We start from the raw sequence: 56,813 nt of genomic DNA, 5'->3' as shown, positions 1-56,813 counted from the left end.
GTTCTGCGCGATCGGCATCCAGGGCTTCCGCTCGGGCAACTACGAGCACTTCATGCCGCTCGGCATGGCGGGCGTCAGCGCCGCCGGCGCCACGCTGTTCTTCTCCTACATCGGCTTCGACGCGGCCTCCACGGCCGGCGAGGAGGCCAAGAACGCGCAGCGCGACCTGCCGCGCGCGATCATGCTGTCGCTGGTGATCGTGACCGCCCTGTACGTCCTCGTCGCGGCCGTCGCCGTCGGCGCGAAGCCCTGGCGCCGCTTCAACGACTCCGAGGCCGCGCTCGCCGAGATCATGAAGGACGTCACCGGTCAGACCTTCTGGGGGACGCTGCTGGCGGCCTGTGCGGTCATCGCCATCGCCAGCGTCGTGCTCACCGTGCTGTACGGCCAGACCCGCATCCTGTTCGCGATGTCCCGGGACGGTCTCGTCCCCAAGGTCTTCGCCCGCGTCGACCCGAAGACCGGCACGCCGCGTGCCAACACGGTGATCGTCTCGCTGTTCTGCGGTGTCCTCGCCGCCGCCATCCCGCTCGGCCAGCTCGCCGACGCCACCAGCATCGGTACGCTCTTCGCCTTCGCGCTGGTCAACATCGCCGTCGTGGTGCTGCGCCGGACGCGCCCGGGCATGCGCCGCACTTTCCGGGTCCCGCTCGCGCCGGTGCTGCCCGCGATCGGCTTCCTGCTGTGCCTGTGGATGATGGCCAGTCTCTCCGCCGTCACCTGGGTGGTCTTCGGTGTCTGGATGGCCGTCGGGCTCGTGTTCTACTTCAGTTACGGCTATCGCCGGTCCCGTATGGCGACCGCGGAGACCGTCTCCGAGCGACCGTAGAACCCCCGCAGGCACCTCGCAGAAAAGTGAACCACCCGCAGTGCTGAACGATCTCGACGAACGCATCGTGCACGCCCTCGCCGAGGACGCCCGCCGCTCCTACGCCGACATCGGGCAACAGGTCGGCCTGTCCGCGCCCGCGGTGAAGCGGCGGGTCGACCGGCTGCGGGCCACCGGCGCCATCACCGGGTTCACCGTCCGGGTGGACCCGGCGGCGCTCGGCTGGGAGACCGAGGGGTTCGTCGAGATCTACTGCCGCCGCAACACCTCGCCGGAGACGATCCAGCGTGGTCTCGAGCGGTACCAGGAAGTCGTGGCCGCCTCCACCGTCACCGGGGAGGCGGACGCGGTCGTGCAGGTCTTCGCCTCGGACATGCGGCACTTCGAGCGGGTGCTGGAGCGGATCGCGGGGGAGTCGTTCGTGGAACGGACGAAGTCCGTTCTCGTGCTGTCGCCGCTGCTGCGGAGGTTTTCCTCGGGGTCACCCACGTAGAGGCCCCCATCGACGCCGTTGCGCCCGGCAGGGTGGGGGGTTCCCCGCTGCGCGGACGACCGCGGCTGGGTTGTGGCTGGTCGCGTAGTTCCCCGCGCCCCTGAAGGGCGCTATTCGGCCGTCTGTCGTGCCAGGGAGTTGTTGTCCATCGAGTTGTGGACGCTGAAGCTGACCGCGTCCGAGCGGTAGCGGTCGTCCGACCATTCGACCGGGCGGCCCTCCCGGGTGGTGGTGACGCGGCGGACCCGCAGCAGGGGGCTGGTGCGGCGGACGCCGAGGAGGTCGGCGTCCTGTGCGCCCGCGGCGACGGCGTCGATGACGTGCTCGCCGTACGCGAAGACCAGCCCGGTGTCCTCGAAGAGGCGCTGTGTGACGGACGGGCACTCGGGCTCGATGGCCGCCACGGCGGGCGAGATCCAGTCCGCGTACACCGTGCGCTCCAGCAGGACCGGCTCGCCGTCCAGTCCGCGGACCCGCAGCACGTGCAACACCGGTGTCCTTTCCCGCAGTTGCAGCCGGACGGCGTCCGCCGCCGTCGCCGGAAGGTACTCCTGCGACACCACGTGCCCGGTCGCCTCGCGGCCCATCGCGCGCGCCCACTGGGCGAAACTGCGCAGCTCGGCGAAGCTCTGGCTGCGGCGGCTGGCCAGGACCACGCGGCGGGCGCCCTGGCGGGAACCGATCAGCCCCTCGGCGGTCAGGGCCGCGACCGCCTGGCGGACCGTGCCGCGCGAGACGCCGTACTGGGCGGCGAGGTCGGTCTCCGCGGGCAGCAGGCTGCCCACGGTGTACTCCTCGCGGTCGATCGCCCGCCGCAGCTCATCGGCGATCTCCTCGTGTCGCGCCGGCATGCTTCCCCTCAGCCTGGACCACTGTGCACAGCGTGATCACCCTAATCGACCGCGCGGCGCGATCCGCGTCTGCCGGAATTGTGCAGGGAACCAGGGGTCACGGTTTGGCCAAAGTTTACGAACAGGACACCAACGCCGGGCCTACTTGGGCCAACTTGTTCAGACAAGTTCTCCGTACCACCACGCCCTCGTGCGTCATCCTGGAGAGACCGTGACCGTGTTCCTGCCGAGGACCGCCCTCCTCACCGGCGGCCTCGCCGTCGCCGCAGCCCTCACCCTGAGCGCCTGCGGCGCCGCCCCCGACGACAAGGCGACCACCGCCGACGGCAAGAGCGGGGCCACCGCGACCTCCGCCGCGGACCTCGGCGGCCTCGACGCCCTGGTCAAGGCCGCGAAGAAGGAGGGCACGCTGCACGCGATCGCCCTCCCTCGTGACTGGGCCAACTACGGCGCCCTGATCGACGGCTTCACCAAGAAGTACGGCATCAAGATCGACGTCGAGAGCCCCGACGGCTCCAGCCAGGACGAGATCACCGCTGTCACCTCGCGCAAGGGCCAGGACCGCGCCCCGGACGTCCTCGACCTCGGCAGCTCCTTCGCCCTGAGCGCCGCCCAGCAGGGCCTGCTCGCCCCCTACAAGGTGGCCGCCTTCGGTGACATCCCCGAGGGCCAGAAGGACGCCACCGGCCGCTGGTTCAACGACTACGGCGGCTACATCTCTATCGGCTGCGACGCCAAGAAGGTCAAGGAGTGCCCGACGACCTTCAAGGACCTGCTCAAGCCGCAGTACAAGGGCCAGGTCGCCCTCAACGGCAACCCCACCAAGTCCGGTTCGGCGTTCGGCGGCGTGTACGCGGCCTCGCTCGCGAACGGCGGCTCCTTCGACGACATCCAGCCCGGCCTCGACTTCTTCGCCAAGCTGAAGAAGAACGGCAACTACACGCCCGTCGAGTCGACCCCGGCCACCGTCGAGAAGGGCGAGACGCCCATCAGCATCGACTGGGACTACCTGAACGCCGGTTACGCCGACGAGTTCAAGTCCAAGGGCGTCGACTGGAAGGTCGCCATCCCCTCCGACGGCCAGTTCGCCCAGTACTACTCCCAGGCCGTCAACAAGGACGCGCCGCACCCCGCGGCCGCCCGCCTGTGGCAGGAGTACCTCTACAGCGCCGAGGGCCAGAACCTCTGGCTCAAGGGCTACGCCCGCCCGGTCCTGATGCCCGCGATGGACAAGGCCGGCACCCTCGACAAGACGGCCGCCGCGAAGCTCCCCGCGGTCACCGGGACGCCGAGCTTCCCGACCGAGGACCAGCAGAGCAAGGCCAAGACCGTCCTCGGTCAGGGCTGGGGCAAGGCCGTCTCCGGATGACCACCGCTCTCACCGAGGCCCCGGCCGACGTGGCACCCGCCGCTGCCCCCCGGCAGCGGCGGCGCCGCCGCGCGCCCGGCTGGCTCGCCGTCGCCCCCCTGCTCGTCTTCGTGGCGATCGCCTTCGGCATCCCCGCCCTCGCCATGCTCAACGGCGCCTTCACCGTCAAGGACCAGACGACCGGCGCCGGTTCGTACACCACGGACAACCTGACCGGCTCGTTCCAGGGCGCCTACCTGACCGCCCTGATCGGCAGCGTCAAACTGTCCGCGGTCTCCGCGGGCATCGCGACCGTCCTCGGACTGCCCCTCGCCCAGGCCGTGGTGACCTCCCGCTTCCGCGCGCTGCGCGAGGCCGTGCTCACCGCCTCCGGCGTCCTCGCCAACTTCGGCGGCGTCCCCCTGGCCTTCGCCTTCGTCGCCACCCTCGGCAACTCCGGTGTCCTGACCCGGCATCTCGGCCTGGCCGACAAGGGCTGGAGCCTCTACAGCTTCTGGGGCCTGGTCATCGTCTACCTGTACTTCCTGATCCCGCTCATGGTCCTCACCATCACGCCCGCCCTCGACGGACTGCGCGCGCAGTGGCGCGAGGCGGCACAGAACAACGGCGCGACCTCCGTCCAGTACTGGCGGCACGTGGCCCTGCCCGTGCTCGCTCCCTCGCTGCTCGGCGGCCTGGTGCTCCTGTTCGGCAGCGCCTTCGCCGCGTACGCCACCGCCGCCGCCATGGTCGGCAGCGCCGTCCCGCTGGTCACCCTCCAGATCGCCGACGCCATCTCCGGCAACGTGCTGGTCGGCCAGGAGAACGTGGCGCTCGCCCTCAGCCTCGACATGGTCCTCATCGCGGGCCTGGTCATGGCCGTGTACCTGCCCCTGCAACGACGGAGCGCGCGATGGCTCGCCTGAACCTGTGGCGCTGGGTGGTCCTCGCCCTCGCCGCGCTGTACTTCCTGGTGCCCATGGCCGCGTCCGTGATCTTCACGGTCGACGTGCCCGGCCAGGGCGTCACCTTCGACGCCTACACCCGGATCGTCTCCGCCGACGGCTTCCTCTCCAGCCTGCTGCTCTCGCTGGAACTCGCCGTCGCCACCATCGTCGTGGTGCTGCTCCTCATGGTGCCGGCCACCGTCGCGCTGCGCCTCGGCTCGCCCCGGCTGCGGCCGGTCGTCGAGGTGGTGTGCTCGCTGCCCCTGGTCGTCCCGCCGATCGCCTTCGTCGCCGGCATGGCCACCGTCCTCAAGTGGGGTCCCGAACACCTCTCGCGCACCCCGCTGTTCCAGACCTTCGTGGCCATCCAGAACCCGGACTTCCCGGTGGTGCTCGTCCTCGCGTACGTCGTGATGGCGCTCCCGTTCGTCCACCGGGCCCTGGACGCCGGACTGCGCGCCGTCGACGTGCGCACCCTCGTCGAGGCCGCCCGCAGCTGCGGCGCGAGCTGGCCGCAGGCGCTCGTCCGGGCGGTGCTGCCCAATCTGCGCGGCGCACTGCTCAACTCCTCCTTCCTCACCCTCGCCCTGGTGCTCGGCGAGTTCACGGTCGCCCGGCTCCTCGGCTACCAGCCGTTCGCCGTGTGGATCTACAACGTCGGCGGCTCGCAGGCCCAGATGTCCGTCGCCGTCTCCGTGCTCAGCCTGTTCGTCACCTGGGCCCTGCTCCTCGCGCTCGCCGGATTCGGCGGCCGCTCCCGTACCGCTTCCGCCTCCCGGGGATGACCATGACCCTCGCCACGCTCGAAAAGGCCGCCACCGTCGAATTCCGCGGACTGCGGCGGGAGTTCGGTCCGACCGTCGCCCTCGACGGCCTGGACCTCACCGTCCGGCCCGGCGAACTCCTCGCCCTGCTCGGCCCCTCCGGCTGCGGCAAGACCACCGCCCTGCGCATGCTCGCCGGCTTCGAACACCCCGACTCCGGCGAGGTGCTGGTCGACGGCGAGGACGTCACCCGGGTCCCGGCGCACCGCCGCGACGCCGGGATGGTCTTCCAGTCGTACAGCCTCTTCCCGCATCTGAGCGCCGTCGACAACGTCGCCTTCGGGCTGCGGATGCGCAAGGTCCGTACGGCCGAACGGCGCGCCCGGGCAGCCGAGTTGCTCGACCTCGTCGGCCTCGCGGACAAGGGGGAGCAGTACCCGCACCAGCTCTCCGGCGGTCAGCAGCAGCGCGTCGCACTGGCCCGCGCGCTCGCCCTGCGGCCCCGCGTGCTGCTGCTCGACGAACCGCTGTCGGCCCTGGACGCCAAGGTGCGCCTCTCCCTGCGCGAGGAGATCAGCCGCCTCCAGAAGGAACTCGGGATCACCACCCTGTTCGTGACGCACGACCAGGAAGAGGCGCTGTCCATGGCGGACCGGGTCGCGGTGATGCGGTCCGGGAGGCTCGAACAGTGCGCGGCACCCGCCGAGTTGTACGGGCGTCCCGCCACCGCCTTCGTCGCCGAGTTCGTGGGCACGATGAGCCGGATACCCGGGACGCTCGACGGCGCGTCGGTCGAGGTCCTCGGCCGGCGCCTGCCGGTGGACGGGGAGGCGCCCGCCGTACGGGAGGTGGACGTGCTGGTCCGGCCGGAGGCGGTACGGGTGAGCGCCGACGAGTCGGGTGACGCGCGCCTCGTGGCCACCGCGTTCCTCGGCGCGGCCACCCGGGTCACCGTGCGGCTCGCCGACGGCACCGAGGTCAAGGCGGACCTGCCCACGCACGAGGCCGCGGCCCTCGCGCCGGGCGCGCCCGTCACGGTCACCCTGCCGGAGCGACCCGTGCTCGTCGCCGCCCGGACGAGCTGACGAGCGGCCGCCTCCCGGGCCCGGTGCCGTCCGGCACCGGCATCCGGCGGGGCGGCCCGCCCCGAGACCGCGCCGGGCCGCGCGTCCGCCGACCTCCCGGCGGACCGGCCCGGCCTCCGTGGCCGGGCGAGGGCCGCGGCGCGGCAGCGGCCCTCGCCCCGAGCCGTGCCACGGCCCGGCGACCACCCGGCCGGCGGCCTCCTGGCCGGCGGCCGCCTGCCGGGCGGCCGCCTGCCGGGAGCCTCCGATCGGGCCTTCTGCCGGGAGTCCTCCGATCTGGGGTCCTCCCGGCCGGCAGCCGTCCGGTCGGGAGACCACTTGATCGGGAGCCCTCCGGTCGGGAGGCCACTTGGTCGGGAGACCACCTGGTCGGGAGCCCTCCGGCCGCGGGCCACTTGATCGGGAGGCCACCTGGTCGGGAGCCGTCCGGTTGGGAGGCCACCTGGTCGGGAGCCGTCCGGTCGGGAGGCCACCTGGTCGGGAGCCGTCCGGTCGGGAGACCACTTGATCGGGAGCCCTCCGGTTGGGAGCCCACCTTGCCGGAAGCCGTCCGATCGGAAGCCCTCCGGCCGGGCGGCCGGTCGTCAAGCGGCCCTCTGCCGGAGGCGACCTGACCGGACGGCCCGCCGAGCGTGAGGGCCTCCGGCCGTGCGGCCTCCTGGCAGGCGGCTGTCGAACCGGCGGTCACCTGACCGGGAGGTCTCCTGTCGGCCGGACTTCTGCCGGGGGAACCTGACCGGGTGGCCTTCCGACCGGGCGGGCCACCGGATCAGACGCCCTTCCGGCCGGGAGGGTCCCCTCTCCGGGGTGGCCTTCCGACCGGACGGCCGGCTGAACGGGCAGCCTTCAGCCGGGCGCCCCCCAACGGGGTGGTCTTCCGGACCGGGCGGCCTTCTGCCGGGAGCGTTCCGATCAGGAGCCTTCCGGCCGCGCGGTCGGGGACGCCCCGTCCCTGACCGCCCCCCTCGCATCCCCCCACCGACGAAAGAGACCACCGTGAGCCACCGCACCACCGCCCGACTCCCGCTCCAGGCCGTCCTGTTCGACATGGACGGCACGCTCGTGGACACCGAGCGACTGTGGTGGGAGGCGGTGGAACAGGTGGCCGACCGGCTCGGACACGCGCTCACGGTGGCCGACCAGCCCGAGGTCCTCGGCCGGCCCGTCGAGCACACCGCCTCCTGGCTGGCCGGCGTCACCGCGTCCCCGGCGGAGGCGATCGCCACCGAACTCCACCGTGAGTTCGCGGACCGCGTCCGCACCGGCATCGTGCCCCGCCCCGGGGCGACCGAACTGCTCGACGCGCTCGCCCGCGAAGGCGTCCCGACCGCCCTCGTCACCGCCTCCCCGCGCGCGGTCGCCGACACCGTGCTGGCGGCGCTCGGCGCCGAGCGCTTCGCCGTCTCCGTCACCGCAGACGACACCGAACGCACCAAGCCCGCCCCCGATCCCTACCTCGCCGCCTGCCGCGTCCTCGGCGTCGAACCCGCCGCCTGCGTCGCCGTCGAGGACACCCAGACCGGCGTCACCTCCGCGGAGTCCGCGGGCTGCGCCGTCCTCGCCGTGCCCTCGCTCGCGCCCATCGGCCCCGCCGCCGGACGCACTGTGCTCGGCACCCTGGAGGAGGTGTCCCCGGCGCTGCTGCGCGCCATGGTCGCCCCGGCCGAGCTGCGGGTGCTGAGCTGGAACCTCTGGTACGGCGGCACCAAGGTCGACGACCACCGCGCGAAGCAGCTCAAGGTCATCGCCGAGACGGGCGCGGACGTGGTCGGCCTCCAGGAGACGTACGGGGACGCGGCCCGCGAACTCGCCGAGGCCCTCGGGTGGCACCACCACCGGGCGGGCGACAACCTCGGCGTCATCAGCCGCCACCCGATCGTCGCCCGGCTGGGCGATCCGGACGTCGGCTTCTACGGCGGCACCGGCGTCCGCGTCGAGCTGCCCGGCGGCCGGCGGGTGGACGTGTGGAGCGCCCACCTCGACTGCGCGCCGTACGGACCCTACGAGGCCCGCTTCGAGGGGCTCCCGGCCGCCGAGCTGATCGCGCGCGAGAGCGGGCGACTCGCCCGGATGCGGGAGATCCTGCGGATGATCGCCGACTCCACGGAGCCGGCCACGCCGGTCGTCCTCGTCGGCGACTTCAACACCCCCTCGCACCGGGACTGGCCGGAGGTCGTGTGGCCGGTGACGCAGGCGGCCGAGGAGGCGGGCCTGCGCGACTCCTACCGCGAGATCCACCCCGACCCGGTGCGCGACCCGGGACACACCTGGTCGCCGGTCCACACCGACCACGAGGACGGCAGCGGGCGCCCCGAACCGCAGGACCGCATCGACTTCGTCCTGCACCGCGGGCTGACCGCCCTCGACGCCCGCACCGTCGTCAGCGGCACCCCGCGCTCCTGGCCCGATGTGGCGGACAACGAGTGGCCCTCCGACCACGCGGCGGTCCTCACCGTCTTCGGAGTGCCCCGCGGGGAGTGACGGGAGGGGGCCGGCGGCCGGGGCGAGCCGCCCCGAGCCGAAGCCCGGCCGGTCGCGGAACGCCCGGCCGGCTCCGGCACCGCCCGCGGCAGGGGCGGCGCGTGAAGGGAGCCGCGCGTCACCGTGCAGTGACACAGAATCCGGCCTGTGACCTGCGTCTCCCGGGGTTCTCCGGGTGTATCGGGGCCCCCGGGCGGACGCGCAACGAATCGCCGCCGGGGACCCGGCGCACGCAACGATTCGTTCGGTGGCGCGCAACGGGTCCCGCTTGTCCGGCCGCGGCCGCCGACCGTACCGTCTAACAGGCCCCCCAAACCCTCCGTACCGGTGGAGAACACGCATGCGCACAGCCCTGCTCCAGAGCTCCGGCCGCCCCGGCTCGGTCGCCGAGAACCTCAAGGTGCTCGACGACGCCGCGGGCCGCGCCGCCGCAGCGGGCGCAGGGCTCCTCGTGACCGCCGAGATGTTCCTCACCGGCTACGCCATCGGCGACGACATCGGCCGCCTCGCCGAATCCGCCGACGGCGACTCGGCCGACGCGGTCGCCGAGATCGCCGGGCGGCACGGCGTGGCCGTCGCCTACGGCTACCCCGAGCGCGGGCACGGCGAGGACTCCCCGGCCGGCGGCGACACGGCCGAGGTGTACAACTCCGTCCAGCTGATCTCCGCCGACGGGACCCGGCTCGCGAACTACCGCAAGACCCATCTCTTCGGCTGCTTCGAGCGTGACCACTTCACGCCCGGCGACCGGCCCGTCGTGCAGGCGGAGCTCAACGGCCTCCGGGTCGGCCTCATGATCTGCTACGACGTCGAGTTCCCGGAGAACGTCCGCGCGCACGCCCTCGCCGGCACCGACCTGCTGCTCGTCCCGACCGCGCAGATGCACCCCTTCCAGTTCGTCGCGGAGTCCGTCGTGCCCGTCCGCGCCTTCGAGAACCAGATGTACGTCGCGTACGTCAACCGCACCGGCCCGGAAGGGGAGTTCGAGTTCGTCGGGCTCTCCACGCTGGCCGGCCCCGACGGAGTCGCCCGATCCCGCGCAGGCCGTGGCGAGGAACTGGTCCTCGGCGACGCCGACCCCGTCCTGCTCGCGGCCTCGCGCGAGACGAACCCGTACCTCCAGGACCGCCGCCCCGGCCTCTACGGGTCCCTCGTCTGACCCCGCCCGCCCGGACCCCCCGATCCGGCCCGGACGAACCAGCCTTCCCCTCACCAGCTTTCGCGCAAGGAGTCCGTACCCCATGACGTCCACCGTGCCCAACGCCGTCCAGCACGCCGACGTGCAGCAGCCGCCGATCACCATGTTCGGCCCGGACTTCCCCTACGCCTACGACGACTTCCTCGAGCACCCCGCGGGCCTCGGACAGATACCCGCGACCGAGCACGGCACCGAGGTCGCCGTCATCGGCGGCGGACTCTCCGGCATCGTGGCCGCGTACGAGCTGATGAAGATGGGCCTCAAGCCCGTCGTGTACGAGGCCGACGAGATCGGCGGCCGGCTGCGCACCGTCGGCTTCGAGGGCTGTGACCCCTCGCTGACCGCCGAGATGGGCGCGATGCGCTTCCCGCCGTCCTCCACGGCCCTCCAGCACTACATCGACCTGGTGGGTCTCGAGACCCGGCCGTTCCCCAACCCTCTCGCCGAGTCCACGCCCTCGACGGTCGTCGACCTCAAGGGCGAGTCCCACTACGCGACCTCCGTCGACGACCTGCCGCAGGTCTACCGCGACGTGATGAACGCCTGGAACGCCTGCCTGGAGGACGGCGCCGACTTCTCCGACATGAACCAGGCGATGCGGGAGCGCGACGTGCCGCGCATCCGGGAGATCTGGGCGAAGCTCGTCGAGAAGCTCGACAACCAGACCTTCTACGGGTTCCTCTGCGACTCGGAGTCCTTCAAGTCCTTCCGGCACCGGGAGATCTTCGGCCAGGTCGGCTTCGGCACCGGCGGCTGGGACACCGACTTCCCGAACTCCATCCTGGAGATCCTGCGCGTCGTCTACACCGAGGCCGACGACCACCACCGCGGTATCGTCGGCGGCTCCCAGCAGCTCCCGCTGCGCCTGTGGGAGCGCGAGCCGGAGAAGATCGTCCACTGGGCGTACGGCACCTCGCTGTCGTCGCTGCACGACGGCGCCCCGCGCCCGGCCGTGACCCGGCTGCACCGCACCGCGGGCAACGGCATCACCGTCACCGACGCGAACGGCGACATCCGGACCTTCAAGGCCGCGATCTTCACCGCCCAGTCCTGGATGCTGCTCTCCAAGATCGCCTGTGACGACTCGCTCTTCCCGATCGACCACTGGACCGCGATCGAGCGCACCCACTACATGGAGAGCTCCAAGCTCTTCGTCCCCGTCGACAGGCCGTTCTGGCTGGACAAGGCCGTCGACGACAAGGGAAATCCGACCGGCCGGGACGTCATGTCGATGACGCTCACCGACCGCATGACGCGTGGCACCTACCTCCTGGACGAGGGCCCGGACAAGCCCGCCGTCATCTGCCTCTCGTACACGTGGTGCGACGACAGCCTCAAGTGGCTGCCGCTGTCCGCGAGCGAGCGGATGGAGGTCATGCTGAAGTCGCTCGGCGAGATCTATCCGAAGGTCGACATCCGGGGGCACATCATCGGCAACCCGGTGACCGTGTCCTGGGAGAACGAGCCCTATTTCATGGGCGCCTTCAAGGCCAACCTGCCGGGCCACTACCGCTACCAGCGCCGTCTGTTCACGCACTTCATGCAGGACGGACTGCCCGAGGACAAGCGGGGCATCTTCCTCGCCGGCGACGACATCTCCTGGACGGCCGGCTGGGCCGAGGGCGCCGTCCAGACCGCGCTGAACGCGGTCTGGGGCGTCATGCACCAGCTCGGCGGCACGACCGACCCGACCAACCCCGGGCCCGGTGACGTGTACGACGAGATCGCGCCCGTCGAACTCCCCGAGGACTAGAGGGAACCGGCCGCGGGCCGGCGCCCGGGGGCGGGCGGCTCAGACGCCGGCCGCCCGCGCCGCCTCGTACACGGCGGCGGCCACGTCCTTGAGCTCCTCGGCGTCACGGACCGTGCTCTGCAGGTCGAGGAAGATCTCGTCCAGGCCGATCGCGGCGTGCGCGACGAGGTCCTCCACGATCTGCTCGACCCCGCCGTGGAAGGGCTGACGGTCCTCGCCCTCGTGGCCCTTCGCGGTGTACCGCACGTTCGTCCGCAGGACCGTACGGAGCGGCTCGGTGCGCCCGCGTTCGGCGGCCAGGTCCTGCAACGCGCGCCACTGCGCGGTCAGTTGGTCCACGCCCATGCCGATCGGCATCCACCCGTCGGCGTGGTCCACCAGCCGGCGCCGCGCCCTGCCGGTGTTGGCCGCGAGCAGGACGGGGATCGGCCGGGCGGGCTTGGGGCCGACCACGGCCGACGCGATCCGGGTGAGGTCGCCCTCGTAGACCACCGGATCGGGGCCCCAGACCGCGCGGCACACCTCGATCACCTCGTCGAGGACCCGGCCGCGGTCCTCGAAGGGGCGCGGTGACGCCGCCGCGTACTCGTCGTGCGACCAGCCCGTGCCCAGGCCGGCGACGACCCGCCCGCCGCTCGCCGCGTCGAGCGTGGCGAGGGACTTGGCGAGCTGGAAGGGGAGGTGCAGCGGGGCGACCAGGACACTGGTGCCGAGCAGGGCGCGCTCGGTGACGGCGGCCGCGAGCGCCAGGGTGACCAGCGGGTCGGCGACCCCGCGGTAGGTGTCCGGCCAGGGCAGCCCCTCGACGCCGTACAGCCCCTGGGTGGCGGGCTCCGGGAACAGGGCGCGTTCGAAGACCCACAGGCTGTCGTAGCCGATCGTCTCGGCGGTGCGTGCCACGTCGGGTACGTCCCGTCCGATGTCGTACTGCCTCATCTGGGGGAGGGCCAGACCGAGTCGCGTCGCCATGCCTGTTCGCTCCTTGGTGTCGGGGGTGCCGACCGGTCAACGTACAGCGGGGGCCCGTGAGTTTCGCAGCGGCCCGCGAAGGCATGGCCGGATCAGTCCGGCAGCGGAGTGAGCAGCATCCGCCCGGCCAGGCCGACCAGGGCGTCGAGGCGCTCGGCGAACTCCTCGGCCAGATCGGGCAGTCCGCGCAGCGCCCACAGGGCCCGGGCCGCGGACCAGGTCGCGTCGCGGGCCCGTTCCAGGCTCCAGGAGCCGAGCAGATGGGTGAGCGGGTCGGCGATCTGGAGCAGGTCGGGGCCCGGCATCAGATCCTCGCGGATGTGTTCCTCCAGCGAGGTGAGAACGTCGCCCACCCGGTCGAACTCGTCCTCCAGATCGGCCGGTTCGCAGCCGAGCGTACGGCAGGTGTCCACGAGGGCGAGCGCGAGGTCGTGCCCGATGTGCGCGTTGATGCCCGCGACCGCGAACTGCAGCGGACGTACTCCCGGATGGCGCCGGAACTGGAGCAACGGGCGCCAGCAGGCGGGTGCCCTGCCGTCCTCCGCCACCGCCAGATAGCGTTCCGCGAACCGCACGTCCAGGACGGTCGCCGCCCGGCGGTCCGGGAAGAACCCGGAGTCCAGGCGCCGGTCGAACTCCTCGGTGACGGTGAGGTAGACACGGTTGAAGACCGCGACACCGTCCCGCTCCGGCAGCGTCGCGTCCAGGATCCGCATCCGCGCGACGACCGCGTCTACGGGAGTGGTGAGGTGTGCCGACTGGGCCATGGGGGCAGCGTCCCAGTCCTAGGGTGGCCGCGGTGCCACCGGGCCGGAGGCTTCCCCAGAACGGGGGAACGCGCCCGGGGCGCAGTGGGGGGAACAGGACGTGCCAGGCTTACGTGCCCAGCGGCTGTCCGAGCGCAGGACGGAGCGCAGGCGGTCCGCCGGACGGGGGTTCATGGTCGCGGCGGCCTCGGCCGTGGTGGCGATCGCGACGGTGACGGGGATGGTCGCCGCGCTGGGTGACGGCCGCGCGTCCGACGAGGCGAGGCCGCGGCCCGTAGGGGGCCCCAGCTTCCGCCCGCCGCCCGCCGTGCCGACGTCGTCCCCGAGCCGGGCGACCCCGTCCCCGTCGGCCTCGGTGAGGAAGTCCACCCCGAGCCCGTCGGCGCGTGCCGGCAGGACACGGGCGGCGGCCGCTCCGGCGCGCCTCTACGGCCATCCCGACTCGCAGGTCCAGGAATGGGTCGACGCCCATCCCGGTGACGCGCGGCGCGAGGTGATCGAGTCCCGGATCGCGGACCGGCCGGCCGCGGTGTGGTTCGCGGACTTCACACCGTCCACCGTCACCGCGCGGGTCAGGGCGGTGACGTCGGCGGCCGCCATGGAGGGCCGGGTCCCGGTGGTCGTGCCGTACGCCGTGCCCCAGCGCGACTGCGGCGGCGCCTCGGAGGGCGGGGCGCCCGACCTCGCCGCGTACGACGCCTGGATCGACGACTTCGCGGCGGGGCTCGGCTCCGGCGAGGTCGTCGTCGTCCTGGAGCCCGACTCGATCGCCCAGACCGACTGCCTCACCGCGGACCAGCGGGCCGGCCGTTTCGCCTCCCTCGCCCGCGCGGGCCGGGTCCTCAAGGCGGCGGACCCACGCGCCCGGGTCTACTACGACGCCGGTCACTCCGACTGGAACCCGGCGGCCCGTCAGGCCGAACCGCTCCGGCAGGCGGGGGCCGCGTCGGCGGCCTCCTCCGACGGTGTCTTCACCAACGTGTCCAACTTCAACCGGACGAGCGACGAGACCGCCTACGCCCGCAGCGTGCTGTCCGCGCTCGGCGGGCCGCCCGGGCTCGGCGCCGTCATCGACACCAGCCGCAACGGCAACGGCGCCCCGGCCGACGGGGAGTGGTGCGACCCGTCGGGCCGCAGTATCGGGCAGGCGCCGACCCTCGCCACCGGGGTGGCCGGGATCGACGCCTATCTCTGGGTGAAGCTGCCCGGCGAGTCGGACGGCTGCAAGGGCTCACCGGGCACCTTCTCGCCGGAGTACGCCTATGAGCTGGCGCGCTGATCGCCGGGCTCGTCGTACGAGGACGTCCCCGAGTCGAGGAGCGGCTCCCGCCCCTTGAGGTGGGCCGGGGCCATCGCCCGCAGCGCGTGGTAGCCGGTGATGACGACGATGGTGCCGAGGGCGATGCCGTTCAGTGAGAAGTTGTCGGTGAACTTCAGGCTCACGCCGCCGATCCCGATGATGATGCCCGCGGCGGCCGGCACCAGGTTCAGCGGATTGCGCAGGTCCACCCGGGCGTTGAGCCAGATCTGCGCGCCGAGCAGGCCGATCATTCCGTACAGGATGACGGTGATGCCGCCGAGGACACCGCCCGGGATCGCCGCCACCACCGCGCCGAACTTGGGGCAGAGGCCGAAGAGCAGGGCGAAGCCGGCGGCGGCCCAGTAGGCGGCCGTGGAGTAGACGCGGGTCGCGGCCATCACGCCGATGTTCTCGGAGTACGTGGTGTTGGGCGGGCCGCCGACCGCGGTGGAGAGCATCGAGGCGACGCCGTCCGCCGAGATGGCGGTCCCCAGCTTGTCGTCCAGCGGGTCGCCGGTCATCTCGCCGACGGCCTTGACGTGTCCGGCGTTCTCCGCGACGAGCGCGATGACGACCGGGAGGGCCACGAGGATGGCAGACCACTGGAACGTGGGCCCGTGGAACGTCGGGAGCCCGACCCAGTCGGCGTTCCCGACGGCGGAGAAGTCGAGGCGCCAGTGGTCGGTGACCTTGCCGCTCGCGTCCATCGAGTGGATGCGGCCGAAGATCCGGTCGAAGACCCAGGAGATCACGTAGCCGAAGACGAGGCCGAGGAAGATCGCGATGCGTGACCAGAAGCCGCGCAGACACACCACGGCCGCGCCGGTGAGCAGCATGGTGAGCAGGGCCGTCCACTGGTCCTGCGGCCAGTAGGTGGACGCGGTCACCGGCGCCAGGTTGAAGCCGATCAGCATGACGACCGCGCCGGTCACGATCGGCGGCATCGCGGCGTGGATGATCCGTGCTCCGAAGCGCTGCACGGCGAGTCCCACCAGGAACAGCGCGACCCCGACGACGAAGACCGCGCCGGTCACCGTCGCGCTGGTGCCGCCCTGCGCGCGGATCACGGCGGCGACGCCCACGAAGGAGAGCGAGCAGCCCAGGTAGCTGGGCACCCGGCCTCGGGTGGCGAGCAGGAAGATGACCGTCGCCACGCCGGACATCATGATCGCGAGGTTCGGGTCGAGTCCCATCAGGACGGGTGCCACGAACGACGCTCCGAACATGGCCACCACGTGCTGGGCGCCGAGCCCCAACGTGCGGGGCCAGGAGAGGCGTTCATCGGGGCGGACGACCGCTCCGGGGGCGGGGGTCCGCCCGTCGCCGTGCAGTTTCCAGCGCACGCCGAGGTCCATGGTGAGGGTTCGCTTTCTCTGTACGTGAATCTGTCCGGACCATTGTCAGGGGTAACCAGCGGCCCTACGCTCACACGGTCCTACTCATGAACGTCGTTCATATGTCTGATCGGAGTGTTCTGTGAGTGCACGTTCCCGACTGGGCCTGCTCGCGGCCGCCGCCGTCGCGCTCGCGTCCGTCGTCGTCCCCTCGGCGTCCGCGGCACCCTCGGCGTCCGCCCACGCGGTGCCACCCGTGCCGAGAACCGCCGTCCTCGACGGTCACCGCCTTCAGCTGACCCGGATCCGCCTCGACCACGGCGACCGCCGACTCGGCCGCTCATTGCGGGACTTGACCGCCCGCGCCGACACCTGGCTGGACCAGGGGCCCTGGACGGTGGTCGACAAGCCGAAGCCCGCGCCCGGCGGCGACGTCCACGACTACCTGAGCCAGGCGCCCTATTGGTGGCCCTCGCAGCCCGCCACCGCCGACAACCCCTGGGGCTGCCCCTACGTCCAGCGCGACGGGCAGCGGAACCCCGAGGTCGACACCGGAACCGACCGCCAGGACGTCGAGAAGGTCTTCGACTCCACGTACGACCTCGCGCTCGCCTGGTACTACACCGGACGACGGCAGTACGCCGAGAAGGCCTCCCAGGTCCTGCGCACCTGGTTCCTCGACCCGGCGACCCGGATGAACCCGAACCTGGACCACGGCCAGTTCATCCCCTGCAAGTACGACGGCCGCGCCATCGGCATCATCGACTTCTCGCAGTCCTACACCAGCGTCCTCGACGCGATCGCCCTGCTGGACACCGGGGCACCCGGCTGGTCCCGGCACGACCACGCGGCGATGCTCGACTGGAACACCGGCTTCCGTGACTGGCTGGCGGACGGCGCCTTCGGCAAGGAGGAGGGCGCCGCGCAGAACAACCACGGCACCTTCTACGACCTGCAGCTCGCCGCCCTCGCGTACGCCACCGGCGACACCGGCCTCGCCCGGCGGACCGTCCTCGCCGCCCGGACCCTGCGGATCGCCCCGCAGATCGCCGCCGACGGCAGCCAGCCCCAGGAACTCGCCCGGACCCGCAGCTGGCACTACTCGACCTTCGACCTCGTGGCCTACACCCGGCTCGCGGCCATCGGCCGGCATGTCGGCGTGGACCTCTGGTCGTACCGGGGGCCGGACGGGCAGAGCCTGTTCAAGGCCGTGGACTACCTGCTGCCCGCGGCGGCCGGTGCCGAGCCGTGGCCGCATCCCGAGCTGGAGTTCCACCGGTTCGCGGCGAGCGACGTCGTGCACGCGGCGGCCGACGCGGGGGACCGGGCGGCGCGTTCGGCCGTCCCGCGGCTCGAAACCCCGCCCGGCGGCGACCTCTGGGCCCTGCGTCCGGCCGCCGAACAGCTCGACTCGATCGCGGGCTGATCCCGGGCCGGGGGATCTCTGAGCGTTTGCTTAGGATGGGACACGTTTTCGGCCAGGGGATGCTGCTCGGAGCGGTCCGGATCGGACCGCTCCGAGCGCGTCCTCACCCGGCCGTCCCGTCCGAACGCCGCACGACAGCACCTCCAGGAGAGTTCCGCCCGTGACCGCCGAAGCCCCCGCCGCCCCCGTACTCACCCACGGCCGGCTGCTGCCCGTCGCCGTGCACTTCGACGACCTCGACGCGCTCGGCCTGCTGCACAACGCCCGCTACCCGGTCCTGGTCGAGCGCGCCTGGACCGCGCTCTGGAGCGGGCTCGGCTTCGGCTTCGACGGCGACTGGGAGGCGGCGGGCGACGCCTGCAACGCGGTCAAGGAACTGCGGATCACCTACGACGCCCCGGTCGCTCGCCCCGGGGCGTACGCCGTCCACCTGTGGCTGGAACGACTCGGTACCACCGGACTCACGTACGGGTTCCGTTTCTGCTCGGACGACGGCGCGGTGACCTACGCCCACGGCACCCGTGTCCTCGTCCGGCTGGACGCGACGACGCTGCGCCCCACGCCGTGGAGCGAGTCCTTCAGGAGCGCGGGTCGGGGACTGCTGCGCTCGGCGGACTGACCTTCGGGCGGTCGCGGTCGCCCGCGCGCAGCACTCCGGCGAGCACGGTGAGCCCGCAGACCAGCACGGTGACCAGCGTGAACGACACGACCAGGCTCGTCGCCTGCGCCACCGAGCCGATCAGGCTCGGCGCGACGAGCCCCGAGGTGTACGTGATGGTCGCGACACCCGCGATCGCCTGACTCGGATGGGGGCCGCTGTGCCCGGCCGCCGCGAAACAGAGGGGGACGACGACCGCGATGCCGAGACCGAGCAGCGCGAAGCCGCCCATCGCCGGCGCCGGACTGTCCGCGACGACGATCAGTACTCCGCCCAGCGCGGCGAGGACGCCGCCGGCCCGCACGGTGCGTACCGCGCCGAGGCGGTTCACCACGGTGTCGCCGACCAGTCGGGCCACCGCCATCGTCAGCATGAAACCGGTGGTCGTCGCGGCCGCGAGACCGGCCGAACTGCCCATCTGGTCGCGCAGGTAGACCGCCGACCAGTCCAGGCTCGCGCCCTCCGCGAACACCGCGCAGAAGCCGACCGCGCCGATCAGCAGAGCCGACCGCGGCGGCAGCGCGAACCGCGGGGGCGGCTCCTCGTCCTCGGTGGGCTGCAGGTCGAGCACCCAGTGGCAGGCGATCAGCCCGAGGACCGTGAGGGTCGCCGCGGCCAGCGCGTGATGCACCCGCGCGTCCGAGCCCAGATGGGCGGCGAGCGTGCCGGCCGCCGAGCCGATCAGGGCACCGGCGCTCCACATGCCGTGCAGCCCCGACATGATCGACTTGTCGAGCCGTTGTTCGACCTCGACCCCCAGCGCGTTCATGGCGACGTCCGCCATGCCCGCCGTCGCGCCGTACACGAACATCGCCACGCACAGGGTGAGCAGGTTCGGCGCGACGGACGGGAGGATCAGCGCCAGCGTCCACAGGGCCAGCAGGCCGCGCAGCGCCGTCCTGCTCCCGAAGTGATGGGTGATCCGCCCGGCCAGCGGCATCGAGCAGGAGGCTCCGAGGGCCGTGAAGGCGAGGGCGAAGCCCAACTGCCCCGCGCCGACGGAGGCATGGTCCTGGATCCACGGCACCCGGGTCGCGAACGATCCGGTGACGGCTCCGTGCACGGCGAACACGGCCGCCACGGCGTACCGCGCGCGCTTCACCGTGCGCCGGTCGTACAGCACTTCACTCATGTTCGGGCCCCTCCCCGGGTCGCACTTCCCCGCTCTGCCGCCGTAAACTATCAGGAACCCTGCCTGATAGATAGACGATCGTTCGCCACCCCGTCCGGGGCGGTCCCGCCGATCTGGGAGGATTCCCGGCATGCCCGCATCCCCGAGCACCGCCCGGGCCATCAACGACCGGCTCGCCCTGCGCCTGCTGCAGCAGGAAGGCCCTTTGACGGCAAGCCGGCTGAAACAGCTCACCGGACTGTCCCGGCCCACCGTCGCCGACCTCGTCGAACGCCTCACGGACTCCGGTCTCATCACGGTCGTCGGGGAGTCGGGGGAGCAGCGGCGCGGCCCGAACGCCCGGGTGTACGGGATCGTCGCGGACCGCGCGCACCTGGCCGCGCTGGACATCCGCACCGAGGGCGTCTCCGTGGTCGTCTCGGACCTGCTCGGCGACGTCCTGGCCGAGGCGTCGGTGCCCATCGGCGGAGACACGGGCACCGGTCCGGCGGTGGAACGGGCGGTCGCGCTGGTCGAGCGGGCGGTGAAGGAGGCGGGAGCGCTCGGCGCCGCGCCCCCGCCCGGACTCGTCCGGGGCTGGGGCCGGTTGCACACCGTCGGCATCGGCGCGCCCGGGCTGATCGACCCCGCCACCGGCGAACTCCGGGACTCCTCGGGCCTGCCCGCATGGCATCGCAGCCTGGTCGCCGCCCTCCAGGAACGGCTGCCCGAGGCCCGCCTCCTCGTCGAGAACGAGACCAACCTCGCCGCCCTCGCCGAGCAGCGCGACGGTGTCGCGAGCGACCGCGACACCTTTGTCCTGCTCTGGCTCGGCCACGGCACCGGCGCCGCCGTCGTCCTCGACGGCGCGCTGCGTCGCGGTGCCTCCGGAGGCACCGGCGAGATCGGCTTCCTACCCGTCCCGGGAACCACAACCCTCCCCTCGGCGACCGACTGCGAGGGCGGCTTCCACTCCCTCGCCGGTGCCGCGGCGGTCGCGGCCCTCGCCGCGGAACTCGGCGTCGCGGCGGAGCCCGAGGGGCACGAACCGCACGCCGCCGCGCTCGTACGCCGGGCGGTGGCCGCCGGTCCCGACTCCCCGGAGGCGACGGCCTTCCTCGACGTGCTCGCCGACCGCCTCGCCATCGGCGCCGCCTCCGTCATCGCTGTCCTGGACCCCGGGTGCGTGGTCCTCGGGGGAGAGGTCGGCCAGGCCGGCGGGAGCGTTCTCGCCGAGCGGGTCGAGCGGCGGCTCGTGCGGATGTCGCCGCTGCCGACGGAGGTGCGCGCGAGCACGCTGGGCGGCCGAGCGGTGCTGCGCGGCGCCCTGCTGACCGCCCGCGACGGCGCCCAGGACGAACTGTTCGCACCGCCGCCGGGGCGGTAGGCCGCTCCTGGACCTCCGGTCACCGGGCCGTCGGGTACCGCACCTTCAGGTAGTCCTCGAACGTTCCCTTGCCCACGGCGTGTTCCGGGGTGAGGTGGTGGCCGTCACGGAAGGCGCGGTAGGCGCCGCCCCAGAGCCGTACGTCGACGACGGGACGCCGTTTTCCGGTGGCACGGAGGTGTGCGGCGGCCAGCGATCGGAACGTCCGCACCTCGGGGCCGCCCATGTCCACGACACGCCCGGCGGGTGCTCCGACCGCCAGTTCCGCCAGCCGGTCGGCGACCTCGGTGACCTCGATCGGCTGGTCGGACGCGCCGGCCGGAAGGAGCAGCAGCGGCGGCTTGGCGAGTCCGGCGAGGACCTGGTCGACCAGCTCGTGGAACTGTGTGGCCCGCAGGATCGTCCACCCGAGGCCCGACTCCTCGATCTGCCGCTCGACCGCCAGCTTGGCCTTGTAGTAGCCCATCGGCACGGCGTCGACGCCGACGATCGAGATGTAGACCAGATGTGGGACGGCGGCCCGTCGCGCCGCCGCGACGAGATGCCCGGCCGCCCGTTCGTCGCCGCCCCGCGGGCTCGACGCGCAGTGCACGATCGCGTCCGCCCCGGAGACGGCGGCGTCCAGCGCGCCGCCTCCCTCGCGCAGATCGACGGCGTACGGCTGCGTGCGCCGGCTGAGCACGCGCACCTCGTGGCCGTCCGCCCGCAGCCGCTCGCAGACGTGCCGGCCCAGGGTTCCGGTCCCGCCGGTCACCAGGATCGTGGTCATGCCGTTCAGCCCCTTTCGACGCGGGACGCTCCGGTGCGGAGCCTCCTCGTCGGATGAGACCGGACAGCCCGCCGAAATGTGACACCGAGCCGTCCCCGGTCGTCTCCGGGCACCGGCTCCCGAGTACCCGTCGCGCCGTCCGACCCGCCCGGACCGTCAGGACGGTGACGGTGACGGTGAGGGCCGTAGCGCTCAGGAGCCGTCCCGAAGCGTTGCCGGCTGGCGCCCCACGAACTCCAGTTTGTCGGGGTTCAGCACCGCCCGCACCCCCGTGAACACGCCGTCGTGCACCTCGAACGCCACCACCCCGATGAGTGGGCCGGCCGCGGAACCGGCCGGGGAGCCTTCGTCCGCGCCCCCGGGGCCGCGCGCGACCAGACCGGCGGCGCCGTTGACCTCGACGACCGACAGCCGGACGCCGTCCGCCGCGGACCGGCCGAGGAGACCCGCCAGGAGCCGCAGCACCTTGTCGCGTCCCTCGACGGGCCGCCGCGCGGCGGAGACCTTGCCGCCGCCGTCGGACCACCAGACGACCTCGGCGGCGAACAGCCGCTCCAGACCCGCGAGGTCGCCCTCACGGGCGGCGGTGAGGAACGAGGCGACGAGCTTCGCCTGCTGACCCGGAGGGGCCTGGAAACGGGCCTCGGGAGCGGCGATCCGCTGGACCGCCCGCCGGTACAGCTGGCGGCAGTTGGTCTCACTGAGCTCCAGGACCCCCGCGATCTCCCGGTGGCCGTACGCGAACGCCTCACGCAGGACGTAGACGGCCCGTTCGGTCGGGGTGAGCCGTTCCAGGAGGACGAGCAGGGCCAGCGACACGGCGTCCCGCTGCTCCGCCGACTCCAGCGGTCCGAGCGTGCCGTCCGCGGTGGCCACCGGCTCCGGCAGCCAGGATCCCGGGTACCGCTCACGTCGGGCACGGGCGGAGGTGAGCCGGTTGAGGCAGAGGTTGGTGACGACCTTGGCGAGCCAGGCACCGGGCCGGCCGATCCCCGGCCGGTCGGCCTCGCTGAAGCGCAGATAGGCGTCCTGCACGGCGTCCTCCGCGTCGCCGGCGGACCCGAGCAGCCGGTAGGCGAGCCCGAACAGCCGGGGGCGGTGGATCTCGAACTCGTCGGCGGGGCTGGTCGTCACGCCGTCAGCCTCCCAGAGGCCGGGCTGCGGCAGCGGGGGAGGGGCCGGACAGGCGTGGGGGAAGGAGCGGTGGTGCGGGTCCCCACCGTGCCGGCTGGGGAGACCCGGCGGCGGGGCAAGGGCCTTCGTCACCGCCGCCGGGTCGATCGTGGGGGGACCGGCGCTGGTTGATCACGCAGTCTTGGTCGAGGACACTAAGAGGACTAGACCATAGCGTCAATAGGTATGGACCAATACTGTGGGCGCGCGCTGTGCGCCCAAGGCCCGTCGCCCCGGCGGGGGTTGACCGGAGGTCGACCGGAGAAACGGTCGAGCAGAAGTCCATGGCGGCCTGCTGTGAGCCACCCCACAGAGGATCGCCCGCATGATCGCCGAGCGGGCGTGGCACACTGGCCGTGTACCAGAAGCAGCGCACTCCGGGGTCGGTGAAATTCCGAACCGGCGGTTACAGTCCGCGACCCGGTCGCTTCCAGCGGCCGGTTGACCAGGTGAAATTCCTGGACCGACGGTTAAAGTCCGGATGGGAGGCAGTGCGCGGCGGGCGGGCCTTCGTGCGCGCCGCCGTTTGTCGTCGTTCGTCCTGCGGGACGGGTGTCCCTTTCGGCGTCGCTTCCGATGTGCCGTCGTCCGTTCGTTCTGTCGTCATCGACAGGCCCCGGAGTCCGTGCCCCATGAGGCAGGAGGACCCGGGAAGTGTTCACCGGAATCGTCGAAGAGCTGGGTGAAGTCACCGCCGTCGAGACCCTCGACGACGCCTCGCGTTTCCGTCTGCGTGGCCCCGTCGTCACGCAGGGCGCACAGCACGGGGACTCCATCGCCGTCAACGGCGTCTGTCTCACCGTCGTCGAGCACGAGGGCGACGAGTTCACCGCCGACGTCATGGCGGAAACCCTCAGCCGTTCCAGCCTCGGCGCGCTCGCCGTCGGCTCGCGCGTCAACCTCGAACGGCCCATGGCCGTGGGCGACCGCCTCGGCGGCCACATCGTGCAGGGACACGTGGACGGCACCGGCACCGTTCTCGAACGCAAGCCGTCCGAGAACTGGGAGATCGTGAAGGTCTCGCTGCCCGCGGACCTCTCGCGCTACGTGGTCGAGAAGGGCTCCGTCACGGTCGACGGCATCAGCCTGACCGTCGTGGACGCGGGCCCGGACTTCTTCACCGTCAGCCTCATCCCCACCACCCTCGACCTGACCACGCTCGGCCACAAGCAGCCCGGCGACCCGGTCAACCTCGAGGTCGACGTCATCGCCAAGTACGTCGAGCGGCTGCTCGGCGCACGCGGCGAGCAGCCCGCCGGTCTGCCCGGCGTCCAGGGGGCCGGACAGTGAACTGGCTCAACTCCGAGGCCTTCGTCCTGCTCGACCAGCACATCAAGTGGTCGGACATGATCGGCAACGTGATCGGCCTGCTCGCCCTCGCGCTCGGCTGGCGCCGCTCCCTGTGGAGCTGGCCCGCCCAGTTCGTCTCCGGCGTCATCCTCTTCGCCGCCTTCGCCACCGCCCACCTCTCCGGCAGCGCCGGCAAGCAGGTCGTCGTCATGGTCGTCGCGGTGTACGGCTGGTGGCAGTGGAACCGCGGCAAGGAGCGCGACGGATCCGTCGCCGTACGGTTCGCCACCTGGCGGGAGCGCGCCGTGATGGCCGCCGCCGCCGGACTCGGCACCCTCGCCGTCGCGGGTCTCTTCACCGCGTACCCGTCGCTGTCCTGGGACCCCTGGCCCGACGCCTACATCTTCGTCGGCACGATCGTCGCCATGTACGCCCAGGCACGCGGCATGGTCGAGTTCTGGATCGCCTGGCTGCTCGTCGACCTGGTGGGCGTCCCGCTGAACTTCGCCAACGGATTCGCCTTCTCCGGTTTCGTCTACGTCCTGTACGGCGCGCTCGTCCTGTGGGGCCTGCGCGACTGGTGGCTGCGTTCCCGCAAGGCCGGGCAGCCCGTCCTGGAAGGAGCCCCGGCATGACAACGACGCCGGTTTGGTACAGCACCGGGCACGATCAAGACGCCTCGGACTTCGCGCTCGACCCCGTCGAGCAGGCCGTCGCCGACATCGCCGCGGGCCGCCCCGTCGTGGTCGTCGACGACGAGGACCGGGAGAACGAGGGCGACCTCGTCATCGCCGCCGAGAAGGCCACCCCCGAGATCGTCGCCTTCATGATGAGCGAGTGCCGCGGGCTGATCTGCGCCCCCATGGAGGGTGACGAACTCGACCGGCTGCGGCTGCCGCAGATGGTCGACGACAACACCGAGTCCATGAAGACGGCGTTCACGGTGTCGGTGGACGCCTCCGCCGCGCACGGCGTGACCACCGGGATCTCCGCGTCCGACCGCGCCGCCACCCTGCGGCTCCTCGCGGACGGTACGTCGGGAGCCGACGACTTCGTGCGCCCCGGCCACATCTTCCCGCTGCGCGCACGGCCCGGCGGCGTCCTGGCCCGCAACGGCCACACCGAGGCGGCCGTCGACCTGGCCCGGCTCGCCGGACTGCGCCCGGCCGGGGCGATCGTCGAGATCGCCGGCGAGGACGGCCGGATGCTCCGGCTGCCCGAGCTCATCCCCTTCGCCCGCAAGCACGGCCTGACGATCATCTCCATCGAGGACCTGATCGCCTACCGCCGTGCCGCCGAGAGCACGCCGTCCGCCGCCCACGGGGCGCCGCTCGCCGCGCCCTCCGTCCGCCGCGAGGCCGAGGTCCACCTGCCCACGGCGTTCGGAGAGTTCACCGCGTACGGCTACCGCTCGACCGCCGACGGCGTCGAGCACGTCGCCCTCGTCCACGGCGAGATCGGCGACGGCGAGGACGTCCTGGTCCGCGTCCACTCCGAGTGCCTCACCGGCGACGTCTTCCACTCGCAGCGCTGCGACTGCGGCCCCCAGCTCCAGACCTCCATGGAGCGCATCCAGGCCGAGGGACGCGGCATCGTCGTCTACCTGCGCGGCCACGAGGGGCGCGGCATCGGACTGCTCTCCAAGCTCCGCGCCTACGAACTCCAGGAGCGCGGCCGGGACACCCTGGACGCCAACCTGGAACTGGGCCTGCCCGCCGACGCCCGGGACTACGGGGCGAGCGCGCAGATCCTGGAGGATCTCGGCGTGCGCAGCCTGCGCCTGATGACCAACAACCCCGACAAGACCGACGCGCTCGCCGCACACGGCCTGCGGGTCTCCGCCCGCGAGCCGATGCCCGTCCAGGCCGGCGAGCACAACCTGCGCTACCTGCGCACCAAGCGGGACCGGATGGGACACGACCTGCCCTGGCTGGACGCGGCGACCGTGTCCGCCTGCGGGAGCCAGTGACACCGCCCGACCGGGCACCACGGCACCACCGGCAACACACCAGCACTATCGGCAACGCAGCACAGTGGGACTGAGGAGAGACGTGAGCGGCAAGGGTGCACCTGAACTGTCCGTACGCAACTGCGGCGACCTGCGGGTCGCGGTCATCGCGGCGCAGTGGCACGACAAGGTGATGGACGGACTCGTCGACGGCGCCCTGCGCGCCCTGCACGAGCTGGGGATCGACGAGCCGACCCTGCTGCGGGTCCCCGGCAGCTTCGAGCTGCCGGTCGTCGCCAAGGTCCTCGCGGGCCGCGGCTACGACGCGATCGTCGCGCTCGGCGTCGTCATCCGCGGCGGAACCCCCCACTTCGAGTACGTGTGCCAGGGCGTCACCCAGGGCCTCACGCAGGTCTCCATCGACACCGGGGTCCCCATCGGCTTCGGTGTCCTGACCTGCGACACCGAGGAGCAGGCACTGGACCGCGCCGGTCTGGAGGGCTCCAACGAGGACAAGGGGCACGAGGCGGTCACCGCCGCCGTCGCGACCGCGGCCACCCTGCGCTCAGTATCCGAACCCTGGCGCTGAGGTACGGCAGCGACCGCGTAGGCTGAGGACCACCATGTCCAAGAAGACGTTCGAGGAGCTGTTCACCGAGCTCCAGCAGAAGGCCGCCACCGGCGACCCCGCCACTTCGCGCACCGCCGAGCTGGTCGGCAAGGGCGTCCATGCCATCGGCAAGAAGGTCGTCGAAGAGGCCGCAGAGGTCTGGATGGCCGCCGAGTACGAGGGCAAGGACGCCGCCGCCGAGGAGATCTCGCAGCTGCTCTACCACGTCCAGGTGATGATGGTCGCGCGCGGGATCTCCCTCGACGACGTGTACGCGCATCTGTAGGGGCAGACCCCCGTATCGCCCCGCAGTGCCCGTCCGTCCGTCCCCGCCCCAGCCCCGCACCACCTCACGCAAAGGAAGCCGACCTCATGCTGCGCATCGCCGTCCCCAACAAGGGTTCCCTCTCAGGACCTGCGGCGGACATGCTGCATGAGGCCGGCTACCAGCAGCGGCGCGAGTCCAAGGAACTGCGGATCGTCGACCCGGTCAACGAGGTCGAGTTCTTCTACCTCCGCCCCCGCGACATCGCGATCTACGTCTCCTCCGGCCGCCTCGACATCGGCGTCACCGGCCGCGACCTGCTGATCGACTCCGGGGCCAGCGCGGAGGAGATCCTCCCGCTCGGCTTCGCCCGCTCCACCTTCCGCTTCGCCTCCAAGCCCGGCACCGCGAGCGGCGTCGCCGACCTGAACGGCAAGACGGTCGCCACCTCCTACGAGGGCATCGTCGCCAAGTACCTCGCCGACAGCGGCATCGACGCCTCCGTCGTGCACCTCGACGGCGCCGTCGAGACGGCCATCGAACTCGGTGTCGCCGAGGTCATCGCGGACGTCGTCGAGACCGGCACCTCGCTGCGCAACGCGGGCCTTGAGGTGTTCGGCGACCCCATCATGAAGTCCGAGGCCGTCGTCATCCGCCGTGTCGGGGCCGACCTCACCGAGGACGCCGAGCCCAAGGTCCAGCAGTTCCTGCGCCGGCTCCAGGGCGTCCTCGTCGCACGGACGTACGTGATGATGGACTACGACTGCCGCGCCGAGCACCTGGAGAAGGCCATCGCCCTCACCCCGGGCCTGGAGTCGCCGACCATCTCCCCGCTGCACAACGAGGGCTGGGTCGCCGTCCGCGCCATGGTGCCCTCCAAGGAGGCCCAGCGGATCATGGACGACCTGTACGCCGTCGGCGCGCGGGCCATCCTGACCACGGCCATCCACGCCTGCCGGCTCTGACGGGACCTCTGGACATGTCGGACCTCCCCGCTCTTCCGGTCACCTTCCGCCCGGCCCGCACCCGCGCCGTGCTGCTCGGCGCGGGCGCCGCGATCCTGGTGGTCATCACCACGGTCGCGATGCTCCTGGAGCAGCTCGGACCGGGGGAGCGACTCAGCTTCATCCTCACCGCCGCCCTGCTCTTCGGTGTCCTGCTGCTGCTCTCGCGGCCCAAGGTCGTCGCCGACGAGACCGGCGTCACCGTGGTCAACATCGCGGGCCGGCGCCGCCTGGACTGGGCGGAGATCCTGCGGGTCAACCTGCGCCCCGGCGACCCGTGGGTGTTCCTGGACCTCAGTGACGGCACCAGCCTGCCGGTGCTCGGCATCCAGCCGGGCATCGCCAGACGGCGTGCCATCGAGGACGCGCGGACCCTGCGCGCCCTCGTCGAAGCCCGCTCCGTCCGTGAACCGGGCGGGCAACGTGACGAACATCAGGGCTGACTCTCGCCCTTCCACCCTGCCCTGAGGGCCCATGTCTTGATTAATCTGGTGGCGGAGGCGTTTCATCGCGCCTCCGCCTCCGATGTGGCCCCCGCCCTCAGAGGCTCCCTGCTACCCGAGGAGTGACTCCCTCCAGCGATGGACGGATCGTCCTGTAGTACCTGCGCCGCCCCCTGTCGACATAGCGAGGCGGCGGCATGACCATCCCCCTGTTGCTCCTTGGCGCGGCGTTCCTGCTGATTCTCGCCAACGGATTCTTCGTGGCCGCCGAGTTCGGTCTCGTGACCGTCGAGCGCCCCGAGGCCGAGAAGGCCGCGGCCGACGGCGACAAGCGCGCCGCCACGGTCGTCGAGTCGCTCAAGGAGCTCTCGTTCCAGCTCTCCGGAACACAGCTCGGCATCACCATCACCTCGCTCGTCGTCGGCATGCTCGCCGAACCGGCGCTCGCCCGGCTGCTGCACGGCCCGTTCACCGCGATCGGCCTGCCCGAAGGGGCGGTGCCCGGTATCGCCGTGGTGGTCGGCATGCTGCTGGCCTCCGCCGTGCAGATGGTGATCGGTGAACTCGTGCCGAAGAACTGGGCGGTCTCCAAGCCGCTCCAGGTCGCGCGGTTCGTGGCCGGCCCGCAGCACGTCTTCTCCCGCCTGTTCCGGCCGGTGATCGCCGCGCTCAACACGGTCGCCAACCGGCTCGTCCGGGCCCTCGGCGTCGAACCCGCCGAGGAACTGGCCTCCGCCCGGACCCCCGGCGAACTCGTCTCCCTGGCTCGTCACTCGGCCCAGGCCGGTGCCCTGGAGCAGGACACCGCGGACCTCTTCGTCCGCACCATGTCCCTCGCCGATCTCACCGCGCAGCACGTCATGACGCCGCGCGTCCGGGTCAGCGCCCTGCAGTCCTCGGCGACCGCCGAGGACGTGGTCAACCTCACCCGTGCCACCGGCCTCTCCCGCTTCCCGGTCTACCGGGAGCGGATCGACGAGATCGTGGGCATGGTGCACCTCAAGGACGCCCTCGCGATCCCCTCCCACGACCGGCTGCGCACCCCCGTCGGCCGGATCGCGCAGGCTCCGCTGCTCGTCCCGGAGACGCTGCCCGTGCAGCCGCTCCTGGAGCAGTTGCGCAGCGAGCAGCCGATCGCCGTGGTCGTCGACGAGTACGGCGGCACCGCCGGGGTGGTCACCCTGGAGGACATCGTCGAGGAACTCGTCGGCGAGGTCCGTGACGAGCACGACGACGTGCTCGGCGAACCGCCCGAGCTCGCCGCCGCCCCGCCGGAGGACGGCAGGCCCGCCTGGGACGCCGACGGCAGCTGCCGGGTGGACGTCCTGCAGCGCATAGGCCTGGACGTGCCCGAGGGACCGTACGAGACCGTGGCGGGCCTCGTCGCCGACCTGCTCGGCAGGATCCCTGCACCCGGCGACAAGGCCGAACTCCCCGGCTGGCGTCTGTCGGTCCGGCAGGTCGGCCACTACCGCGCCGAACGGGTCCGCCTGGTGCGGACCGCGCTCGCCCCGGAGGCCGTCCGATGAGCATGCTCCAACTTCTTCTCGCCGTTCTGCTGGTCCTCGCCAACGGCTTCTTCGTCGGCGCCGAGTTCGCCCTCGTCTCGGTGCGGCGCAGCCAGATCGAGCCGCTGGGCACCACCCGCTCCCGGCAGGTCCTGTACGGCCTGGAGCGGCTTCCGCAGATGATGGCGGCGGCCCAGTTCGGCATCACCGTCTGCTCGCTGACGCTCGGCGCGGTCGCCGAACCGACGGTCGCCCATCTGCTGGAACCCCTCTTCGAGGCCGTCCACCTGCCCGACGGGGTGATCCACCCCCTCGGCTATGTGATCGCGCTCGCCCTCGTCGTCTTCTTCCACCTCGTGATCGGCGAGATGGTCCCGAAGAACCTCGCGATGGCGGCGCCGGAGAAGACGGCTCTGTGGCTCAGCCCCGGTCTCGTCGCCTTCGCCCGGCTGTGCCGGCCGGTCACCCTTGCCCTCGGTGCCTGCGCCCGGCTCATCCTCAAGCTGTTCGGGGTGGAGCCCCGGGACGAGGTCGAGGCGGTCTTCACCAGCGAGCAGCTCAACCGCCTGGTGGAGGACTCGGGGCAGGCCGGCCTGCTCGACCCCGAGGAGCAGGAGCGGCTGGAGGACGCGCTGGAGCTGGGCTCCCGCCCGGTCACCGACGTCCTGCTCGACAGCGACTCGCTGATCACCGTGGACCCCTCGGTGACGCCGGGCCAGGTCGTGGCGCTCACCGCGCGCACGGGCTACTCCCGGTTCCCCGTGGTCGCGGAGAACGGCGCCTTCATGGGCTGCTACCTCCATGTGAAGGACGTCCTCGACCTGGAGGAGTCCGAGCGCGCGGTCCCGCAGCAGATGTGGCGCCCGATGACCACGCTGCGGGCCGAACTCCCGCTGGACGACGCCCTCACCGTGATGCGGCGTGCCGCCACCCACCTCGCCCAGGTCGCCGACGCGGCCGGCAAGGTCCTCGGCCTGGTGGCGCTGGAGGACGTGCTGGAGCTGCTCGTCGGCGAGGTGCGTGACCCGGCGCACCGCGACGTCACACCGGTGCGGGTCACGGAGGTCCGCCCGAGTCCGAGTCCGGCCCCGGCCGCTTCGGAGGAGGCGCTGGCCAGCTGACCGTGCGCGTGGGCCCCGGTTCTCCACGGGCCGTGCGACCGCCCCGGTGGTCGCACGGCCCGTGGAGGCCGGGGCCTTCTCACATCCCCGAGGGATCGTGCGGGCCCCGGCCCGACAGGACTTCCCCGTAGGCCTGCATGAGGTCGGGCAGCCGCAGCGTCGAGAGGTCGTCCCGGGAGGGCGTGGAGGTGTAGCCCGTCAGCCGCAGATCGCGGTAGGCGCAGCTCTTCTCGTACAGCGTGCGCAGGAAGCGGCCGTTGCCCAGCTCGTCGATCCAGCCCTGGTCGACGACATGGCCGGCGATGGAGCGCAGTTCGTCGAGCGCCTCCTCGTCCCAGACGTCGCCGTTCTCGGCGGCCAGCACCTCGCCTATCGAGGTCAGTTCGAGGGGACGGTAGGAGGGGAAGTCCACCCGGCTGGTGAAGCGGGAGGAGAGGCCGGGGTTGGCGGCCAGCAGGCGGTCCATGCCCTCGGGGTAGCCGGCCAGGATGACGACGAGATGGTCGCGGTTGTCCTCGGCCCGCTTCAGCAGGACCTGGAGGGCCTCGTCGCCGTACGCGTCGCCCTTGCCGTAGCCGGAGTTGGACAGGGAGTACGCCTCGTCCACGAAGAGGACGCCGCCGATCGCCGAGTCGATCAGCTCGTTGGCCTTGACGGCGGTCTGGCCCAGATACTCACCGACCAGGTCGGCCCGCTGCGCCTCCACCAGATGGTCGCCGCCGAGCAGCCCGAGCGCGTAGAAGACCCGGCCGAGGATGCGGGCCACCGTGGTCTTGCCGGTACCGGAGGGGCCGGAGAAGACGAAGTGACGTTTGGGCGGCTGTACCGGGAGGCCCTGCCCGGCGCGCAGCCGAGCCATGTTCAACTGCGCCGACAGCGCCTTTACCTGGCGTTTCACCGGCTCCAGGCCGACCATGCGCTCCAGTTCGGCGAGCGCCTCCTCAAGTAAGGCCGGGTCGGTCGGGCCGGTCGGCAGCGGTTGCACCGGCACCATCGCCTTCTCCCGGAAGACGTCGGTGTCCGGCTGGAGGCCCCCCGACGGCGGATCGGGCTCCGAGAGCTTCAGGTCCCGCCCCTCGGAGCCGAAGAGCGGATCCACGCCGTCCGGGCCCTCCAGGACGTCCTGGCCCACTCCGGCGAGGGTGATCGCCGCGAGGTCGGCGGCGGCGTCGTCGTACCCGTCGCCCTCGGAGATGGCGGCGAGGCGGGCCGAGGTGTCCATGAACGACGGGTCGACCCGGTGCACCGCCCGGTACAGCGGGAGGGCCGCCGCGGAACGGCCGGTTCCCTCGTGGGCGCGGGCCAGCCAGTAGCGCAGTTCCTTGCGCTGCGGCTGCTCGCTGCGGCAGCGCATCAGCGCCGACGACAACAGCGGCTCGGCGTGCCCGAACATCTCCAGCCTGACCCGTGCCATGCCGCCGAACAGACCGGCCTCTATGCCGAGCATCGGATCGTCGATCAGCGGGTCCGTGTGGCGGACCAGTTGCTCCCAGTCCTTGACGAGATAGGCGCGGCACGCGTGCAGGAACCGCACCTGGTGGTCCGCGTCGACCGGTGGCAGCCCGGCCAACGCCCGGTCCAGTTCCGGGACATGGCGTCCGTCGAGCCAGTGCGAGGCGTGCGCGAGCAGCAGGTCCCGCGGGCTCTCCAGCACCGGCTGCACCCACCAGCCCAGCCAGTACCAGGAGTTGATGGTGCGCCGGTGGCGGGCGCGTTGTTCGCCGAAGCGGTCCCGGTGCCGGAACATCCGCAACAGCGCGGTCGTCGTGTCCACCCGTAGCGCGTGCAGTCCGAGCCAGCCGTCCGCCATGCCGGGGTCCATCCGGACCGCGGCGCGGAACTCCTCCTCCGCCTGCGGGTAGGCGCCCATCGTGTAGGCGTCCACACCTCGCAGCCAGGCGAGGTCGGCCGGGGCCTCGGGGCCCTGCGTGCCGAAGTCCATCACGTCCCCCACAAACCGTGCCCCCGATGGTCGGGAAGTGTCTCGTGGATGCAGGACACCTCCCTTGCCGCCGGGCAGGTGCCCGCCGGCATCTCTGGTCGAACGACTGTGCCGCGGACGGGAGTTGCAGTGGTGCGCAGAGCAGCCGTCCGAAGGTCGCACCGAGAGGCATCGTACCTGCGGTTCATGGGCGTGCCGAAGGGTGCCGCACAGCCCGTTCCACGAGGTGGGAGCAGACGGGGCGCACAACGGATGGTGACCCTGGGTGAGCGGAACGCGGCGCAGGGCGTCCGGAAAAGGGGGGTGTGGGCAGAACGAAGCCCCCGATCACGGGGGAACAACCGGGGGCTTCGCGACTGCGGGGGCGGCTCCCGAAGGCCGCTCATTCAGAACGTAAGACCTGTACGGCCCCTCGGTCAAGGAGAGTTGAGGCACTGGGGGAACTTCTCCGGGGCCGCTCTTCACAAGTTCAGCACACTGCGGATGGTCCGTCACCGTGCGTGATGAACCCGTCCTGTCCGGGCGTCCCAACAGGCCCCGGCAGCACCTCGTACCCCTCGGAACTCTGCCGCACCACATGCTGCGCGAAGGGCCGTGAGGGGTCCTCCGTGAAGTGCCGGCGCTCCGCGTGGACCCAGCCGGCCCAGAACTCGCTCTGCGCCGCGCCGTCCCGTCGCATCCCGCGCGCCCAGGCCTCGTCGTGCGGCAACTCCATCCACAGCAGCCGCGCGAGCCACGGACGCACCGCGCGGCGCCCGGCTCCGACGCCCTCCAGGATCACCACGGGCTTGGCGGGCAGTTCACGGACCGGCCCGAACTCCCGGGCCGTCCAGTCGTAGGGGGCGTACCGGCCGCTCTCGCCCCGCCGCAGCGGCTCGATCACCTGGCTCAGCAGGCGCCCGGTCCAGCCGAAGAGTTCCTCGTGGGTGGCGACGTCGTCGAGGTGCAGGACGGGTGCGCCGCCGAGGGCCGCCGCCAACTCCCCGGCGAACGTGGTCTTTCCGGAGCCCGCGTGGCCGTCGACGCCGATGAGGCGCACGGGCCCGCAGGAGGGCGGCAGCCGGCGGAGCCGGGCGGCGAGGGCTTCGATGGGGCATCCCGGGATGAGAGGAGGGAGGAGCGGGGGAGGGGCGAGCCGGGGTGGAGCATATTCCTGAGGAACATTCTATCGAGGGAGTGCGGGCGACGGATCCGTGGGTGCTGAATGGTGTTGTGTTGAACTACTGATTGAACATTCCTCAAGAAATCCCGTCGCCCGCTCCAAAGGTCCAGGTCCAGGCGGAAGCAGGTATTTCGGATACGGCGTTCCGGTTCTCCGGGAAGCTGAGTAGGGTGCCTGGTGCGCAACGGTGGGATGTCGCACGGGGATGGACAGGGGAAGATGGCCGCGGGGTTATTCGAGGGGCAGTACGTGTGGCATCCGGCGGCCGACGACCGCAGACTCGCGAGCGTCTGCATGGATGTCCGGGCCGGCCGTTATCTGAGCGCGCACGAGGCTCTGACCGAGACCCGTGCCGACTTCCCGCTCCGCGCCCACCGCTCCCTTGTTCTCGCCTCCGAGGCGGCCGACTCCGACCTCGCCGAGCGCTGGCTGGCCGAGGAGGGGTCGCCCGAGTCCGCGCTCCTGTGGGCCCGCGTCGCCGTCCTGCGGGCGCTGCGCGCGGCCGACGCGAAGGACGACCGGGCCGAGGCGCTGGAGCGGATAGCGCTGACCGCCTGCGACCGGGCCGCCGTCATGGACCGTGCCGATCCGACGCCCTGGGTGGCCCGGCTGTCCATGGCCCGGCTGCACGATCTGCGGGACGCCGCACCGCACGGACTGCTCACCCAGCCGCCCGGCCCCTGGCAGCTGTTCTCGCACATCCTGCGCCTCGACCCCTGGCACCGCGAGGGCCACCACCGGTTTCTGGCCTTCTTCTTCACGCGGTACGGCGGATCGGTGAACGCGGCCTGGGACGTCGCCGCCTTTCTGAGCCAGCGCGCCCCCGCCACCTCGCCGCTGCGGCTGCTGCCGCTGGTCGCCCTGGTGGAGAGTTACGACCCCTCGCAGCTGCTGGTCGACCGCACCTGGGAGCAGCCGCAGTGGCGCTCGACGGCGCTCGCGATCTACCGGCACTGGCTGCCGGAGGCGTCCGGATACCGCTTCACGCCGGTGCTCGACCTGGCGTACCTGGCGCACGCGCTCTTCATGGCGCAGTGCGAGTTCGAGGCGCGCGCGGTGCTCACGGCCATGGGGCCGTACGCGAGCCGCATGCCGTGGAGCGTGTTCGGCGAACCCGAGGAGCAGCTCTCCCGGGCCCGCCGCGCCTGCGGCTTGGCCGTACCCGGAGGACCCTGACCGCCGGCGCCCGCCGGGCGTCCGGGCGGCCTCGCGAGACCGCCCGACCACGCCGGGGCGCCGTCCGGAACACCCCGAGAGACCCCACGACACCTCCGAGAGAAAGGTCAGTTGTGTCAGAACGGATATCGGCCCCCCACGCGCGAGCCCGTGCCGGACAGGATTCCGCCACGCTCGACGACGACGCGACACTGCACGCGATGGGATATCCGCGAAAACTCACCCGCCGATTCAAGGCGTTCGACAATTTCGCGATCTCCTTCACGATCATCAACATCGTCTCGGGAATCTTCTCGTCCTTCGGATTCGGGATGAACGCGGGCGGGCCCCGCATTCTCGTGTTCGGCTGGATCGGCGTGTCCGTGATGGTTCTCTTCATCGGCGCCGCCATGGGTGAGGTGGCGTCCGCCTATCCCACCAGCGGGGCCCTCTATTTCTCCGCCGGAAAGCTCGCCAAGCGGCACAAGGGTGCCTGGTCCTGGTACACGGGCTGGCTGAATTTCGTGGGTCAGGTGGGTGGCACGGCCGCGACCGGATACGCGGCCGCCACCTTCATCCAGGCCTTCGTTGCCCTCCAGCGGCACACCTACGAGCCGACCGCGCAGCAGACCGTCCTGATCACCGCGCTGATCATCGTGCTCCAGGGTCTGGCCAATACCTACACGGTCCAGCTGGTCGCCCTGCTCAACCGGATCTCCGTCTGGTGGCTGCTGATCGGGCTCGTCGTGATCGTGAGCACCCTCGTCGTCATGCCCGACGACCACCAGTCGCCCTCCTTCGTCACGCATTTCGCGAACAACACCGGTTTCACGAACGGGCTTTACGGCGGGATGCTCGGCCTGCTCGTCACCAGCTGGACCTTCACGGGCTTCGACGGCAGCTTCCACATGTCCGAGGAAACGGTCCGGGCGACGGTCAACGCGCCCAAGGGGATCATGCGGGCCATCGGCTATTCCGCGATCACCGGTCTGGTCCTGATGCTGGCCCTCGTCTACAGCATTCACGACTACGACAAGGTGGCCGCGTCCTCGGCGCCGCCCGTCCGGATTCTCATCGACGGGCTTGGCATGGGCATGGCTAAGATCATCCTGCTCGTCGTGATCGGCGCGATGCTGTTCTGCGGACTGGCCAACCTGACCAGCAACACCCGCCAGATCTTCGCCTTCTCCCGGGACGGGGCGATGCCGGGCTCGCGCTGGTGGCACTCCGTCTCGCCCCGCACCCGGACGCCCGTCAAGGCCGTGTGGCTGGCCGTCGGCTGCTCGCTGGTGCTCGTCCTGCCCGGCTGGTGGTCGCACACCGCCTTCACCGCGATCGTCAGCGTCAACGTCGTCGGCCTCTTCCTCGCCTACGCCGTGCCGATCTTCCTGCGGCTGCGGCTCGGGGACGAGTTCCGGCCCGGGCCCTGGAACCTGGGCCGCTGGAGCAGGCCGGTCGGCTGGGTGGCCGTGATCTGGATCCTCGCCAGCAGCGTGCTGTTCATGCTGCCGCAGGGCTCGCCCATCACCGGCGCCACCTTCAACTACGCCTCGATCGCGCTCGCCGCGGTCCTGATCGTGGCCACGGTGTGGTGGTTCGCCACCGCGCGCCGCCGCTTCCAGGGGCCCGTGAGCTACGGCCGCCCCGACGAGGTCGCGGCCATGGACCTCGTCTGATCGGCCCGCCCCGGTCCCGGCACCCCGCCGGGGCCGGGGGCGCCGCAGGTCATGCCAGTGGTCCCGACCAATATTGGTGGGCGTGGCATGGCCGAAAGTGCTGGCAGAAGTCGGCCCCCGGCGTCCATAGTTGGCCCACGACCGAGCTTGGGCCCGCCCGTTCCGGACACCTGGGGGTCAACCACCCATGAGCAGAGCCGAACAGCCGTCCCGCAGAACAGTCCTCGCCGCCGCGGTAGCCGCGGCGGCGGCGGTGGGGGCCACCGGCCCCGCCGCCGCCGTCCCGGACCGCCCGGCCAGGGCTCGCGGCGCACTCGTGGACAACCGCGCCTGGACCTCGTACACCGACTGGCGCAGCGGTGCCGCTCGGGGTACGCGCGCCGTGCCGGGCGTGCGCCCCGGTCTGGTGATCGTCGCCCGGGCCGGCACCACGGACTACACCGACCCGCACACCGGCAGGACGGCCACCTGGGAGTACGCGACCTGGACCAGCCCGGTCCACCGGCTCGGCGTGCCCGCCACGGAGGTCATCGCCTCCTGGAACGCGCACACCCCGGCCGGCACCTGGCTCCAGGTGGAGCTGGCCGGCACGTACTCCGACGGCACGGCCACCCCCTGGTACGTGATGGGCCGCTGGGCCTCCGGCGAGGAGGACATCCGGCGGACCTCCGTCGACGACCAGAGCGACGGCCGCAGCAGCATCTGGACGGACACCTTCGCCATCGACGACGCGGCCTCCGGACTGCGCCTCGTCTCCTACCGGCTGCGCCTCACCCTGTACCGCACCCCGGGCTCCCGGCTGACGCCGACCGTGTGGCGGCTCGGCGCGATGGGCTCGGACATCCCGGACCGCTTCAGCGTCCCCGCCTCCACCCCGGGGCTCGCGCAGGAGCTGCGGGTGCCGCGCTACTCGCAGGAGATCCACGCCGGGCAGTACCCGGAGTACGACAACGGCGGCGAGGCCTGGTGCAGTCCGACCTCCTCGCAGATGATCATCGAGTACTGGGGCCGGAAGCCGACGGCGGAGCAGCTCGCCTGGGTCGACCCGTCCTACGCCGACCCGCAGGTGTGCCTCGCGGCCCGCTCCACCTTCGACTACCAGTACGACGGATGCGGCAACTGGCCCTTCAACGCGGCCTACGCGGCGACGTACAAGGACCTCCAGGGTGTGGTGACCCGGCTCGGTTCGCTCACCGATCTGGAGACGCTGATCGCCGCCGGCATCCCGGCCATAACGTCCCAGTCGTTCCTCAAGACCGAGCTGACGGGCGCCGGGTACGGCACCTCGGGTCACCTCATGACGGTCATCGGCTTCACCGCCGACGGCGACGTGATCGCCAACGACCCGGCGTCCCCGGGCGACGACGCGGTGCGCCGGGTCTACAAGCGTTCCGAGTGGGAAAATATCTGGCTCCGGACCAAGCGCTACAACGCCTCCGGCGGTGTCTCCTCCGGGACCGGCGGTGTCTGCTACCTGTACTTCCCGGCCCACCCCTCCCCGCGCCAGCTCAAGGCGCTCGCGGCGGTGGGCATCCGCTGAGCCGACCGGCGGCCCCCGCGCCGGGGGCCGCCCCTCGGGCCTCAGCCCTGGACCGGATCGACCGTCCAGTCGGGGTGGTTCGGCATCGGCGGCGTCTTCGCGCCGTACAGCCACGGGTGCAGGAATCCGCCGAGATCCTGGCCGGCGGTCTTCGAGGCCAGGTCGACGTAGTCGCGTGTCCGCGCGCTCCGGCCGCGGTAGGTGCTGACCCAGGCCCGTTCGATCTTCCGGAACACGGCGTCGCCGACCTTCTCCCGCAGCGCGTACAGCACGAGCGCCGAGCCGTCGTAGCGCATGCGCTTGAAGAGGCTGGGTTCGGTCGGCTCGGCCGGGGCCCCGTAGTCGTGCCGCCACTGGTCGTGGCTCGCGTACGCCGTCCTCATGGCCTCCGCGAAGCTCCCCCCGCCGTGCTCCTCGGAATACAGGCGCTCGTAGAACCGCGCGTGGCCCTCGCTCAGCCACAGGTCGGACCAGGTGCTGATGCCGACGCTGTCGCCGGTCCACTGGTGGGCCAGTTCGTGCACCTGATTCCGTTCGGCGCTCACCCGGTCGCCCAGCAGGTCGGCCTTCGGAACCAGCGACAGCGTCTGCGTCTCGAGCGCCACCCCGAGATCGGTGTCGCCGACGAGCAGTCCGTACCGGTCGAACGGGTACGGACCGAGCCGGTCCTCCAGCCACGCGAGGTGCTCGGCGGTGAGAGCGCGGTACTGCGCGGTCGGGGCGACCAGGTCGTCCGGGACGACGTCACGGATCGGCAGTCCGTGCGGGCCGGTGCTCTCGACCGACGTGAACCGGCCGATCGCCAGCTGGACGAGCTGGGTGGCGACGGGCTGTTCGGAGTCGTACGTCCACTTCACGCGGCCGCCGGGCAGTTCGGTGCGGTCGGTGAGCCTGCCGTTCGCCACGGCGGTGAGCCCGGCCGGGGTGGTGACGTGGAAGGTGACCGGAGCCCGCCGGCTCGGATGGTCGTTCGACGGGAAGATCATCTTGGCGCCGTCGGGCTGCGGGTAGAGCACCGTGCCGTCCGGCGTCGGGATCCACCCGTAGTCCTCGATCGCGTCGTCGCGGTGGCGTATGAGCGTCGGGTCCGCGGTGTAGGTGACCTTGACGGTGAAGGCCCTGCCGCGGGGCAGGGGAGTGCGCGGGGTGATCACCAGCTCGTCGCCCTCGCGCACGGCGGCGGCCGTCGTGCCGTTCACGGTCACGGTGTGCAGGGCGTTGCCGGCGAAGTCCAGGTCGAAGCGGGAGAGGGCCTGGGTGGCGGTCGCCCTGATCGAGGTGGACGCCTCGAAGGGCGTGGCGGGAGCCTGCCAGTCGAAGCCGAGGGTGTACCGGCTCACCTCGTAGCCGCCGTTGCCGTCGAGCGGGAACACCGGGTCGCCGAGCCCCGCCGCACCGGGGGACGGGACATCGGCACGGGGAGAGGGGGCCGGGGCCGCCTGCGAGACCGGACCCGTGAAGGCGGCCGTCGCGGCGACCGCCACGGCCAGGGTGAGACGGGCGCGGCGGCGGGGCGTCCGGAACGTGCTCATCGAGGACCTTTCGGTTGACCGAGCGCGGATGTGTGACGAGACCCACACCCTTCGCCTGCCGTCGCGGCATTCCCAGGCTTTCGACGCTGGTCGAAGCGTCGGCGTGAGCAAGCTCTCTACCGCCGGGGCCGGCTCCGGTGGCAAGGTGGTCGGGCCGGTGGGGAGCCGGCGGGGGCGGGTGATTCGACCGCACCACTACGTCAGCGAGATGCCATGACCGCGAGCTCCGCCACCGCCTCCCGTCTCCGTGCCCGCACCGGCGGCCCCCGGGAGGACGGCCCGAAGATCCTCGAACACGTGCTGGGCTGGACCCTGGTGATGGTCGTGGCGATGCTGGTGACCCAGCTCGGACTGTTCTGAGCCCAGGGCGGAGGCCGCCGAGCGCGCAGGCCGTCGATGCCACCCGCGCCCGCCCCCGCACTGCCGGCCGAGCGCCGGTCCGGGTGCCGCACGCAGCGTTGATCGCGCGCGACTGAACGGTCGGCACGGTTCTGCCATACTGCGGATGTTCCGTCGGCAGTCGGAGACCAGGGCCGGAATTGAATAATAGTCAACAGCACGATGTCGAGCGCCCACGCGCGCGCGGCACCGACCGCTCACTGGCGCGTCGCGCCGAACTCATCGCCATCGGGCGGAGATTGTTCGCCGACACGTCCTACGACGCACTCTCCATGGACGACATCGCGCGGCAGGCACACGTCGCCAAGGGGCTGATCTACTACTACTTCAAGTCCAAGCGCGGCTACTACCTCGCCATCGTCGAGGACTCGGTCGCGGACCTCGTCTCACGCGCCGCGAGCGGCCTCGAACTCCCCCCGGTGGAGCGGGTCCACCGCACCATCGACGGCTACCTCCGCTATGCCGAGCACAATCAGGCCGCCTACCGCACCATCATCGCGGGCGGTGTCGGCTTCGACGCCGAGGTGCAGGCGATCCGGGAGGGCGTGCGCGAGGTGATCGTCGAGACGATCGCCGAAGGGGCGTACGGCCGGGGCGGGATCGGGCCGTTGCCGCGCATCGCGCTCCTCGGCTGGCTGCACGGCGTCGAGGGGGCCACCCTCGACTGGATCGGCCACCAGACGGTGTCGCGCGACATCATGCGCGAGCTGCTGGTCAAGATGCTCGGCGGCACGATGCGCGCGGTCGAGGAGATCGACCCCTCGTACGCCGCGCCGCCGGATGCCCGCAGGGACGGCTGAAGCGCACGCGACGCCCCACGCGGCCCGCTCGGCCCACGTGGTTCATGCGGCTCATGCGGAAGGGGCGGACACCATGACCGGTGTCCGCCCCGACTCGCATGCTGTGAAGGCTAGTTGATCGACTTGATCAGCTCACCGTTCGAGGTGTCACCGCTCAGCTCCCAGAAGAACGTGCCTCCCAGGCCCTGCGCGTTCTTGTAGCTCATCTTGCCGGCGATGGTCGACGGGGTGTCGTAGCTCCACCAGTTGGTGCCGCACTTGGCGTACGCGGTGCCCGCCACCGTGCCGGTCGCCGGGCACTTCGTCTTGAGCACCTTGTAGTCGTCGATGCCCTGCTCGTACGTGCCCGCCGCCGGGCCGGTCGCCGTGCCGCCCGGTGCCGCCTGGGTGACGCCGGTCCAGCCGCGCCCGTAGAAGCCGATGCCGAGCAGCAGCTTCGAGGCCGGGATGCCGAGGCCCTTGAGCTTCGCGATGGTCGCCGAGGTGTAGTAGTTCGCCTTCGGAATGCCGGTGTACGAGTTCAGCGGCGAGTGCGGGGCCGTGGGGCCGGTCGCGTCCCAGGCGCCGAAGAAGTCGTACGTCATCGGGTTGTACCAGTCGACGTACTGCGCCGCGCCCGCGTAGTCCGTGGCGTCGATCTTGCCGCCGGTGGTGGCGTCGGCCGTGATCGCCGCGGTGACCAGGTTGCCGCTGCCGAACTTCGCGCGCAGCGCGGCCATCACGTTCTTGAACGCCGCCCTGCCGCTGGTGTCGCAGGACAGACCGCAGGAGTTGGGGTACTCCCAGTCGATGTCGATGCCGTCGAAGACGTCCGCCCACTTGGAGTTCTCGACCAGGTCGTAGCAGGACTGGGCGAACGCGGCCGGGTTCTTGGCGGCCTCCGTGAAGCCGCCCGACCAGGTCCAGCCGCCGAAGGACCAGAGGACCTTGAGGTTCGGGTGCTTCTTCTTCAGTTCGCGCAGCTGGTTGAAGTTGCCGCGCAGCGGCTGGTCCCAGGTGTCGGCGGTGCCGTCGACCGACTGGTCGGCGGTGTAGGCCTTGTCGGTCGCCGCGTAGGAGTCGCCCATGGCGCACTTGCCGCCGGTGACGTTGCCGAACGCGTAGTTGATGTGGGTCAGCTTGGCGGCCGAGCCGGACGTCTCGACGTTCTTGACGTGGTAGTTCCGGTCGTAGACCCCCCACTCGGTGAAGTAGCCGACGACCTTGGAGCCCGCTGCCGCGGCGTTCGCGGACCCTACGGTGCTCGTGGTGGTCCTGCCGGATGCGCCCGCGTCGGCCGTCGCGGTGCCGGCGCCGGCCAGCAGTCCCGCGCCGAGGACGGCGCAACACGCGGCGGAGACGAGGGCGCGGACCGATGTGCTTCTGGCGCGGAGGGAACGCCTGACGGGGGAGAGGGCGCGGGGGAGGTGCGGTCGGAGCATCGGTTCTCCTCGTGGGGGAGGGGAGCGTGGGGTGTTCGTGCCGGGACCTGCCGACGGCCGTGAGGGGCCGTCCCATGCCGATGGGCATGAACGCGGTGAGGCGTTGGGGGAACCCTAGGAGGACTAGACCACTGCGTCAATGGTTCGGACCAATTCGCCGTCGCGCAGGCCCGGACCGCCAACTCCCCCTGCCGAGCGGCGGAATTGGATGCGTCGCTGTCCACACAGGGTCGGCCCGGCGCACGGGAGGGGAGGTCGGTCGTGCTGCCGGGCGGGCCCGTCGGGGTTCGGTGTCAGGCGCCGGGACGCGTTCTCGGGCGGGCGGCCACGGGCGGCCCGGTGTCGCCGCCCGGGCGGAGTCCTCCCTGTGCGCCCGGGCCCGGGAGCAGAGCTCTCACGCACGGGGCGGGCGGCAGGGCTCTCCCCGCGCGCTCCGGTGCGGGGGCGGTCGCCATGACGGCGAACGGGCCTGCCGGATCCGCCTCCGTGTGGTCGGCGGTCCGGCTCCCGGCGATGTCACCGACGCGCGTCCGTGGTCCGGGATTCGGGCGCTCGGTCAGCGAGCGGCGCCCTGCGGGTCCCGGCCCGCGCCCGCGCCGAGATCACCGCGCGGGCCCCGATGCGCCCCGAAACCGCCCTGCGGGTCCGGCCCCACGCCGAACTCGCCGCGCCGGTCCGGCGTCACACCGAACTCGTTGCGCGGATCCCTGGACGCGTTGAACTGCCCCTCGTTCCGCGCGTCGCGGACCGGGACGAAACGCGGTTCACCGCGCGGGTCCTGGCCCGCGCCGAAAGCGCTGTACCCGTACATCGCCGACGGCGCCGAGAGGCGCACCCACTCCGGGTCGTGGCGCCCCGGGAGCGTGCGGCCGCGGTCGGCCCACGCCCGCATCAGGGCGCGGTAGATGGGCGGATCCGGCACGGGCGGAGCCTGGGGCGGAGGTGCACGGTGAACCGATTCTGCCGGAACCGGGACGAGAATCCGGCGTCGACGCCCGGTCGCAGCCTGGGTGGGGTTCATACCGGGGCAACGGTGCGGCGGGCGGACAGGTCACCCGCCCGCGGATTCGGGTGTGCGTTCGCGACGGACCCCGTGCGGGGTGCCGGCCGCGTACACGGTGTCTGGCCCCCGACCTTCATCTGACGTACCGTCAACTCTGCCGCCGGGGGCCGTACCCCTCCGGGCGACGTCAACTGCCGCGCGCCCAGGGAGGCATGCCGTGACCGACGACCGCCCCGTCCCCCTCGACGAATACCCCGTGCACCAGGTCCCGCTGTCCATGAAACACGTGGCCGGCGGCGACCGGAACGCCTACGACCGCTGCATCTTCCACGTCCTCGACCACGCGGGCCGCGCCCTGCTCATCCTCGGCCTCGGCGTCTACCCGAACGTCGGGGTGATCGACGCGTACGCCACCCTGCGGCGCGGCGACCGTCTGCACGCCGTCCGTGCCTCGGACGCGCTCGGCGACGACCGTATGGACCTCGCCGTCGGCCCCTTCCGGATCACCGTCGAGGAGCCGCTGCGCCGGTTCCGCCTGCGGTCCGACGACGCGTCCCTCGCGTACGACCTCACCTGGACGGCCGACTTCCCCGCCCTCTGGGAGCCGCACCACGTCCAGCGCCGCGGCGGCAGGCTCACCCTGGAAGGCCGCCGCTTCGTCCAGGCGGGCGGCGTCGAGGGCGTCATCCGGGTCGACGGCGACGAGATCCCGGTCGGCGCGGGGGAGTGGACCGGCACCCGGGACCGCAGTTGGGGGGTGCGGCCGATCCCGGGTGAGGAGGGCGGCCGGCTCGCCGCCGAGAACCCGGCCGAGGGGTTCCACTGGATCTGGTGCCCGGTGCGGTTCGAGGACCGCTTCCTGATGGTCGTCGTCCAGGAGGACGCCGACGGGTACCGCACCCTGAACGACGCGACCCTCGTGCGCGACGGTCACCGCGACCGCCAACTCGGCTGGCCCCAGGCCGACATCACCTACGTCACCGGCACTCGTCGGCCCACCTCCGCGGTCCTCCACCTCACCGACCCGCGGGACCGCGAACCGCTGGAGCTGGACGTCGAGGTGCTCTGCTCGTCGCCGCTCGCGATCGGCGCGGGATATCCGCCCGCCGACGACTGGCAGCACGGCACCTGGCGGGGCCGCGGGTGGACCGACCGGCGCGTCCACGACCTCGCCGACCCGGACGCCCATCCCCTCGCCGGCTACGGGGTGACCGACCACGCCGCCCGCTTCACCCTCGACGGGCAGGTGGGACACGGGATCTTCGAACACGGCTCGTTCGGCCGCCACGACCCGAGCGGCTTCACCGGGTTCGACTCGGTCGCACCCTGAGAGGAGTGGCGCGATGGCCACGGCACCCCGCCCGCGCACGACCACCCGCGACCCCGGGGACCTCGCCCGGCGCCTGACGACCTGGCTCGACGCCCGTCTCCCGGGCGCCAGAGCGGTGGACGTGCGGGTCCCCGAGTCCAACGGCATGTCCAGCGAGACCCTGCTCTTCGACATCGACCACCCCGAACCACCCCTGAGAGCCTGCGCGTTGAGGGCAGCCGCCGACCCCGCCGCCTACAGCGTGTTCCCGGTGTACGACATGGCCCGGCAGTACCGCACGATGCGCCTGGTCGCCGAACACAGCGACCTGCCGGTCCCCCAGGTGCGCTGGCTGGAGGAGGACCCCGGCCCGCTCGGGGTGCCCTTCTTCGTGATGGAGCGCATCGCCGGACGCGTCCCTCCGGACGTCATGCCCTACACGTACGCGGGGAACTGGCTGCACGCGGCGAGCGATTCCGAACGCGAGCACCTGGAGGCGGCGTCCGTCGCGCTGATCGCCCGACTCCACGACCAAGTCCCCGTGCGGGAAGCGGACTTCCTGCACCTGCCCGGTGACGGAAGCCCGCTGCGCCGCCATGTGGCAGCCCAACGCGCCTACTACGCCTGGGTGATCCACGGGCTGGCACCCTCACCACTCGTCGAGAGCGCCTTCGACCGGATCGAGGAGCTGTGGCCGCGCGACGAGGGCGAGGCGGTGCTCAACTGGGGCGACGCACGCATCGGCAACGTCATCTACGACGGGTTCGACCCGGTCGCGGTGCTGGACTGGGAGATGGCGGCACCCGCCCCGCGCGAGGTCGACCTCGGCTGGACCGTCTACCTGCACCGCTTCTTCCAGGACCTGACCGAGGGCTTCGGGCAGCCGGGGCTGCCCGCGTTCCTGCGCCGCGACCGCGTCGAGGCCCGCTACGCCCGGCTCACCGGACACACGCCCCGCGACATGGACTTCTACACGCTCTACGCCGCGCTGCGGCACGCGATCGTCATGCTGCGCATCGCCTACCGCCAGGTGCACTTCGGTGAGGTGGCCGTCCCCCGGGACCCGGACACGCTGATCCTGCACCACGACAGCCTGCGGGCCATGGTGCAGGGCAGCTACTGGGACGGGCCGGGCATCGACCGGTGAACGAGCCTGCCGTTCAGGCGGCCTGATCTCGCATCAGCGGGAGGACACGGACCGGGCGCGAGCCGGGTCCACCCACGTGGGAGAACGGCTGCGTCCGCCAGTCGAGGCCCTGAGGGAGCGTCAACAGCAGGGCCGTGTCCTGCTCCTGGGGCTCCACGGACTCGTCGGCCGGCCGCGCGTCGGCGGCCGTGCGGCCCGTGCCCGAGCAGACCGTGAGCCCGAACGGGTTCCACGGAGAGGCACACAGCGCGTGCTCCGGCAGGACCTCCTCGTCCGCCAGGAGCGCGATCGGCTGCGCGCAGTCCGGGCAGATCACCCGGTACATCTCGAAAGTGTCGTACGCGTCGAACTCGTCACCGTCCAGAGCGTCGGATTCGACACCCTCCGGCTCGGGTTCGAGTGCGGGCTGCTGCCGCTTGGGCGCGGTACGACCAGGGCGCTTAAGACTCTGCATGGGATTCTCCCCCTCGGGTGGGCCGACAAGGCGCTGCGACCTCGACCACAGCAAGCACTTCCCGCCCCGTCTCTGCGGTAATCACGAGAACATCACGGACCCGGTTGCATCCATGTGGCGTTCGTCACATGCCGCCCGCAGGTGCCTGGCCGGGCGGATCTGTCCGCCCGGTGGCGCAGACGTGACTCTAAGCCACATCACAAACCGGCTATGACCTGCGCCGCCGAGTACCCCGGGGATCAAGGGCCCTGTAGGTTCTTGCGCCATGGAGGAGCTGGACCGACAGATCGTGCAGCTGCTCGTCGCAGACGGGCGGATGAGTTACACCGACTTGGGCAAGGCCACGGGCCTGTCCACGTCCGCCGTGCACCAGCGGGTGCGCCGGCTGGAGCAGCGTGGCGTCATCCGCGGCTATGCCGCCGTCGTCGACCCGGAGTCCGTCGGGCTGCCCCTGACCGCCTTCATCTCGGTGAAGCCGTTCGACCCGAGCGCGCCGGACGACATCGCCGAACGCCTCGCGGGCGTACCGGAGATCGAGGCCTGCCACAGTGTCGCGGGCGACGAGAACTACATCCTCAAGGTGCGGGTCTCCACCCCGCACGAGCTGGAGGAACTCCTGGCGAGGCTGCGCAGCCTCGCCGGCGTGTCGACCCGCACGACGGTCGTCCTGTCGACCCCGTACGAAGCGCGCCCCCCGCGCATCTGACCCCTCACGACGGACCGGACGTGAGCGCGGGCCGGGAGTGAGTGCCGGTATGGGTCGGCCGCGACCCTGACTCGTTCCTTTGTCTCCGCGCCTGCCCGCGTCATGCGCCCGTGCGCGCCTGCACGCGCACGCGCGCGTACAGGCGCACCGCGGACCGGGCGAGGCCACTCCGGGCGCCTCCAGGGCCCTCCTCGGGCCCCGTGGGCGGCGCGGGGGCCGTGCGCCACCGCCGTGGCGGTGGCAGGGCAGTGGCAGGGAATGAGGGGGCGGACCGCCCGCGGGCGACCACCCGGGCGAGAGCCGGTGCCGGGGAGGCGGGAGACTGGTCCCATGAGTGAGAGCACCGCCCCGTCGGTCACCGTGCTGCTGCGCGGTGGAGAAGTCCACAGTCCCGCAGACCCCTTCGCCACCGCCATGGTCGTCGAGCGCGGCCAAGTCGCCTGGGTCGGCTCGGAGGGAGCCGCCGACGCCTTCGCCTCCGGGGTCGACGAGGTCGTGGACCTGGAAGGCGCCCTGGTGACCCCGGCGTTCACCGACGCCCACGTGCACACCACCGCCACCGGACTCGCGCTCACCGGCCTCGACCTGTCCGACGCGCCGTCCCTCGACGCCGCGCTCGCCCGGGTCCGGGAGTTCGCCGCCTCACGTCCCGCCGACCGGGTGCTCCTCGGCCACGGCTGGGACGCGGCCCGCTGGCCCGGCGGCCGGCCCCCGACCCGCGCCGAACTCGACGAGGCCGCCGGCGGACGACCGCTCTACCTCTCCCGCATCGACGTGCACTCCGCCGTCGCCACGACCGCGCTCCTGGACCTGGTCGGCGGCGTCACGGCGAGCACCGGGTACACGCCGGACGGCCCGCTGACCGGCGACGCCCACCACGCGGTGCGTGCCGCCGCCCTCGGCGCGATCGGCGGCGTCCAGCGCGCCGAGGCCCAGCGGGCCGCGCTCGCCCACGCCGCCTCGCTCGGCATCGGTTCCGTGCACGAGTGCGGCGGGCCCGAGATCTCCTCCGAGGACGACTTCACGGGCCTGCTGCGGCTCGCCGCCGAGGAGCCCGGCCCGCGCGTGGTCGGCTACTGGGCCGAGCGCGACGTCGACAAGGTGCGGGCCCTCGGCGCCGCCGGCGCGGCCGGCGACCTCTTCGTGGACGGCTCCCTCGGATCGCACACCGCTTGTCTGCACCAGCCCTACCTCGACGGGAACCACACCGGCGTCGCCCACCTCGACACGGACGCCGTCGCCGCGCACGTCGTGGCCTGTACCGAGGCGGGCCTCCAGGCAGGCTTCCACGCCATCGGGGACGCCGCCGTGGCCTCCGTCGTCGACGGCGTCCGCGCCGCCGCGGAGAAGGTCGGCCTGGCCCGGGTCCGCGCCGCACGGCACCGGGTCGAACACGCCGAGATGCTCACGCCGGAGACCGTCGCGGGCTTCGCCGAACTGGGCCTCACCGCCTCCGTCCAGCCCGCCTTCGACGCGCTCTGGGGCGGCGAGGACGGCATGTACGCCCAGCGACTCGGCGCCGAACGCGCGCGCACGCTCAACCCCTTCGCCTCCCTGCTCCGCGCCGGCGTACCGCTGGCCTTCGGCTCCGACAGCCCCGTGACCCCGCTCGACCCCTGGGGCACCGTCCGAGCCGCTGCCTTCCACCGCACCCCCGAGCACCGGGTGTCGGTCCGCGCCGCCTTCACGGCCCACACCCGGGGCGGCTGGCGGGCCGTCGGTCGCGACGACGCCGGCGTGCTGGTGCCGGGCGCGCCCGCCGACTACGCCGTGTGGCGCACCGCCGAACTGGTCGTGCAGGCCCCCGACGACCGGGTCGCGCGCTGGTCCACCGACCCGCGTTCGGGCACCCCGGGACTGCCCGATCTGACCCCCGGGAACGACCTGCCCGTCTGTCTGCGCACCGTGGTCGGCGGACGGACGGTATTCGTACGGCCTAACGAGTGATGTCCCGGGGCCCCGCGGGCGCGATCACCGGCCGTCACGCCGTCGCGCGACCTGCGCATCCTCCGGGCCCACCAGGGGTGCTACGGAGAACGCTCAGCTCACAGGGCGGTTGACAGCCGCCCGCAGCGTGCCGGTAGGTTCGGCCGCGTCCACCACCGGACGTCCGACCGGGGAGCTTCCGCGCTGCCTCGCAGTGCCGCTGGGTCAGGGGTGGTGCGCCGCACCGGCGCACGGCCACTGGCAGCCAGGCCCAGCGCCCGCGCAGCGAGGCGAGGGAACGTTCCGACAAGTCGGCAGGTGCGACCCGGGTGGGGCCCGGACGTTCAGTAGACAACGGCTTTCGGTCGACCCGCAGCCAGCGGGTCCCTGGTCGGCCCGAAGGGCGCCGGGCCCCGATCCGCAGACGCGATGTCGCCTCCGCGCGACCCCTCTCCTCGAGCTCACCCGCATTCGACACCCCCGGCCGAACGCTGCGTCACAGCAGTGCAGGCCGGGCGCATTATGGTGGTCCCCTGCGTACGGACGAAGGGGCAGCAGTGAACGACGGCGACGGGACCCTCGCGGCGGAAGCCCAGGGGAGGCGGTTCGGCCCGCTCGGCACGGCCTTGGTGATCATTCCGACCTACAACGAGGCGGAGAACATCAAGAAGATCGTCAGCCGGGTGCGAGCGGCCGTGCCCGAGGCGCACGTGCTGGTGGCGGACGACAACAGCCCCGACGGCACCGGCAAACTGGCCGACGAACTGGCCGCCGCGGACGAGAACGTCCAGGTGCTGCACCGCAAGGGCAAGGAGGGCCTCGGCGCCGCCTACCTGGCGGGCTTCCGCTGGGGCATCGAGCACGACTACGGCGTGCTCATCGAGATGGACGCCGACGGCTCCCACCAGCCCGAGGAGCTTCCCCGCCTGCTGACCGCCCTCAAGGGCGCCGACCTGGTGCTCGGCTCGCGCTGGGTGCCGGGCGGGCGGGTCGTGAACTGGCCGAAGTCCCGTGAGTTCATCTCGCGCGGCGGCAGCCTCTACTCCCGCGTCCTGCTCGACGTACCGATCCGCGACGTGACGGGCGGCTACCGCGCCTTCCGCCGGGAGACGCTCGAAGGACTCGGCCTCGGCGAGGTCGCCTCCCAGGGCTACTGCTTCCAGGTCGACCTGGCCCGCCGAGCGGTGAAGGCCGGCTATCACGTCGTCGAGGTCCCCATCACGTTCGTGGAGCGGGAACTCGGTGACTCCAAGATGAGCCGCGACATCCTGGTGGAGGCGCTGTGGCGCGTCACCACGTGGGGTGTGGGCGAGCGCGTCGGACGGATCACGGGCCGCAAACAGCCCTGAGGGATCCGAACGGGTCGCACAGCGGGGATTGATCATCCGCTTATCCCGTACTGAGCCCGGCCCAGGCACACTGGGAGCATGACGACTGGCGCTCCCACCCCCACCCGCTCCGCACGACCGCGGCGCTCGCGGCTGCGCACGTTCCTGCCGCTCGGCGTCGCGGTGTGGCTGGTGCTGGAGATCTGGCTCCTGGTGATGGTCGCCCGGGCGACCAGCGGCCTGCTCGTGTTCCTGCTGCTGGTCGGCGGCATCGTGCTCGGATCCGTGGTGATCAAGCGGGCCGGCCGCCGAGCCTTCAGGAACCTCAGCCAGACCCTGCAACAGCAGCAGAGCGGTGTCGCGCCCACGACCGAGGGCGGCGGGGGCAACGGCATGATGATGCTCGGCGGCCTGCTCCTGATGATCCCGGGGCTGATCTCCGACGCGTTCGGTCTCCTCCTGCTGATCCCCCCGGTCCAGAAGCTCCTCAGCCGGTACGCGCAGCGCGCTCTCGACCGCACGATGGGCGCGGCCCCGGCCGGCACCGTCGGCGGTGCCTTCCAGCAGGCCCGGATGCACCGCCCCGACGGCAAGGTGGTCCAGGGCGAGGTCATCCACCACGACGAGCCGCGCGAGCCCGGCGAGCAGTACCCGCCGCTGAACCGCTAGCGCGACCACAGCACCACCGCTGAGCCGCGCGATGCCAATGTTGACCGCCGGGGAGCCGCCCGCTTCCCGGCGGAGGCCTGTCCCATCCGGTGCCGCACCGGCGCGACGACGGGCGGAATGCCGAGCGGGCCGTCATCGTGCCGAGCACAACGCACGAGGCCGCGGACCCCGTACATGACGTACGGTGTCCGCGGCCTCGGCGTGTGCGGTATGCCGCTCGACCCCGGGGGGTCAGGCGGACTTGCGGCTGTCGCGCGGATGCACCGCGATGTTCATCGCGCCGGAACGCAGAACGGCCAGGCGCTCCTCGAGGACCTCTTCGAGCTCCTCGCGAGTGCGCCGCTCCATCAGCATGTCCCAGTGCGTGCGCGCGGGCTTGGCCTTCTTTTCCTCAGGGCCGTCGCCGTCGACCAGGAGTGCCTGGGCCCCGCAGACCTTGCACTCCCACTCCGCCGGAATTTCGGCCTCCACCGAGAAGGGCATCTCAAAACGATGTCCCTTCTCGCATGCGTACTCCACGGCCTGGCGCGGAGCCAGGTCGATGCCGCGGTCCGTCTCATAGCTGGTCACTACGAGGCGTGTGCCGCGAAGAGCTCGCTCACTCATGAATCGTGCCTCCCGGGCTTGTCGCCCACAGGACAGGTGTCGCTGTCGTCGTCATCCGGTCAACGTCCGGTCGGCGGTAAAGATTCCCGTTAACGGGTCATGCGTCGCCGTCGTAGCCGCCCCTTGTTGTACCCACCGTCGCCCGGTTTGTCACATCTGGCATCAGATGTCACCCAACGCTTCAGTATCATTGACGCGCAGTAACGGTACGCCAGGCAGGCCAAACGCGTACACTACCGCTCTTTGGGCCCGGACGCTAAATCCTCTCGGGTACGGGATTGCCCGCGTCGCGGACCGCCTGCCGCACCTGGACCCTCGCGAGCAGCACGAAGCCGATGACGAAGAACGCCACGAGCGAGATGATCGCGTCCCGGTAGCTACCCGTCAGCTGGTACGTCAACCCGAACAGCAGCGGGCCGAGCCAGCTCATTCCGCGGTCGCTCATCTCGTACGCGGAGAAGTACTCGGCCTCCTTGCCCCGCGGCACCAGGTGCGAGAACAGGGAGCGGGACAGGGCCTGGCTGCCGCCCAGGACGAGACCGATGGCGGACGCGAGGACGAAGAACCACACCGGCGCCCCGGCGGGCAGGAAGTACCCGGCGCCGAGCGTGAGCGTCCAGGCGACGAGCGAGCCCAGGATGGTGCGTTTCGCGCCGTACGTGCGGGCGAGCCGGCCCATGCCCAGGGCGCCTCCCACGGCGAGCACCTGCACCAGCAGGACGGCCACGATCAGGGTCGACTGGCTGAGGCCGAGTTCCTCGGAGCCGTAGACCGAGGCCTGCGAGATGACCGTCTGGATGCCGTCGTTGTAGATGAGATAGGCGAGCAGGAACGACAGGGTCAGCGGCTTGCCGCGCATGTCGCGCACCGTGGCCGCCAGCTGCCGCCATCCGTGGGCGGACGGCTGTCCGGCCGACGCGGCCGGCGCTCGGCGGTCCCGCAGCCGTTTCAGCGGGACGAGGGTGAAGGCACCCCACCAGACGCCGGCCGAGGCCAGGCAGATGCGGACGGCCGTCGACTCGGAGACGCCGAAGCTGTCGTGGGCCGTGAACAGGACGAGGTTCGCGATCAGGACCAGAGAGCCGGCCGCGTACCCGAAGGCCCAGCCGCGGGACGAGACGGCGTCGCGCTCCTCCGGCGGGGCGATCTGCGGCAGGTAGGAGTTGTAGAGGACCATCGACACGGCCAGCGAGGCGTTCGCGACGATCAGCAGCAGGCCGCCCAGCAGGTAGCGGTCGCCGTCCAGGAAGAACATGCCCGTGGTGGCCGCGGCGCCCAGGTAGGCGGCCACCGCGAGCAGGGGCTTCTTGCGGCCGCTGCGGTCGGCGGCCGCCCCGGCGAGCGGCATCACGAAGATCGACACGATGACGGACGCGGAGACCGCGTAGGCGAAGAAGGAACCGGCGCGGACCGGGATCCCCAGGGGATGCACGAATCCGTCCGCGTCCGCCGCGTGCTTGGCCACCGCGGTCAGATAGGGGCCGAGGAACACGGTCAGCACGCTCGTCGAGTAGACGGAGCACGCCCAGTCGTAGAAGTACCAGCCGTGTTGTTCGCGTCGGCGCTCGGCGGCCTCCCCGGCCGCCCCCGCCCGCACGGTGTCCGTGCTCACCCGTGCCCTCGTTTCCCCGTGAACGGACCGCGCGAACAGGCTCAGAACCAGCTGCCCCGGTCTTCCAGGACCTTGCGCAGTGTGTCGATGTGATCGGTCATGATGCCATCGACCCCCAGGTCCAGGAGCCGGTGCATGCGTTGCGGTTCGTTCACGGTCCAGACGTGCACCTGGAGCCCGCGCGCGTGGGCGGCGCGCACGAAGCGACGGTCGACGACCGGCACACCGGACTGGGCCTCGGGGACCTGTGCCGCGATCGCCGAGCGGCGGACCGCGGCCGGGACGCCCCATGAGCGCAGCCGCAGGTTCAGTACCCCCCGAGTGCCGAAGGAGGTCGCGAGCCGGGGGCCGGCCAGGTGCTGGGCGCGGACGACGCGCGCCTCGGAGAACGAGCCGACGCAGACCCGGTCCCAGGCGTCCGTGCGGCCGATCAGGTCCAGCAGCGGCAGGAGGGCGGGTTCGGCCTTCACGTCGACGTTCCAGTGCACCTCGGGGAACGTCTCGAGCAGTTCCTCGAAGAGGGGCACCGGCTCGGTGCCCGCCACGCGCGCGTGGCGTACGTCCTCCCAGGGGAGGTCGGAGATCCGGCCCGCGCCGTCCGTGACCCGGTCGAGGGTCACGTCGTGGAAGGCGACGAGCCTGCCGTCCGCCGTCGCGTGCACGTCGGTCTCGATGTAGCGGTACCCGGCGTCCACCGCCCGCCGGAACTGGGTCAGCGTGTTCTCCAGACCGTCCGCCGAACCGCCCCGGTGGGCGAAGGGGATCGGGCCGGGGTGGTCGAGGTACGGGTGGCGTATGCGCGTGCTCACCCGGGCAGTATGGCGCCCTCCGGTTGACCGGTGGCAACGGAGGCGCTGCCGGCCGGTGCCGGCCGGGCGGCGAACACCCGCAGGAAGAGCTGTGCGAGCGGTCCGATGGCGACGGCGTACAGGACCGTGCCGACGCCCACCGTGCCGCCCAGCGCGAAGCCGGTCGCGACGACGGCCACTTCGAGGACCGTACGGACGAGACGCACCGAGCGGCCCGTGCGCCGGTGCAGTCCGGTCATCAGACCGTCCCGGGGTCCCGGACCGAAGGCCGCCGTGATGTAGAGACCGGTCGCCATGCCGTTCAGCACCACACCCGCCAGCAGCAGCGGGACACGTACGGCCAGGGAGTGCGTGTCGGGAACGACGGCGAGCGTGCCGTCCATGGCGATGCCGACCACGAAGACGTTGGACACCGTGCCGAGCCCGGGGCGTTGGCGCAGCGGGATCCACAGCAGCAGCACGGCCGCGCCCACGATGATCGACACCACGCCGATCGTCAGACCGGTCAGCTCGGCCAGCCCCTGGTGCAGCACGTTCCACGGCTCCAGGCCCAGTCCCGCCTCCACGAGCAGGGCCGAACTCCCGCCGTACAGGGCCAGGCCGGCGTAGAGCTGGACGAGACGGCGGGGGAGTCGCCGCGGGCCGGAGGGCACGGCGGGGTCGGGCGCCGAGTCCGGGACGGGTGCGGACTCGGAACGTGCGGTCATGGGATGCCCCCCGGTGGTGATAGTGGCCTGACCCATGACACTCTGTGGCGTGGGAAGTGGCCGTAACCATGGCCAATTCGGGGAAGGTGGACTGGAATCATGGCGCAGTGGACTTCGGCGGTGGGGGCCGCTCAGCTCGCCCGGCTCCTCAACTCCCAGCAGGAGCGCCCCGCGGGGCCCGGGACCCGGCGCCCGCCCGCGTACCGCGCGCTCGCCGACGGCGTCCGCCTGCTCGTGCTCGAAGGACGCGTTCCGGTCGCCGCGCGGCTGCCCGCCGAGCGCGAACTGGCGCTGGCCCTGTCCGTCAGCCGTACGACCGTCGCCGCCGCCTACGAGGCGCTGCGCGCGGAGGGTTTCCTGGAGTCCCGGCGCGGAGCCGGCAGCTGGACCGCCGTGCCCGCCGGGAACCCGCTGCCCGCACGCGGGCTGGAGCCCCTGCCGCCCGAGACCCTCGGGTCGATGATCGACCTGGGCTGCGCCGCGCTGCCCGCCCCCGAGCCGTGGCTGACGCGCGCCGTGCAGGGCGCGCTGGAGGAGCTGCCGCCGTACGCGCACACGCATGGCGACTACCCCGCCGGGCTGCCCGCCCTGCGCGCCATGCTGGCCGAGCGGTACACCGCGCGCGGGATCCCGACCATGCCCGAGCAGATCATGGTGACCACCGGCGCGATGGGCGCCATCGACGCGATCTGCCATCTGTTCGGGGGCCGGGGTGAGCGCATCGCGGTCGAGTCGCCCTCCTACGCCAACATCCTCCAGCTGATGCGCGAGGCGGGGGCTCGGCTGGTACCCGTCGCGATGGCCGAGGGGCTCTCCGGCTGGGACATGGACCGCTGGCGGCAGGTCCTGCGCGAGGCCGCGCCCCGGCTCGCCTACGTGGTGGCCGACTTCCACAACCCGACCGGGGCGCTCGCGAGCGAGGAGCAGCGGCGGGGACTGGTGGACGCGGCCCGCTCGGCGGGGACCGTGCTGGTCGTCGACGAGACGATGAGCGAACTCCACCTGGACGACGGGGTCGAGATGCCCCGGCCGGTGTGCGGGTTCGATCCGGCCGGTTCGACCGTGATCACCGTCGGTTCGGCGAGCAAGGCCTTCTGGGCGGGCATGCGGATCGGGTGGGTGAGGGCCGCTCCGGACGTCATCCGCTCCCTGGTCGCCGCGCGCGCGTATGCCGACCTCGGCACGCCCGTGCTGGAACAGCTGGCCGTGAACTGGCTGCTCAGCACCGGGGGCTGGGAGGAGGCGGTGGGCATTCGCCGGTCGCAGGCCCGGGAGAACCGCGACGCTCTCGTCACGGCGGTCCGCAGGGAACTGCCCGGGTGGGAGTTCTCGGTTCCGCGCGGCGGTCTGACGTTGTGGGTGCGGACGGGCGGGCTGTCCGGCTCGCGGCTCGCCGAGGTCGGCGAGCGGGTGGGCGTCCGGGTCCCGTCCGGGCCCCGCTTCGGGGTGGACGGTGCCTTCGAAGGCTATGTGCGGCTGCCCTTCACCGTGGGCGGCGCGGTCGCGGACGAGGCGGCGATGCGGCTCGCCGCGGCGGCCCGCCTCGTGGAGACGGGTGTCAGCGGGGGCGACGACAGCCCGCGCACGTTCGTGGCCTAGAAGCGTTCGTGGCCCGGACGGCGCAGGCGGCGTCCGGCCGCCTGTCCGGTCGGTGAAAGGACAGGCGGCATGACACAGGGGCGGAGACCCGGCTCGGGTCTCCGCCCCTGTGTCGTACGCGTCAAGCTCTCGGGCGAGTCGTCCGCCGTGGGACGCGGTGGACGACTCGCCCGGGGAGGCTCTATCCCTCCGCGACCGCGACCCCGGCGACCTCCGAGGGGACCGGCTCCGAGGGGACCGGTTCCGAGGGGACCGGCTCCGCGTCCGCCGGAGTGGTCCGCTCCGGGAGGAGGTCGAGCACTGCCCGCCGTTGCGTCTCGCTCGTCGCGTCGTCGTACGGGTCGGGCGTGGCCGGGACCTGGAGGCGCAGGACGGGTCCCGTGCCCAGCCGGGCGTAGCCGCGACCGGGCGGCACGTCGCGGGTCGGCGTGGTGTGCGGCGGCGCCCCGAGGATCATCTCCAGCTGGCCCGCGGAGGCC

51 protein-coding genes, 1 pseudogene and 1 riboswitch (2 of these 53 cut by a window edge) are annotated in these 56,813 nt (G+C 72.0%); of the genes and pseudogenes, 34 read left to right on the top strand and 18 right to left on the bottom strand.

Features of this window, described 5'->3' with window-relative positions; all coding sequences use genetic code 11:
- Window positions 1-829: the 3' portion of an amino acid permease gene (locus tag B0675_RS33290; RefSeq protein WP_081223321.1), read on the top strand. The gene continues 653 nt to the left of window position 1, outside the view; only the last 829 of its 1,482 coding nucleotides appear in the window; the start codon falls outside the window, past its left edge; it ends in the stop codon at window positions 827-829.
- A gap of 40 nt (window positions 830-869) precedes the next feature.
- The gene (locus tag B0675_RS33285; protein ID WP_081223320.1) at window positions 870-1,322 is read left to right on the top strand and encodes an Lrp/AsnC family transcriptional regulator; all 453 of its coding nucleotides are present in this window, start codon (window positions 870-872) and stop codon (window positions 1,320-1,322) included.
- Between the two features lie 110 nt (window positions 1,323-1,432).
- Here the strand turns inward: B0675_RS33285 and B0675_RS33280 are convergent, their stop codons facing one another.
- The gene (locus B0675_RS33280) at window positions 1,433-2,173 is read right to left on the bottom strand and encodes a GntR family transcriptional regulator (RefSeq protein ID WP_081223319.1); all 741 of its coding nucleotides are present in this window, start codon (window positions 2,171-2,173) and stop codon (window positions 1,433-1,435) included.
- 211 nt (window positions 2,174-2,384) lie between these two features.
- Between B0675_RS33280 and B0675_RS33275 the strand changes: the two genes are divergently transcribed.
- The 7 genes from B0675_RS33275 to B0675_RS33245 all read left to right on the top strand — a co-directional run bounded on the left by B0675_RS33275 (window position 2,385) and on the right by B0675_RS33245 (window position 11,749).
- Window positions 2,385-3,542, top strand: coding sequence for an extracellular solute-binding protein (locus B0675_RS33275; RefSeq protein WP_081223318.1), 1,158 nt, complete (start codon window positions 2,385-2,387; stop codon window positions 3,540-3,542).
- Entirely contained in the window at window positions 3,539-4,447 is a 909-nt protein-coding gene (locus B0675_RS33270; protein ID WP_081223317.1) for an ABC transporter permease subunit, read from the top strand. Before B0675_RS33275 ends, B0675_RS33270 begins: the two co-directional genes overlap by 4 nt.
- On the top strand, window positions 4,435-5,253 hold the full coding sequence (locus B0675_RS33265) for an ABC transporter permease subunit (protein ID WP_081223316.1): 819 nt from the start codon (window positions 4,435-4,437) through the stop codon (window positions 5,251-5,253). The genes B0675_RS33270 and B0675_RS33265 overlap by 13 nt, the downstream gene beginning before the upstream one ends.
- Window positions 5,250-6,317: an ABC transporter ATP-binding protein gene (locus tag B0675_RS33260; RefSeq protein ID WP_081223315.1), complete on the top strand. Its 1,068-nt coding sequence runs from the start codon at window positions 5,250-5,252 to the stop codon at window positions 6,315-6,317. Before B0675_RS33265 ends, B0675_RS33260 begins: the two co-directional genes overlap by 4 nt.
- Window positions 6,318-7,313: 996 nt before the next feature.
- Window positions 7,314-8,798: an HAD-IA family hydrolase gene (locus B0675_RS33255; protein ID WP_277625264.1), complete on the top strand. Its 1,485-nt coding sequence runs from the start codon at window positions 7,314-7,316 to the stop codon at window positions 8,796-8,798.
- A 340-nt stretch (window positions 8,799-9,138) separates the two neighbouring features.
- Window positions 9,139-9,957 carry a carbon-nitrogen hydrolase family protein gene (locus B0675_RS33250; protein ID WP_081223314.1) on the top strand — a complete coding sequence of 273 codons (819 nt, stop codon included), beginning with the start codon at window positions 9,139-9,141 and terminating at the stop codon, window positions 9,955-9,957.
- An 82-nt stretch (window positions 9,958-10,039) separates the two neighbouring features.
- On the top strand, window positions 10,040-11,749 hold the full coding sequence (locus B0675_RS33245) for an NAD(P)/FAD-dependent oxidoreductase (RefSeq protein ID WP_081223313.1): 1,710 nt from the start codon (window positions 10,040-10,042) through the stop codon (window positions 11,747-11,749).
- A 39-nt stretch (window positions 11,750-11,788) separates the two neighbouring features.
- Here the strand turns inward: B0675_RS33245 and B0675_RS33240 are convergent, their stop codons facing one another.
- A complete protein-coding gene (locus B0675_RS33240) occupies window positions 11,789-12,718 on the bottom strand; it encodes an LLM class F420-dependent oxidoreductase (RefSeq protein ID WP_081223312.1) in 930 nt (309 codons plus the stop codon).
- Between the two features lie 92 nt (window positions 12,719-12,810).
- Window positions 12,811-13,485 carry a DUF5995 family protein gene (locus B0675_RS33235; RefSeq protein ID WP_081223311.1) on the bottom strand — a complete coding sequence of 225 codons (675 nt, stop codon included), beginning with the start codon at window positions 13,483-13,485 and terminating at the stop codon, window positions 12,811-12,813.
- A 172-nt stretch (window positions 13,486-13,657) separates the two neighbouring features.
- Between B0675_RS33235 and B0675_RS33230 the strand changes: the two genes are divergently transcribed.
- Window positions 13,658-14,764, top strand: coding sequence for a glycoside hydrolase family 6 protein (locus B0675_RS33230; RefSeq protein ID WP_081223310.1), 1,107 nt, complete (start codon window positions 13,658-13,660; stop codon window positions 14,762-14,764).
- Here the strand turns inward: B0675_RS33230 and B0675_RS33225 are convergent.
- Complete coding sequence (locus tag B0675_RS33225) at window positions 14,746-16,140, bottom strand: solute carrier family 23 protein (protein ID WP_081223309.1); 1,395 nt, start codon at window positions 16,138-16,140, stop codon at window positions 14,746-14,748. The genes B0675_RS33230 and B0675_RS33225 overlap by 19 nt on opposite strands.
- Window positions 16,141-16,261: 121 nt before the next feature.
- On the opposite strand from B0675_RS33225, the gene B0675_RS33220 reads away from it, so the two are divergent.
- Both B0675_RS33220 and B0675_RS33215 read left to right on the top strand, forming a co-directional pair.
- Window positions 16,262-17,545: an alginate lyase family protein gene (locus B0675_RS33220; RefSeq protein ID WP_081223308.1), complete on the top strand. Its 1,284-nt coding sequence runs from the start codon at window positions 16,262-16,264 to the stop codon at window positions 17,543-17,545.
- Between the two features lie 160 nt (window positions 17,546-17,705).
- Window positions 17,706-18,164 (top strand): thioesterase family protein, encoded by a 459-nt coding sequence (locus B0675_RS33215; RefSeq protein WP_081223307.1) that lies wholly within the window; start codon window positions 17,706-17,708, stop codon window positions 18,162-18,164.
- On the opposite strand, the gene B0675_RS33210 is transcribed toward B0675_RS33215, so the two are convergent.
- On the bottom strand, window positions 18,124-19,335 hold the full coding sequence (locus tag B0675_RS33210) for an MFS transporter (protein ID WP_081223306.1): 1,212 nt from the start codon (window positions 19,333-19,335) through the stop codon (window positions 18,124-18,126). The genes B0675_RS33215 and B0675_RS33210 overlap by 41 nt on opposite strands.
- A 130-nt stretch (window positions 19,336-19,465) precedes the next feature.
- Between B0675_RS33210 and B0675_RS33205 the strand changes: the two genes are divergently transcribed.
- Window positions 19,466-20,701, top strand: coding sequence for an ROK family transcriptional regulator (locus tag B0675_RS33205; protein ID WP_081223305.1), 1,236 nt, complete (start codon window positions 19,466-19,468; stop codon window positions 20,699-20,701).
- Window positions 20,702-20,720: 19 nt separating this feature from the next.
- Here the strand turns inward: B0675_RS33205 and B0675_RS33200 are convergent, their stop codons facing one another.
- Both B0675_RS33200 and sigJ read right to left on the bottom strand, forming a co-directional pair.
- Window positions 20,721-21,470, bottom strand: a complete 750-nt coding sequence (locus B0675_RS33200) for an SDR family oxidoreductase (RefSeq protein WP_081223304.1) — start codon at window positions 21,468-21,470, stop codon at window positions 20,721-20,723.
- 192 nt (window positions 21,471-21,662) lie between these two features.
- Window positions 21,663-22,604 carry an RNA polymerase sigma factor SigJ gene (sigJ, locus tag B0675_RS33195; RefSeq protein ID WP_081223303.1) on the bottom strand — a complete coding sequence of 314 codons (942 nt, stop codon included), beginning with the start codon at window positions 22,602-22,604 and terminating at the stop codon, window positions 21,663-21,665.
- A gap of 407 nt (window positions 22,605-23,011) precedes the next feature.
- A riboswitch (FMN riboswitch) is annotated at window positions 23,012-23,142 on the top strand.
- 155 nt (window positions 23,143-23,297) lie between these two features.
- On the opposite strand from sigJ, the gene B0675_RS33190 reads away from it, so the two are divergent.
- The 9 genes from B0675_RS33190 to B0675_RS33150 all read left to right on the top strand — a co-directional run bounded on the left by B0675_RS33190 (window position 23,298) and on the right by B0675_RS33150 (window position 30,832).
- A complete protein-coding gene (locus B0675_RS33190) occupies window positions 23,298-23,933 on the top strand; it encodes a riboflavin synthase (protein WP_081223302.1) in 636 nt (211 codons plus the stop codon).
- A complete protein-coding gene (locus B0675_RS33185; protein WP_081223301.1) occupies window positions 23,930-24,568 on the top strand; it encodes a nicotinamide mononucleotide transporter family protein in 639 nt (212 codons plus the stop codon). The genes B0675_RS33190 and B0675_RS33185 overlap by 4 nt, the downstream gene beginning before the upstream one ends.
- The gene (locus tag B0675_RS33180) at window positions 24,565-25,902 is read left to right on the top strand and encodes a bifunctional 3,4-dihydroxy-2-butanone-4-phosphate synthase/GTP cyclohydrolase II (protein WP_081223300.1); all 1,338 of its coding nucleotides are present in this window, start codon (window positions 24,565-24,567) and stop codon (window positions 25,900-25,902) included. Before B0675_RS33185 ends, B0675_RS33180 begins: the two co-directional genes overlap by 4 nt.
- Window positions 25,903-25,984: 82 nt before the next feature.
- A complete protein-coding gene (gene ribH, locus B0675_RS33175; RefSeq protein ID WP_081223299.1) occupies window positions 25,985-26,470 on the top strand; it encodes a 6,7-dimethyl-8-ribityllumazine synthase in 486 nt (161 codons plus the stop codon).
- Between the two features lie 34 nt (window positions 26,471-26,504).
- The gene (locus B0675_RS33170; RefSeq protein ID WP_081223298.1) at window positions 26,505-26,777 is read left to right on the top strand and encodes a phosphoribosyl-ATP diphosphatase; all 273 of its coding nucleotides are present in this window, start codon (window positions 26,505-26,507) and stop codon (window positions 26,775-26,777) included.
- 86 nt (window positions 26,778-26,863) lie between these two features.
- On the top strand, window positions 26,864-27,721 hold the full coding sequence (gene hisG / locus B0675_RS33165) for an ATP phosphoribosyltransferase (protein WP_081223297.1): 858 nt from the start codon (window positions 26,864-26,866) through the stop codon (window positions 27,719-27,721).
- 14 nt (window positions 27,722-27,735) lie between these two features.
- A complete protein-coding gene (locus B0675_RS33160; RefSeq protein ID WP_081223296.1) occupies window positions 27,736-28,203 on the top strand; it encodes a PH domain-containing protein in 468 nt (155 codons plus the stop codon).
- A gap of 197 nt (window positions 28,204-28,400) precedes the next feature.
- Window positions 28,401-29,732 carry a hemolysin family protein gene (locus B0675_RS33155; RefSeq protein ID WP_081223295.1) on the top strand — a complete coding sequence of 444 codons (1,332 nt, stop codon included), beginning with the start codon at window positions 28,401-28,403 and terminating at the stop codon, window positions 29,730-29,732.
- Window positions 29,729-30,832, top strand: coding sequence for a hemolysin family protein (locus tag B0675_RS33150; RefSeq protein WP_081223294.1), 1,104 nt, complete (start codon window positions 29,729-29,731; stop codon window positions 30,830-30,832). Before B0675_RS33155 ends, B0675_RS33150 begins: the two co-directional genes overlap by 4 nt.
- Before the next feature lie 79 nt (window positions 30,833-30,911).
- On the opposite strand, the gene B0675_RS33145 is transcribed toward B0675_RS33150, so the two are convergent.
- Complete coding sequence (locus B0675_RS33145) at window positions 30,912-32,774, bottom strand: AAA family ATPase (protein WP_081223293.1); 1,863 nt, start codon at window positions 32,772-32,774, stop codon at window positions 30,912-30,914.
- Window positions 32,775-33,243: 469 nt separating this feature from the next.
- Entirely contained in the window at window positions 33,244-33,864 is a 621-nt protein-coding gene (locus B0675_RS33140; RefSeq protein ID WP_081223292.1) for a hypothetical protein, read from the bottom strand.
- A 291-nt stretch (window positions 33,865-34,155) separates the two neighbouring features.
- On the opposite strand from B0675_RS33140, the gene B0675_RS33135 reads away from it, so the two are divergent.
- The 3 genes from B0675_RS33135 to B0675_RS33125 all read left to right on the top strand — a co-directional run bounded on the left by B0675_RS33135 (window position 34,156) and on the right by B0675_RS33125 (window position 38,307).
- Complete coding sequence (locus B0675_RS33135; protein WP_179165488.1) at window positions 34,156-35,112, top strand: hypothetical protein; 957 nt, start codon at window positions 34,156-34,158, stop codon at window positions 35,110-35,112.
- 113 nt (window positions 35,113-35,225) lie between these two features.
- Window positions 35,226-36,767: an amino acid permease gene (locus B0675_RS33130; RefSeq protein ID WP_081223290.1), complete on the top strand. Its 1,542-nt coding sequence runs from the start codon at window positions 35,226-35,228 to the stop codon at window positions 36,765-36,767.
- A 187-nt stretch (window positions 36,768-36,954) separates the two neighbouring features.
- Window positions 36,955-38,307 (top strand): peptidase C39 family protein, encoded by a 1,353-nt coding sequence (locus B0675_RS33125; RefSeq protein WP_081223289.1) that lies wholly within the window; start codon window positions 36,955-36,957, stop codon window positions 38,305-38,307.
- Window positions 38,308-38,348: 41 nt separating this feature from the next.
- Here the strand turns inward: B0675_RS33125 and B0675_RS33120 are convergent, their stop codons facing one another.
- Entirely contained in the window at window positions 38,349-39,839 is a 1,491-nt protein-coding gene (locus B0675_RS33120) for a M1 family metallopeptidase (RefSeq protein WP_081223288.1), read from the bottom strand.
- A gap of 213 nt (window positions 39,840-40,052) precedes the next feature.
- On the opposite strand from B0675_RS33120, the gene B0675_RS40825 reads away from it, so the two are divergent.
- The gene (locus B0675_RS40825) at window positions 40,053-40,199 is read left to right on the top strand and encodes an SCO1431 family membrane protein (RefSeq protein WP_107482899.1); all 147 of its coding nucleotides are present in this window, start codon (window positions 40,053-40,055) and stop codon (window positions 40,197-40,199) included.
- Window positions 40,200-40,378: 179 nt separating this feature from the next.
- Window positions 40,379-41,038, top strand: coding sequence for a TetR/AcrR family transcriptional regulator (locus B0675_RS33115; RefSeq protein ID WP_081223287.1), 660 nt, complete (start codon window positions 40,379-40,381; stop codon window positions 41,036-41,038).
- A gap of 110 nt (window positions 41,039-41,148) precedes the next feature.
- On the opposite strand, the gene B0675_RS33110 is transcribed toward B0675_RS33115, so the two are convergent.
- Window positions 41,149-42,459 carry a glycoside hydrolase family 18 protein gene (locus B0675_RS33110; protein WP_081223286.1) on the bottom strand — a complete coding sequence of 437 codons (1,311 nt, stop codon included), beginning with the start codon at window positions 42,457-42,459 and terminating at the stop codon, window positions 41,149-41,151.
- 817 nt (window positions 42,460-43,276) lie between these two features.
- Window positions 43,277-43,480: pseudogene (locus B0675_RS41600) on the bottom strand (hypothetical protein); the annotation flags it as partial.
- 199 nt (window positions 43,481-43,679) lie between these two features.
- Between B0675_RS41600 and B0675_RS33100 the strand changes: the two are divergent.
- Both B0675_RS33100 and B0675_RS33095 read left to right on the top strand, forming a co-directional pair.
- The gene (locus B0675_RS33100; protein WP_081223285.1) at window positions 43,680-44,792 is read left to right on the top strand and encodes a hypothetical protein; all 1,113 of its coding nucleotides are present in this window, start codon (window positions 43,680-43,682) and stop codon (window positions 44,790-44,792) included.
- 13 nt (window positions 44,793-44,805) lie between these two features.
- Window positions 44,806-45,918, top strand: a complete 1,113-nt coding sequence (locus tag B0675_RS33095; RefSeq protein ID WP_081223284.1) for a phosphotransferase family protein — start codon at window positions 44,806-44,808, stop codon at window positions 45,916-45,918.
- A gap of 13 nt (window positions 45,919-45,931) precedes the next feature.
- Here the strand turns inward: B0675_RS33095 and B0675_RS33090 are convergent, their stop codons facing one another.
- Entirely contained in the window at window positions 45,932-46,372 is a 441-nt protein-coding gene (locus B0675_RS33090; protein ID WP_081223283.1) for a hypothetical protein, read from the bottom strand.
- Window positions 46,373-46,637: 265 nt separating this feature from the next.
- Between B0675_RS33090 and B0675_RS33085 the strand changes: the two genes are divergently transcribed.
- The 4 genes from B0675_RS33085 to fxsA all read left to right on the top strand — a co-directional run bounded on the left by B0675_RS33085 (window position 46,638) and on the right by fxsA (window position 51,001).
- Window positions 46,638-47,078, top strand: coding sequence for an Lrp/AsnC family transcriptional regulator (locus B0675_RS33085; protein ID WP_081223282.1), 441 nt, complete (start codon window positions 46,638-46,640; stop codon window positions 47,076-47,078).
- A 330-nt stretch (window positions 47,079-47,408) separates the two neighbouring features.
- Complete coding sequence (locus tag B0675_RS33080) at window positions 47,409-49,025, top strand: amidohydrolase (RefSeq protein ID WP_081223281.1); 1,617 nt, start codon at window positions 47,409-47,411, stop codon at window positions 49,023-49,025.
- Between the two features lie 536 nt (window positions 49,026-49,561).
- Window positions 49,562-50,353 carry a polyprenol monophosphomannose synthase gene (locus B0675_RS33075; protein WP_081223280.1) on the top strand — a complete coding sequence of 264 codons (792 nt, stop codon included), beginning with the start codon at window positions 49,562-49,564 and terminating at the stop codon, window positions 50,351-50,353.
- Window positions 50,354-50,431: 78 nt separating this feature from the next.
- Entirely contained in the window at window positions 50,432-51,001 is a 570-nt protein-coding gene (gene fxsA, locus B0675_RS33070; protein WP_081223279.1) for an FxsA family membrane protein, read from the top strand.
- A 231-nt stretch (window positions 51,002-51,232) separates the two neighbouring features.
- Here fxsA and B0675_RS33065 read toward each other — a convergent pair whose 3' ends face one another.
- From B0675_RS33065 to B0675_RS33050, 4 genes are all read right to left on the bottom strand, one after another.
- Window positions 51,233-51,607, bottom strand: coding sequence for an RNA polymerase-binding protein RbpA (locus B0675_RS33065; protein ID WP_081223278.1), 375 nt, complete (start codon window positions 51,605-51,607; stop codon window positions 51,233-51,235).
- Between the two features lie 256 nt (window positions 51,608-51,863).
- Window positions 51,864-53,219, bottom strand: a complete 1,356-nt coding sequence (locus B0675_RS33060; protein ID WP_081223277.1) for an MFS transporter — start codon at window positions 53,217-53,219, stop codon at window positions 51,864-51,866.
- Window positions 53,220-53,260: 41 nt separating this feature from the next.
- On the bottom strand, window positions 53,261-54,028 hold the full coding sequence (locus B0675_RS33055) for a glycerophosphodiester phosphodiesterase (protein ID WP_081223276.1): 768 nt from the start codon (window positions 54,026-54,028) through the stop codon (window positions 53,261-53,263).
- Complete coding sequence (locus B0675_RS33050) at window positions 54,025-54,771, bottom strand: hypothetical protein (RefSeq protein WP_241540073.1); 747 nt, start codon at window positions 54,769-54,771, stop codon at window positions 54,025-54,027. Before B0675_RS33050 ends, B0675_RS33055 begins: the two co-directional genes overlap by 4 nt.
- A 63-nt stretch (window positions 54,772-54,834) precedes the next feature.
- Between B0675_RS33050 and B0675_RS33045 the strand changes: the two genes are divergently transcribed.
- Window positions 54,835-56,334 (top strand): PLP-dependent aminotransferase family protein, encoded by a 1,500-nt coding sequence (locus B0675_RS33045; RefSeq protein WP_081223275.1) that lies wholly within the window; start codon window positions 54,835-54,837, stop codon window positions 56,332-56,334.
- 181 nt (window positions 56,335-56,515) lie between these two features.
- Here the strand turns inward: B0675_RS33045 and B0675_RS33040 are convergent, their stop codons facing one another.
- Window positions 56,516-56,813: the 3' end of an ATP-binding protein gene (locus B0675_RS33040; protein ID WP_081223274.1), read on the bottom strand. Its footprint extends 1,301 nt past the window's final position; 298 of the gene's 1,599 nt are visible here — the last part of the coding sequence; its start codon lies beyond the right edge, outside the window; the stop codon is at window positions 56,516-56,518.

The organism is Streptomyces sp. M41(2017) (genome assembly GCF_002078175.1).
Lineage (GTDB): Bacteria > Actinomycetota > Actinomycetes > Streptomycetales > Streptomycetaceae > Streptomyces.
Note: the sequence above shows the minus strand (reverse complement) of the source record. Positions and strands in the feature narration are given on the sequence as shown.

Excerpts from the sequence above, each read along its gene's own strand:
- B0675_RS33045 (WP_081223275.1), top strand. The coding sequence starts at position 54,835 with ATGGCGCAGTGGACTTCGGCGGTGGGGGCCGCTCAGCTCGCCCGGCTC.
- B0675_RS33065 (WP_081223278.1), bottom strand. The coding sequence starts at position 51,607 with ATGAGTGAGCGAGCTCTTCGCGGCACACGCCTCGTAGTGACCAGCTAT.
- B0675_RS33155 (WP_081223295.1), top strand. The coding sequence starts at position 28,401 with ATGACCATCCCCCTGTTGCTCCTTGGCGCGGCGTTCCTGCTGATTCTC.
- B0675_RS33200 (WP_081223304.1), bottom strand. The coding sequence starts at position 21,470 with ATGACCACGATCCTGGTGACCGGCGGGACCGGAACCCTGGGCCGGCAC.
- B0675_RS33235 (WP_081223311.1), bottom strand. The coding sequence starts at position 13,485 with ATGGCCCAGTCGGCACACCTCACCACTCCCGTAGACGCGGTCGTCGCG.
- B0675_RS33110 (WP_081223286.1), bottom strand. The coding sequence starts at position 42,459 with ATGCTCCGACCGCACCTCCCCCGCGCCCTCTCCCCCGTCAGGCGTTCC.
- B0675_RS33210 (WP_081223306.1), bottom strand. The coding sequence starts at position 19,335 with ATGAGTGAAGTGCTGTACGACCGGCGCACGGTGAAGCGCGCGCGGTAC.
- B0675_RS33270 (WP_081223317.1), top strand. The coding sequence starts at position 3,539 with ATGACCACCGCTCTCACCGAGGCCCCGGCCGACGTGGCACCCGCCGCT.
- hisG (WP_081223297.1), top strand. The coding sequence starts at position 26,864 with ATGCTGCGCATCGCCGTCCCCAACAAGGGTTCCCTCTCAGGACCTGCG.
- B0675_RS33240 (WP_081223312.1), bottom strand. The coding sequence starts at position 12,718 with ATGGCGACGCGACTCGGTCTGGCCCTCCCCCAGATGAGGCAGTACGAC.
- B0675_RS33125 (WP_081223289.1), top strand. The coding sequence starts at position 36,955 with ATGAGCAGAGCCGAACAGCCGTCCCGCAGAACAGTCCTCGCCGCCGCG.
- B0675_RS33250 (WP_081223314.1), top strand. The coding sequence starts at position 9,139 with ATGCGCACAGCCCTGCTCCAGAGCTCCGGCCGCCCCGGCTCGGTCGCC.
- B0675_RS33170 (WP_081223298.1), top strand. The coding sequence starts at position 26,505 with ATGTCCAAGAAGACGTTCGAGGAGCTGTTCACCGAGCTCCAGCAGAAG.
- B0675_RS33260 (WP_081223315.1), top strand. The coding sequence starts at position 5,250 with ATGACCATGACCCTCGCCACGCTCGAAAAGGCCGCCACCGTCGAATTC.
- fxsA (WP_081223279.1), top strand. The coding sequence starts at position 50,432 with ATGACGACTGGCGCTCCCACCCCCACCCGCTCCGCACGACCGCGGCGC.
- B0675_RS33265 (WP_081223316.1), top strand. The coding sequence starts at position 4,435 with ATGGCTCGCCTGAACCTGTGGCGCTGGGTGGTCCTCGCCCTCGCCGCG.
- B0675_RS33180 (WP_081223300.1), top strand. The coding sequence starts at position 24,565 with ATGACAACGACGCCGGTTTGGTACAGCACCGGGCACGATCAAGACGCC.
- B0675_RS33145 (WP_081223293.1), bottom strand. The coding sequence starts at position 32,774 with ATGGACTTCGGCACGCAGGGCCCCGAGGCCCCGGCCGACCTCGCCTGG.
- B0675_RS33150 (WP_081223294.1), top strand. The coding sequence starts at position 29,729 with ATGAGCATGCTCCAACTTCTTCTCGCCGTTCTGCTGGTCCTCGCCAAC.
- B0675_RS33245 (WP_081223313.1), top strand. The coding sequence starts at position 10,040 with ATGACGTCCACCGTGCCCAACGCCGTCCAGCACGCCGACGTGCAGCAG.
- B0675_RS33160 (WP_081223296.1), top strand. The coding sequence starts at position 27,736 with ATGTCGGACCTCCCCGCTCTTCCGGTCACCTTCCGCCCGGCCCGCACC.
- B0675_RS33085 (WP_081223282.1), top strand. The coding sequence starts at position 46,638 with ATGGAGGAGCTGGACCGACAGATCGTGCAGCTGCTCGTCGCAGACGGG.
- B0675_RS33205 (WP_081223305.1), top strand. The coding sequence starts at position 19,466 with ATGCCCGCATCCCCGAGCACCGCCCGGGCCATCAACGACCGGCTCGCC.
- B0675_RS33090 (WP_081223283.1), bottom strand. The coding sequence starts at position 46,372 with ATGCAGAGTCTTAAGCGCCCTGGTCGTACCGCGCCCAAGCGGCAGCAG.
- B0675_RS33080 (WP_081223281.1), top strand. The coding sequence starts at position 47,409 with ATGAGTGAGAGCACCGCCCCGTCGGTCACCGTGCTGCTGCGCGGTGGA.
- B0675_RS33050 (WP_241540073.1), bottom strand. The coding sequence starts at position 54,771 with ATGGGTCAGGCCACTATCACCACCGGGGGGCATCCCATGACCGCACGT.
- B0675_RS33225 (WP_081223309.1), bottom strand. The coding sequence starts at position 16,140 with ATGGACCTCGGCGTGCGCTGGAAACTGCACGGCGACGGGCGGACCCCC.
- B0675_RS40825 (WP_107482899.1), top strand. The coding sequence starts at position 40,053 with ATGACCGCGAGCTCCGCCACCGCCTCCCGTCTCCGTGCCCGCACCGGC.
- B0675_RS33135 (WP_179165488.1), top strand. The coding sequence starts at position 34,156 with ATGGCCGCGGGGTTATTCGAGGGGCAGTACGTGTGGCATCCGGCGGCC.
- B0675_RS33120 (WP_081223288.1), bottom strand. The coding sequence starts at position 39,839 with ATGAGCACGTTCCGGACGCCCCGCCGCCGCGCCCGTCTCACCCTGGCC.
- B0675_RS33280 (WP_081223319.1), bottom strand. The coding sequence starts at position 2,173 with ATGCCGGCGCGACACGAGGAGATCGCCGATGAGCTGCGGCGGGCGATC.
- B0675_RS33230 (WP_081223310.1), top strand. The coding sequence starts at position 13,658 with ATGGTCGCGGCGGCCTCGGCCGTGGTGGCGATCGCGACGGTGACGGGG.
- B0675_RS33095 (WP_081223284.1), top strand. The coding sequence starts at position 44,806 with ATGGCCACGGCACCCCGCCCGCGCACGACCACCCGCGACCCCGGGGAC.